Source organism: Streptomyces sp. NPDC019531 (assembly GCF_044903305.1).
GTDB lineage: Bacteria > Actinomycetota > Actinomycetes > Streptomycetales > Streptomycetaceae > Streptomyces.
Genome location: NZ_JBJDQL010000026.1, coordinates 1 through 56,594, shown reverse-complemented (window position 1 = coordinate 56,594; position 56,594 = coordinate 1). Strand labels below are relative to the sequence as shown.

The window sequence follows — 56,594 nt, the reverse complement described above, 5'->3', positions numbered from 1 at the left end:
GCCTCCCGCCGGCAACGACGGGAGGCTTTCCCGCGTCTTGCGCCCCAACTTGCCCCTCAACACGGCGTAACCCAAGGTTATGCGGTGCTTGCACACAGTGCACATGTCTTGTGATGCTATGACCGCTTTTGACGGATGAGTTGACCAACGAAGAGGTGGCGTTGACCTTGTCGGCCAGTACTGCGCCTCCCCAGGAAGCCACCGAACCGGCGCCGGCCGCGCCCCGTAGCCGCGGCGCCGACACCCGAGCGCTCACCCAGGTGCTCTTCGGCCAGCTGAAGGGGCTCAAGGCGGGCACGCCGGAGCACAACCGGGTGCGGACGGCGCTCATCGAGGCCAACCTTCCGCTCGTGCGCTACGCGGCCTCTCGCTTCCGCTCCCGCAACGAGCCGATGGAGGACGTGATCCAGGTCGGCACCATCGGACTCATCAACGCGATCGACCGCTTCGACCCGGACCGCGGTGTGCAGTTCCCGACCTTCGCGATGCCGACCGTCGTCGGCGAGATCAAGCGGTACTTCCGCGACAACGTCCGCACGGTCCATGTCCCGCGCCGCCTGCACGAGCTGTGGGTACAGGTCAACGGCGCGACCGAGGACCTGACGACCGCCTTCGGACGCACCCCGACGACCGCCGAGATCGCCGAGCGGCTGCGCATCGGCGAGGACGAGGTGCTGTCCTGCATCGAGGCCGGGCGGTCGTACCACGCCACCTCGCTCGAGGCGGCCCAGGAGGGCGACGGACTGCCGGGCCTGCTGGACCGGCTCGGCTACGAGGATCCCGCCCTGGACGGTGTGGAGCACCGGGACCTGGTCCGCCACCTACTGGTCCAACTCCCCGAGCGGGAGCAGAGAATCCTTCTCCTGCGCTACTACAGCAACCTCACCCAGTCACAAATCAGCGCGGAACTCGGGGTCTCGCAGATGCACGTTTCGAGGCTACTCGCGCGTAGCTTCCAACGGCTGCGGTCCGCCAATCGGATCGACGCATAGCCGACTGCGGATAGCCGATGCATAAGGGGCGCACGGTCGCACGTTCCGGAACACCGCAGTTCGCAAGCACTATCGAGACGTAACCGGCGCGAGCGAATCGCTCACCAGCGCCGTTCCCGACACTTCTATGCCGAAAAACCGTCAGACCCCCTTTATCCAGGGCGGATTCGAGTCTCACATGTCGACATGTCACTACAGCGTGTTGCCGACATGTGACATTCTGCCGGAAGCGCGTTTGCCGTGGCTTCGGCTCCGGTATTCAGGTGAAGGCGAACGTTCCACCCGCGGAACGTTCGCCGCGACCGTCCCGCGACCCAAAGGGGGTGGCATGTCCGCAGACCAGGGCAGCTCGAAGGTGCTCACGCTCACAAAGAGCGAGGCTGCGCCCGCGCTCATCGACGTCCCGGCTGTCGAGGCCGCGCCGGCCCTGCCTCCCCCGACTGTGTCCGGGGCCATCGACACCCGCACCCTGTCCCGCTCCCTCTTCCTGCGGCTCGCCGCACTCGACGAGAACAGCCCCGAACGCGCGTACGTCCGGGACACCCTCATCGAGCTCAACCTCCCGCTGGTGCGGTACGCGGCGGCGCGCTTCCGCTCGCGCAACGAGCCGATGGAGGACATCGTCCAGGTCGGCACCATCGGGCTGATCAAGGCGATCGACCGCTTCGACTGCGAACGGGGCGTGGAGTTCCCGACATTCGCGATGCCGACGGTCGTGGGCGAGATCAAGCGCTTCTTCCGCGACACGTCCTGGTCGGTGCGCGTCCCGCGCCGCCTCCAGGAACTGCGCCTGGCCCTCACCAAGGCCAGCGACGAGCTCTCCCAGAAGCTGGACCGCTCCCCGACGGTCGCCGAACTCGCCTCCGTGCTGGGCGTGTCCGAGGAGGACGTCGTCGACGGCCTCGCGGTCGGCAACGCCTACACCGCGTCCTCGCTGGACTCTCCGGCCCCGGAGGACGACGGCGGCGAGGGTTCCCTCGCGGACCGCCTCGGCTACGAGGACACGGCGCTGGAGGGCGTGGAGTACCGGGAGTCCCTGAAGCCGCTGCTGGCCAAACTCCCGCCCCGTGAGCGGCAGATCATCATGCTGCGCTTCTTCGCCAACATGACCCAGTCACAGATCGGCGAGGAGGTCGGCATCTCCCAGATGCACGTCTCACGCCTGCTGACCCGAACCCTGGCACAGCTCCGGGAAGGCCTCATCTCAGACTGAGGGCACGCCCTCTGCCATCGGATGTGCCGGGTTCAGTTGTCGGGCGACTGCGCGTCCGCTCAGGTCGCGCAGTTCCCCGCGGACAGCTAGCGCTGGGCTCGGGCCGGGCGCCTATTGATGTGCCTCGCTGTGACGACTGGCGGCTGCGGGTCCGCTGTGGCTGGTCGCGCAGTTCCCCGCGCCCCTAGGGGGTTGCAGGCGGCCTGCGCCACGACGGGACCGCCAACCACCAAGCGCGCCACCACGGGCCGTTCGCCACCCCGCGCGCCACGAAGGACGTCAGCCACCCCGCGCGCCACCACGAGCCGTTCGCCGCCCCGCGCGCCACGACGGGCCGTTCGCCGCGTACGGCGCGAAGGGGACGGGGTGGGGGGTGTCCGCCCGCAGCGGCCGGCGTCCGTCACAGGGCACAGCCAAAGCAACAGCAACCGCCGGACCGAGGACGGACACCCCCCACCCCCGCCCCCCCCCCCCCCCCCAACCCCCCCCCCCCCCCCGGCCCCGACCCACCCACCAAACCGCACGCGCTACACACGCCCCCACCGGAGCCGCACAGGCCGCCGCAGGCATTCAGGGGCGCGGGGAACTGCGCAAAACGCCCGCCCCCACCCCACCCGCACCGACTACTTCAGCGCCAGCCAAGCCACCGCCGCGACGATCGCCACCACGACCACCACACCGATGATGAGACCGACACGCGGACCACCCGAAGAGGCAGGCGCAGTCTGCTGCTGGCGGCCCTGCGGGCCCTCGTCGACGAACGCGCGGAACATCTGGGTGCTGCCGGCGGGGTCGTAGTTGCCCTGGGGGCCCTGGTTATCAGCCATGCCCAGAGACCCTAGCGAACCAGGGCGTGGGGCCCAAGTGCGGGGCTCACGAGGATGGCACCGGCCCCACATGCGGATTCACGTTCGCAACACTTGCCTTTACCAAGTTTTTATACCACCCTCACACCGTTTTATTTGCCTGTAGCAACCAACGGCTCTATGGTTGCCCCAAGCAACGAATACGTGGAGGTGTGATGGCCGAGCAGACGCGATACGAGGAGCTGATCCGCCAGTTCAGCGCCTTCGGAGCCGTGAAGAGGGAGGTCGGACGGATGATGCCGTCCGAGTGCCCCAGCGGCTCCGCCGCCGTACTGATCCTGCTCGAACGTCACGGAGACATGCGCATGAGCAAGCTCTCCGAGCTGCTCGCCGTGGACATGTCGGTCACCAGCCGCCATGTCGCGCACATCGCCGAGCGCGGCTGGATCGTGCGCTCCCCCGACCCGGCGGACAAGCGCTCACGCATCCTCCGCCTGACACCGGCCGGCCGTGCGCTGCTCGACCAGCTCTCCCGGCGCACCTGCCAGATGCTCGCCGAGCGGCTGAGCGACTGGAGCGACGCCGAGGTGGCCCAGCTGACCGCGCTGATGGCCCGGCTGCGGGCAAGTTTCGACGACACACGCGCGCACGGCCCCGAACTCCGGCCTCCCGCACCCCCCGCACCCCTCGTACTCGAACAGACCACCCGCACACCCGCGACCACCACATAGGAGAAGGAAGCCCATGGCTACGACCACACCACCCGGTGTGCGGGCTCACGCCAAGCACGGGGGAGGCTCCGCCGCCGAGTACGCCCCGATGACGCACCGGCAGATCATGGAGGCCATCTCCGGCCTGCTGCTCGGCATGTTCGTGGCGATCCTGTCGTCCACGATCGTCACCAACGCGCTCCCGCACATCATCAGCGACCTCGGCGGCGGCCAGTCCGCCTACACCTGGGTCGTCACCGCCGCCCTGCTGTCGATGACCGCGGCCACTCCCCTGTGGGGCAAGCTCGCCGACCTGTACAGCAAGAAGGCTCTCGTCCAGATAGCCCTGGTCATCTACGTCCTGGGCTCCGCGGCCGCCGGTCTCTCGCAGAACGCCGGCATGCTGATCGCCTGCCGTGTCGTCCAGGGCATCGGCGTCGGCGGTCTGTCGGCACTCGCCCAGATCGTCATGGCGGCGATGATCTCCCCGCGTGAGCGCGGCCGCTACTCCGGCTACCTCGGCGCGACCTTCGCCGTCGCGACCGTCGGCGGCCCGCTGCTCGGCGGTGTCATCACCGACACGAGCTGGCTGGGCTGGCGCTGGTGCTTCTACGTCGGTGTCCCCTTCGCCGTCATCGCGCTGATCGTGCTGCAGAAGACCCTGCACCTGCCCGTCGTGAAGCGGGACGTCAAGGTCGACTGGTCCGGCGCGTTCTTCATCGCCGCCGCCGTCTCGCTGCTGCTGGTCTGGGTCACCTTCGCGGGTGACAAGTACGACTGGATCTCCTGGCAGACGTACGCGATGGTCGGCGGTTCGATCGCCCTCGGTCTGCTCTTCGTACTGATCGAGTCCAAGGCGCGCGAGCCGATCATCCCGCTGCGCCTGTTCCGCAACCGCACCATCACCCTCGCGTCGCTGGCCTCGATGTTCGTCGGTGTCGCGATGTTCACCGGCACCGTGTTCTTCAGCCAGTACTTCCAGCTGGCCCGCGACAAGTCCCCGACGATGTCGGGTGTGATGACCATCCCGATGATCGGCGGACTGTTCATCTCCTCCACCGTCTCCGGGCAGTTCATCACCCGTACCGGACGCTGGAAGGCGTGGCTGGTCAGCGGTGGCGTGCTCGTCACGGCCGGTCTCGGACTGCTCGGCACCATCCGGTACGACACGGACTACTGGAAGATGTCGATCTTCATGGCCCTTCTGGGTCTCGGCATCGGCATGATGATGCAGAACCTGGTGCTGTGCACACAGAACCAGGTCGACCCGTCCGACCTCGGCTCGGCCAGCTCCACGGTCACCTTCTTCCGGTCCCTGGGTGGCGCCGTCGGCGTCTCCGCGCTCGGCGCGGTCATGTCCCACCGGATCACGCACTACGTGTCGGACGGTATCGCCGCCCTCGACCCCAAGTACCAGGCCGCCCTTGCCGGTTCGGGTTCCTCCACCGACAGCATCCCGGACCTGAGCAAGCTGCCGGCCCCGGTGCGCACCCTCATGGAGAGCTCCTACGGCCACGGCATCGCCGACGTGTTCCTGATCGCCGGCGCCCTCGCGGCCGTAGCGTTCCTGATCACCCTGTTCATCAAGGAGGTCCCGTTGCGGACCAAGGGCGCGCTGGCACAGGCCGCCACGGAGGAGGCCCCGGCCGGCGCCGAGACCCCGGCCGCCGAGCAGGTTCCGAGCTGGGCGGTGTCGTCTTCTTCCGCCTCCGACACGGAGGTCACCGACGACGGCACGGGTACGCAGCGGCTGTCCGCCGTGGCCACCCTGGCCCGTCCGGAGGCATCCGGTGAGGGCTCCGGCGGCATCCCGGTCCGCGGCTTCGTGCGCGGCAACGAGAGCGCGCCGGTCCCGCAGGCCGCGGTCACGCTGATCTCGCTGGCGGGACGGCAGCTGGGCCGGTCGGTCACCCAGGCCGACGGCTCCTACGCGGTCGAGGCGCCGAGCGTCGGGTCGTACGTCCTGATCGCCTCCGCGGACGGGTTCCAGCCGCAGGCGTCCACGGTGCTCGTGCACGGCGAGCCGGTGGCGTACGACGTCCTCCTCAGCGGCACCAGCGGGCTGAACGGGCTCGTGCGGGCCGCGCAGAGCGGGGAGCCGGTCAAGGACGCGATGGTGATCGTCACCGATGTGCGGGGCGATCTGCTGGCCACCGGGACCACCGGTGAGCAGGGCGAGTTCGCGTTCGGCGAGCTGGTGCCGGGTGCCGTGACCGTCGCGGTGAACGCCGCCGGGTTCCGGCCGCGCGCGCTGCCCGTCGAGGTCGGCGGCACCGGAGTCACCCGGATCGAGGTCGACCTCGACTCGGGGGTCCGCCTCCAGGGTGTGGTACGGGCACCGCACGGTCCGCTGGCCGACGCACGGGTCACCCTCGTGGACGCGGCGGGCAACGTGGTCGGCACCGCCACCACCGGGGCGGACGGGGCGTACGCCTTCACCGACCTGGACGGCGGCGAGTACACGGTCATCGCGACGGGCTACCCGCCGCAGGCCACGGCCCTGACGGTGAACGGCCCCGCGGTCGACGGTCACGACATCGAACTCGCCCACCCCGGCGAGTAGTTCAGAACCCCGGCCCGTGGTGGGGAGCGCGTGCTCTGAGGGGAGGCGCGTACCCGCCGCGGGCCGGTCGCAGTTTCGCAGCCGAGGAGTTACGTGAAATGGGACTGACCGCGAGGATCCGAACCCGGGACGGATGGGCCGTGTCGCACGCGGTCGTCACGGTGACCGACATGACCGGGACGCAGGTGCTGCGTGCGGAGGCGGACGCGGAGGGCGCCGTACGGGACGGGACTCCGCTGGAGCCGGGGCCGTACACCGTCATCGTCACGGCCGTCGGCTACGCGCCCGCCGCGTCGAGCGCGATCGTCACCGCTGGGGGTACCCCCTCTGAGGGAGGGCGCGCCGAGGTCGGCACGGTCACGCTGGCCCGTATCGGCGGGGCCGAACTCCCTCCGCCGGGCCCGTGGACCGTGGACCCGGCCCACTCCGCCGTGGGCGCGGTCGCCCAGCACCTGGGTATCTCCAGCGTGCACGGGCGGTTCACGGACTTCACCGCGGCGATCGAGGTCGCCCCGGACGATGTGACCAAGTCCCGGGTGGAGGCGGTGATCCGGGCCGCCTCCATCGACACGGGCAACGCGATGCGGGACGAGCACCTGAGGTCGGCGGACTTCCTGGACGTCGAGCGGTACCCGGAGATCACGTACCGGTCGACGGGACTGGCCGTGGCCGGTACGGACCGGTGGACCGTGCGGGGCGAGCTGGCGATGCGCGGTGTCGTACGACCCGTTGACCTGGACCTCGCCTACCTGGGCACCGGCGCCGACCCCTGGGGCGGGACCCGGGCCGCCTTCCGGGCGACGACCCAGCTGCGGCGGGAGGACTTCGCCATGAACTACAACCAGGTCGTGCAGGCGGGGATCGCGGCGATCGGGACGACGCTCAAGGTGGAACTCGATGTGCAGGCGGTGCAGGGGGAGTCGTTGCCGCAGGTCTGAGGCCGTTGTCAGTGGTAGGTCGTAGGTTTGTGGCATGGAGCCGAACACGGGGGTGCAGGGCTACTACGCCGAGTCGGCGGAGCGGCTGGGGAGGGTGTACGAGAGCGTCTCGTTCGAGGCCGTGCACGAGGCGCTGCTGGACCTGTTGCCGGACCCGCCCGCGCGGGTGCTGGACATCGGCGCGGGCACCGGGCGGGACGCGGCGGCGCTGGCCCGGCGGGGGTTCGGGGTCGACGCGGTGGAGCCGGTGGCGGAGCTGCGGCGCGTGGCCGAGCGGCTGCACCCCGACAGCGGGGTGAGCTGGCGGGCGGGCGCCCTTCCGGAGATACCCGGTGTGCGGGGGCCGTACGACGTCGTCCTGCTGTCCGCGGTGTGGATGCACCTGAGGCCGGAGGAGCGGCCCGTCGCCATGCGGCGCCTGGCCGGGCTGCTCGCCCCGGGCGGCATCCTGCTGGTCACGCTGCGGCGCGGTGAGCCGCCGGTGGATCGGCGGATGTACGACATCCCGCCCGAGGAGGTCGCCGGGCATGCGGCGGAGGCAGGGCTGAAGCTGCTGCGGATCGTGGACGAGGGGGCGGACCGGCTCGGGCGTGACGCTGTTCGGTGGAACTCCGTGGCGCTCCAACTAGGCTGATTCCATGGCACCGAACATCGCGACCAACAAGGCCGTTTCCCTTGACGAGCTGCTGGACTTCGTGCGGCCCCGGCACCGGGCGATTCTGTTGACGCGGCGGGGGGACGGGTCGCCGCAGGCCTCGCCGCTCACGTGCGGGGTGGACGACTCCGGCCGGATCGTGGTGTCCACGTATCCGGAGCGGGCGAAGACGCGGAACGCGAAGCGGGACGCACGGGTCAGCGTGATCGTGCTGAGCGACGAGTGGAACGGACCGTGGGTTCAGGTCGACGGAACCGCGGAGGTCGTCGACTCGCCGGAGTCCGTGGAGCCGTTGGTGGAGTACTACCGGAACATCGCGGGGGAGCATCCGGACTGGGACGAGTACCGGGCGGCGATGCGGAAGCAGGGGAAGTCGATCATTCGGGTCACGCCGGAGCGGTGGGGGCCTGTTGCCACCGGCGGTTTTCCGGCGAGGCTGGCTTCGCCGGACGCCTGAGGGGGTGGGGGCTTCGGTTCGTTGGCGGGTGCGGGTTCACTGGGGCTGGTCGCGCCGTTCCCCGCGCCCCTGAGGAGTTGCACTCACCATCGCTTCGATGCCTGCCAGCAAGAGGTCCAGGGCGAACTCGAAGTCCCTGTCCCGCATTTCCTCCACCGTGTCCCCGCCCCTCGCCGTCATGATCTCCTCGTTCTCCTTGAGGATCTCCGCGGCGTCGGGGGCCTGGGCGGCGGCCGTCATGGCGTGGCGGAAGTAGGCGTCCTGGGTCATGCCGGCCTGGGTGGCGCGGGTGACGAAGTGGCCCTCGATGGTGCCGAAGCCGTAGACGAACTGGAAGACGGCGGAGATCGCGCCGGTGATGCCGTGGGCGGGCAGGCCGGTCTTGCGGATCACGCGGTGCACGATCCGGGAGAAGGCGAGGGAGTTGGGGCCGATGTTGAGGAACGTGCCCGCCAGCGGGGAGATCCAGGGGTGCCGGACCAGCAGGCCCCGGTACTCCGTGGCCACCGTGCGCAGCTGGTCCCGCCAGTCCTCGTCGGCCTCCGGATTGGGCAGCTCCAGTTCGCCGAAGGTGGCGTCCAGCGCGAGTTCGAGAAGGTCGTCCTTGGTGTCGACGTACCAGTAGACGGACATCGCGGTCACGTTCAGCTCGGCGGCCAGCCGCCGCATGGAGAACTTGGCCAGCCCCTCGGCGTCCAGGAGACGGACCGTGACGTGGGTGATGCGTTCACGGTCCAGCCCGGAGGGCTGCCCGCCGCCCCGGCCGCCCCGGCGCACCTTGCCTTCGAGCCAGACACTGGTTCGCGCGGCCGCTCCTTGGCCTGCCTTCACCATGGCGCACCTTCCGAGACGTCGTTCACTGGCAAAGATGCTAGGCCCGCACCGATCTGTAAGGGGCGCGGGGCTGTGTCGATTTGCGGCTCCGCCGCGTGGGCGCGACCAGCCACAACGAGCCCGCACTCGCCGACGAGCCCAAGCCCCCACCCCACTAGGCGCCCTCCACCCTCTCCGCCCGCCGCAACAAAACACCCGCCACCACCCCACCCAGCAACACAGCCACCGCCCCCACCAACTGACTGCTCTCCAGTCCGGAAGCGAACGCGTCAGTGATGCGCGCCCTCTCCGAAGCCGACCCCGCCTCCGCCAACGCCCCCGGCAGGGACACCGCGGCCACCGAAATCCCCGCCGCGAACCGAGCGTTCAGCACCGCGCCGAGGACCGCGACCCCCAGCCCCTGCCCGAACTCCGCCACCGTGCCGTTGATCCCCGCCCCGACGCCGGCCTTCTCCGGAGGGATCGAGCTCATGATCGCGTGGGCCATCGCGGGGCTGGCGACCGCGGCTCCGGCGCCGATGAGCACCAGGCCCAGCAGTGTGCCCGGATACCCGTGGTCGGTGAGCGTGGCGATGGAGAGGAGGCCCGCCGCCATCACCGCCATCCCCAGCCCGATGGACAGCGGGGTGCCGAGCCGTGTCGACCACCTCGCCGACAGACCCGTGAAGTTCAGGGCGACGATCATCAGGGCGAGCGGTGCCGTCCGCAGCCCCGCCTCCAGGGGGCCGTATCCGAGGACGAACTGCATGTGCTGGGTGAGCAGGAAGAGCGAGCCGCCCATACCGAAGGTGATCAGCACCGCTCCCGCCACGGCTCCCGTGAACCGCCGGTCGCGGAAGAAGTGCATGTCGAGCATGGGATACGGGATGCGGCTCTCCCAGTACGCGAAGCCGGCCAGCACCACGACCGCGACGGCCGCAGGACCCAGCACCCGGCCTGACGTCCAGCCGTGTTCGGGGCCGGAGATGATCGCGAACACCAGGGAGGCCATGCCGATGGTGGAGAGCAGCGCGCCGAGGAGGTCGGGGCGGTCGCCCTGCGGGTTCTTCGACTCGGGGACCAGGATCACGACCGCGACCAGGGCGAGCGCGGCGACCGGCAGGTTGATCAGGAAGATCGCGCCCCACCAGAAGTGGTTCAGCATGAAACCGCCGAGGAGGGGGCCGGTCGCGAAGCCCAGGGAGTTCACCGCCGCCCAGATGCCGATCGCCTTCGGCTGCTCCTCGGGCGAGAAGATCTGCATCGCCACGGCGAGCGTGGTGGTCATCAGCAGCGCGCCGCCGACGCCCATCCCGGCCCGCGCCGCGATCAGTTGGGCGGTGGAGTCCGCGAGCCCGGCGACCAGCGAGCCCACCCCGAACAGCACCAGTCCGGCGGCCAGCATCTTCTTGCGGCCGTAGCGGTCGGCCGCGCTGCCCGCGGTGAGCAGCAGTCCCGACTGCACCAGCGAGTACGCGTTGATCATCCACTGGATGTCGGAGGTGGCCGCGCCCAGTTCGCTGGTGAGCGAGGGGATCGCCACGTTCAGGATCGTGTTGTCCAGGAGCACGGTCAGCTGGGCGAGGCAGATGACGCCGAGTATCAGCCAGCGCTGGGGGTGGCCCTGGGCGACGGTGGCGGGCGCGGGAGCGGGAGCGGTCATGCCGTACACCGTAGAACAGTTCCTATACGCCGTACAACGCAACCCTGTCGTAGACATGCGAGAAGGGCGGCGACCGAAGTCACCGCCCTTCCCCTTGGGAGAACCGTCAGCTGCTCGCCTTCTGGGTGAGGTCGTAGAAGGTGGCCGAACCGACCGTCACCTTCTTGAAGTTGGCCTCGACCCACGAGGTGATCTGCGAGGACGTACCGCTGCTGCTGCCGCCCATGCCACCACTGGACCCGCTGGAGATGAAGTAGTGGACCTTGCCGTCCGCCACGTACTTCTTGAACTCGGCCAGCGTCGGGGACGGGTCGGTGCCGTTGAAGCCGCCGATCGCCATCACGGACTCGTCGGAGGCCAGCTGGTAGCTCGCCGCATTCTGGGCACCGATCGCGGCCGCCGCCCAGGTGTAGTCGTCCGCGTCGGCCTGCAGCAGCTTCTTGGCCTCGGAGGAGACGCTGGCGCCGTTGAGCAGACCGCCGACGCCACCGCCGCCACCCATGCCGCCGCCCTCACCCGTACCGCCGGGCATACCGCCCTGCTGGTTCTGGGTGGTGCCGTTGCCCTGGGTGTTGCCGTTCTGGCCGGGCATGCCGCCGCCCGGGAAGCCCTGGCCCTGCTGACCCTGTCCCTGGCTCTGCGTGTTGCCGTTGCCGTTCTGCTGGGTCTGGCCGCCCGGGCCGCCACCGTTGCCGCCGCCGAAGCCGCCGCGACCGCCGCCGCCACCGGGACCGCCGCCCATGCCCGCCCCCGACGGACCGGCCGTCGGAATCGAGCCGGTGTGCGCGGAGTTGACCGTGCTCAGCGTGTACGCCGCAGGACCGGCCAGCGCCGCCACGATGCCCAGCGCCGCCGCGGCGAGCGCGAGCTGCCGGCCGAGCTTGGCCACGAAGACCAGACCGAGCGCGGCGACCAGCCCGCCGATGAGGACCAGCCACTTCAGCCAGGGCAGGTAGTCCGGAGTGCGGTTGAGAAGGACGTAGCCCCAGGCGGAGCCCGCCACGACCGCGGCCGCGAGGCTGAGCGAGGCCCACATCTCGGCGCGCTTCTCCCAGAGGATGCCCGCGCCCATGCCGACCACGGCGGCCATGTAGGGGGCCAGGGCGATCGTGTAGTACTGGTGGAAGATGCCCGCCATGAAGCTGAAGACCACCAGGGTGATCAGCAGCGAGCCGCCCCACACCAGGAACGAGGCCCGGGTCACCGAGGTCCGCTTGAGCTTGCGGGTCGCCACCAGGCCCGCGGCCAGCAGGATCAGCGCGGCCGGCAGCAGCCAGGAGATCTGCGCGCCGATCTCGGAGTTGAACATCCGGTTCCAGCCGGTCTCGCCCCAGGCGCTGACGGTGCCGCCGCCGGGTCCGACACTGCCGGTCTCCTCGCCGTTCAGGCGGCCGAGACCGTTGTAGCCGAAGGTCAGCTCCAGGAAGGAGTTGTTCTGCGAGCCGCCGATGTAGGGGCGGGAGGAGGCGGGCCACAGCTCGACGATCGCGACCCACCAGCCGCCCGAGACGACCAGGGCGAGGGTGGCCGCGGCCAGCTGGCCGAAGCGCTTCTTCAGGGAGACCGGTGCGACGACCGCGTACACGATCGCGAGCGACGGCAGGATCAGGAAGGCCTGCAGGGTCTTCGCGAGGAAGGCGAAGCCGATCGCGACGCCCGCCCACACCAGCCACTTCGTCTTGCCGTCCTCGACGGCGCGGACGACGAAGTAGCAGGCCAGCGCCATCAGCAGGGCCAGCATCGCGTCCGGGTTGTTGAACCGGAACATCAGCGCCGCGACGGGGGTGAGCGCGAGCACGGCGCCCGCGATCAGACCGGCCGCGGGGCTGAACCGGCGGCGCACGGAGGCGTAGACGACCGCGACGGTGCCGACGCCCATGAGGACCTCGGGGCCGAGGATCGTCCAGGAGTTCAGGCCGAAGATCCTCGCCGCGATCTCCATCGGCCACAGGAACGCCGAGGGCTTGTCGACGGTGATGGCGTTGCCCGCGTCGAGCGAGCCGAAGAACATCGCCTTCCAGCTCTTGGTGCCGGCCTGGACGGCCGCCGAGTAGAAGGAGTTGGCGTAGCCGGAGGCGCTCAGGTTGTAGAAGTAGAGCGCCGCTGTGGCGAGCAGCAGGCCCCAGAACGCCGGGCGCACCCAGCGGGGATCCTCGGGGCGGCCGCGCCACAGTCTTTGCGCGAAGGGCTGCTTGGGTTCACCGGACTCGGGGGCCGGGGGAGCGACCGGCGCCTCGGGGGCCGTCGCCGCCGGACCCCACCCGGAACCCTGCTGGGTCGGATGGTCGGTCTGCGTGGTCATCAGGAGTTCCTCGGGTCGGTGTCGGTCGGACGCACCGGGTTGAGGTGCATCGTGGCGTCCTTCCAGGAGCGCTGCTCCGCGGCTTCACCGGCGCGGAACTCGGTCGTGTCGTACGGAGACTGCGGGCCGCGCGGTGCCGTGGCGTACTGGTTCGCCGTCGGGCGCTGCGGCAGTGCCGGGTAGGTCTGTGCGGCGGGGAGCTGCTGGGTGGAGTACGTCGGCGAGGACGGGGTGTGCGAGGGCGGGGTGTGCGAGGCCACGACGGTCGAGCGTGGCTGCTCGTCGTCGCGGTCGGGGAACACCCAGGCCCGGAAGAGCAGGAAGCGCAAAACCGTCGCCGCGAGGTTGGCGGCGATCAGGACCGCCAGCTCGGTGGAGTGCGCCGGGTCGCTGGTGGCCGCGTTCAGGGCGGCCAGCGAACCGGCGGTCAGCGCGAGACCGATACCGAAGACGACCAGGCCCTGCGCCTGGTGCCGGACGGCGCCGCCCCGCCCGCGCACCCCGAAGGTCAGCCGTCGGTTGGCGGCGGTGTTGGCGACCGCCGAGACCAGCAGGGCCAGCGCGTTGGCCACCTGGGAGCCGCCGAACTGGCGGAAGACGCTGTAGAGCACCAGGTAGAAGAGGGTCGACAGACCGCCGACGACACAGAACCCGACGAGCTGGCGGGCCAGCCCCTTCGGCACGTCCTGCACATCGCGGTCGCGGGGGTCGTCGCCGAACGGGCGGGCGATCCGGTCCAGCGGCAGCGCGCCGGTGGCGAGGGCCTTGCCCACGCGCCACACCCCCTTCAGGTCCTCGGTCGCCGTCTTGACGATGTGGACGGTGGAGTCGGGGTCGTCGACCCAGTCCACGGGCACTTCGTGGATACGGAGTCCCGCGCGCTCGGCGATGACCAGCATCTCGGTGTCGAAGAACCAGCCGGTGTCCTCGACGAGCGGCAGCAGGACCTGCGCCACGTCACGCCGGATGGCCTTGAAGCCGCACTGTGCGTCGGAGAAGCGGGCCTGGAGGGAGCCGCGCAGGATGAGGTTGTAGGCGCGGCTGATGAACTCACGCTTGGGGCCGCGCACCACCCGCGAGCTACGGGCGAGCCGGGAGCCGATCGCCAGGTCGGAGTGGCCCGAGATCAGCGGGGCCACCAGCGGCAGCAGGGCGTTGAGGTCGGTGGACAGGTCCACGTCCATGTAGGCGAGGATCGGGGCGTCCGAGGCGGACCAGACGGTCCTGAGCGCCCGGCCGCGGCCCTTCTGCTCCAGCCGGAAGGCCTTGACCTCCGGGATCTCCGCCTCCAGCCGCTGCGACACCAGGGGAGTGGTGTCCGTCGACGCGTTGTCCGCGATGGTGATGCGGAACGCGTACGGGAACGTGCGCTTGAGGTGCTCGTGCAGTCTCAGCACACACGGCTGGAGGTCCTTCTCCTCGTTGTAAACGGGGATCACTACGTCCAGGACAGGCGTACCGGCGTCGCCGGCCGGGAGGTGCTCCCGCGCCGGCAGGGTGCCGGGAGAAGAATCGGTTCGCATGACAACGACTCTGGTCAAGCGCCCTGTTGCACCCATATGGCAGCGCTGTGCTGTGCCTGTGAGTGCGATTGCCAATTCGTTTCGGGCGCCGGACGCGGGGCCACGGGACCGAGCGCGGGCAGGTGCATGGTGAACACGGTGCGCCCGGGAACGCTGTCGACGGTCACGGCACCGTCGTGCGCGGTCGCGACGGCCTGCACGATGGCGAGACCGAGGCCCGTCGAACCGGAGGCACGGGAGCGCGAGGAGTCGCCACGCGCGAACCGCTCGAAAACGTGCGGGAGCAGCTCGGACGGGATGCCCTGGCCGTTGTCCTCGACGTCCACGCACATCCAGGGGCCGCGCCGCTGCACCCGGGCGGTGACGGTCGTCCCCTCCGGAGTGTGTTTGCGGGCGTTACCGAGCAGGTTGATGAGCACCTGCTGGAGACGGGCCGCGTCACCGGAGACGAGGGCGGGTTCGTCGGGCAGGTCCAGGCGCCAGTTGTGGTCCATGCCGGCCGCGCGGGCGTCGCTGATGGTGTCCACGACGAGCGGGATGAGGTCGGTCTGCTCGAACTGGAGGGGCCGCCCCGCGTCCAGGCGCGCGAGCAGCAGCAGGTCCTCCACGAGCAGCGTCATACGGCCCGCCTCGGACTCGATACGGCCGAGAGCGTGCCGGGTGTCGGGGCCGACCTCTTCCCTGCCGCGTCTGGTCAGCTCGGCGTACCCGCGGATGGAGGCGAGCGGCGTCCTCAGCTCATGACTGGCATCGGCGACGAACTGCCGCACCCGCATCTCGCTCTGCTGCCGCGCGTGGAGGGCGCCATGGACGTGGTCCAGCATCCTGTTCAGCGCGGAGCCGACCTGACCGACCTCGGTGTGCGGATCGCACTGCGACTCGGGCACCCGCTCGCTGAGGTTGACCTCACCGGTGTGCAGGGGCAGTTCGGAGACCCGGGTGGCGGTGTTGGCGACCCTGCGCAGGGGACGGGTGGCGACACCGACGAGGACGTATCCGGCGATGACGGCGGCGCCGAGACCGGCGGCGGTGACGCTGATCTCCACGAGGATCAGGGTGTTGATGGTGCTGTTGACGTCGTCGGTGGGGAGGGCGACGTAGTAGGACTCGCCGCTCACCTTGTTCGTGAGGTACTGGACGCGGTACTCGCCGAGGCCGGGGATGTCCGCGGTGTGGGGGTTCCCGTCCTGGGAGACCTCGGCGATGGCCGCCTTCTGCGCCGCGTTGAGGTTGCTCGTGGTCATGCCCTTGAAGACGCCGTCGCTGTCCTTCTGCTGCTTGGCGATGGCGGCACTGACGATCTTGCCGTTCTGGACGTACGCGGCAATGGTGTCGGGCTGCGTCGGGGCCTGCCCGACGAAGTTCGCGGCCTTCTCCCCGGCCGAGACCTCCGTGTCCGAGCCGGGGGGGTTGGTCTGGGGGGCGGTTCCGTTGCCGGGCTCCGGCGCCTTGTCCCTGCCGATGCCCACCGCGCGCCCGGCGGTCTCACGCAGCTTGCCGTCCAGCTGGTCGTACAGATGTGACCGCAACGCCAGCGTCGTCACCGTGCCGATCACCGCGCACACCACGGCGATCAGCACCACGGACGCGACGACGAGCCGCGTCCGCAGCGTGCGCGGCTTGCCTGCTCGCCCTGCTCGCTTCTGCGCCCGCGGCCGTCGTCGCCCGCTCATGAGGCGGCGGGCTTGATCAGGTAGCCGGCACCGCGCCGGGTGTGGATCATCGGCTCACGTCCCGCGTCGATCTTGCGGCGCAGGTAGGAGATGTAGAGCTCGACGACATTGGCCTGGCCGCCGAAGTCGTACGACCACACCCGGTCGAGGATCTGCGCCTTGCTGAGCACACGCCGGGGATTACGCATGAGGAAGCGCAGGAGTTCAAACTCCGTCGCCGTGAGGTGGATGTTCTCCCCGGCCCGCGAGACCTCGTGGCTGTCCTCGTCGAGGGTGAGGTCACCGACGACCAGCACGGAGTCACTGCGGCGGTCGGCCGCACCGGAGCGGCGGATGAGCCCACGCAGCCGCGCCACGACCTCTTCGAGGCTGAACGGCTTGGTGACGTAGTCGTCACCACCGGCGGTGAGCCCGGCGATACGGTCCTCGACCGCGTCCTTCGCGGTCAGGAACAGCACCGGCACATCGGGCAGCTCACGGCGGAGCCGCCCGAGGACGGTCAGGCCGTCCATGTCGGGGAGCATCATGTCGAGAACGACGGCGTCGGGCCGGAACTCCCGCGCGGTCTGGACGGCACCCGTGCCGTCTCCCGCACTCCGGATCTGCCATCCCTCATAGCGCAGGGCCATGGACAGCAGCTCGGTGATCGACAGTTCGTCGTCCACCACAAGCACTCGGACGGGGCTCCCGTCCGGCCTCAGCAGTTCGGTGCGCCCCTGGGGCGAGGTCGTGGTCATGGTGAACACCTTGTCGGGGCCCCCTGAGAGCACCCTTTCGGAAATCTGTGATTTTCCTGAGAAACTCACAGGCGCCTCTCAGGGAACCCTTGGGGAATCCCTTGTTCGGCGCCCCGGACAGAGCTCAACATGAGGGCACGGCACGGCACTTCAAAGGCGACGACAGCCGCACCACGGTGATGACCCATGCCGTCCACGACCGGCGCACAGCGAACCACTCCCCTCGTCAGAACAACCCGTCCTGAACCCCCGGCGACTCCTTGAACTCCCGCACCGGCACGGTGTTCTCCGCTCCGGCGGCCGGGACCAGCTCCCACCCCGTCATCAGCCGCGTGTCCAGTACGACGACCCCCTTGCCCTCGGTCTCCAGGTGCAGGTCGGGTCCGGCGGCCGCGACGAGCCTGCCGCCGATGGCGCCGCCCGCGACGAGCTCGCTCACCTCACCGACGGCGGCGGGCAGGCCCGAGAGCCCGAAGACCTCGACGTGGTCGACCGGTTCGTACGGCGCGCGCTCCAGGGAGTCGGGCCAGCCGCCCAACAGCACGGCCCGCGCGTGCAGTTCGGCGATCTCGGCGGCCCGGTCGGCAGCCGACACCGGCAGAGCGGACCGTACGGCCCGCTTGTCGCCGTAGGGAACGCGGTCGGGCACCGAGAGCGCGGCCCTCAGCAGTTCCTCGGTGCGCCGCGCCGCCATGAGCGGCCCGGTTCCCAGCCAGCTGAAGCAGACCGCACCCTGCTCCAGCAGCCGCGCGGACCCCCGCTCACACGCGGTGATGCCGACCTTGACCATGCCGGGCCCGAACCACGCCAGATATACCCGGTACGGCCGGGGGTCGTCCGCAAGGGTGTCGGCGGCCACGGAGTGCGCCCGGTCCAGCCGCGCACACTCCTCGCACCGCGCCCCCGTGCTCCGCCCCGACACCGCGGCCCGCGCCGCACACGCATGCCCCCGCGCTCCCACGCATGTCCGCACGCCCCCCTCCCTGACCGCGAAGGCCACCCGTTTCCCCCAGGTCAGCGCACTGCGCCGCCCGCCGTCCCACCGCAGCACGGGACCGTCCGCCGACCACGACAACCCCGAGCACTTCCATCCCTGTGCCATCTCTCACGAGAGTAGGGGGCACCACTGACAACGGCGGTCACGCGGAAACACCGGGCGCCGAACCGACGGCCGTGCGGCCGTGGTCACGGCCACGGCGGGAACGAGGCCGTCGGAGGTCAGCCCACCGACTCGACGGAAGCGACCGGTTCCGCCTGCCTGCCCGCGCCCGCCCCGGGCCCGGCCGCGACCACCGCCGCACTCGGGCGGCCGCCCCGCCCCGCCATCCGGCACCCCACGCACCCGGCATGCCCGCCCCGCGCGCTCGTGTCCCGCACCCGCATCCCCCACTGCTCGCGTGGCCGACGCCCCGGCGGCTTGCCCCAGCCGGACAGGTGCAGGGCCCAGGTGACGAGGGCGCTCACCAACGTGATCGCCAGACCACCGGCGATCAGCGAACCCGACACCATGCACACCCCCACCCCCAGCACGGACGTCCCGACGGCCGCGACGCCGACTCCGGTCCACCCCGCGACCGTGTGCCCCTCGTCATACTGATGTGCACTCACAGATCCTCCTCGACCCGATCCCTCACTTCCTAAGAAGTTTAGCGAAGAAATCTCTCAGCAGCTAAGAGAATCAGGAATCCCATGCACGCCGAGCCCCGCCCCACCGCCACTCCGGCCCAGGCACTGGAGGCGATGGACCTCTTCATCGCCACCGCCCACCTCGGCCAGCAGGAGATGGCCCAGCGGCTGGGCCTGAACGTCACCGACCTGCTGAGCTTCGCCTGTGTCCTGAAGGCGGGCGAGAACCTCCTCACCGCGGGCGACCTCGCCGAGCACGCCCACGTCACGACCGGCGCGGTCACCGGCATCCTCAACCGCCTCGAACGGGGCGGCTACGTCACCCGCGTCCCCGACCCCGCCGACCGCCGTCGGGTCCGGGTCGCCGCGGTCCCCGACGCCGTGGCCCGGGTCGTCGCCCTCTACCAGCCGTACTACGACCGCCTCGACGCCGTCTTCGCGGAGTACTCCGCCGACGAGATCGCCGTACTCCACGACTGGTTCAGCCGTTCGACGAACCTCTCGCTCGAGTACATCGAGGAGCTGCGGGCGAAGGACGCGGACGGCAAGTAGCGGGAGCTCCCCACCCCCATGGTGTAGCCAGCCCTACCTCAGGTCCGGGAGGGCACTCCATCGATCCGGCGAGCCCGCGACGGCATCGTTGATCTCAGCTGATCCACCCGGATCAAGCAGATCAGAGAAACCGCGCCGAGCCGGAGGAAACCACCATGGAGACGCAGACGGCCGACAGGATCCAGTCCCCGTCCTCGCCCTCCCTGACCTCCCTCTCTGCCCCGGCCGCCCCTTCTACCCCCGGCCCGATCGCCTCCTTCGTCCGCTTCGTCGTCTGCGGCGGTGGCATCGGCGTCCTCTCCAGCTTCGCCGTACCGCTGGTGGCCATGGCGATGCCGTGGGCGGTCGCGAACGCCGTGATCACGGTGGCCTCGACGCTCCTCTGCACCGAACTCCACGCCCTGTTCACCTTCGGCACCGGCCGCCGCCCGGGCCGGCGCGAGCACCTGCAGTCCTCCGGCTCGGCGGCCGCCGCGTACGTCGTCACCTGCGCCGCGATGTTCCTCCTGCACGCCGTCCAGTCCTCGCCGAGCATGCTCACGGAGCAGGTCGTCTACCTCACCGCCTCCGCACTGGCCGGCATCGGGCGCTTCCTGGTCCTGCGGCTGTTCGTCTTCGCCGGCACCCGCAAGCCCCGGCGCCCGGCCGCCCGGACCACGGCCCTGCCCCGCCCCGTGCTGTCCCGGACCGCGGTGAGCACCGCCTGCTGACAAGCCCTCTATGTTCAGAGGTGAGTCAGCACCCGAGGAGGAGCCATCGTGCGCGGCTATTGGAACCCCCTGCCCACGGCCCGCCGCCTGGTCGCCGCCTCGGACCCGGCGACCGAGGTCTTCACCGGATTCTGGGCGGAGCGCAACTGGCGCAACGTCCCCGGCCCCTTCTACGGCGCCGCCACCGACTCGATGATGCTGGGCCGCCTGGACGCACCGCGTCACATCTCCTACGACGACGATCTGGGCGACGGTTTCGGGTCGGAGTTCGTCTTCCGCCAGCCCGTGAACGAGGCGGAGACCGGTGACCTGGTCTCGGCGGCGTCGATGGAGCCGTACAGCGGATACGGCTGGGACGGCGACGACCACTGGACCCCCGAGACGGTCCGCACCTGGTGGCGGGAGCGGGCGCGGGTGCGCGAGTGGGCCCTGGACATCTCGGCCGACTGGGGCGCGAGGGGCTCCGGCCGCTACCGCGACCACTACCTCGACGCGGCCCGTGGCCACCGGGACTTCGTGGCCCACCTCGACGACGGGCTGGAGGAGTACCTGCGGGGGTACGTCTTCTGGCTCGACCGCGGCCGGGCACCTCGACGGTGGGAGGCGCTACCGAGGCTGTAGCCGTCGCCACGGCTGATCTCCCCGCGGCAACAGGAAATTGAAGCCGAACCGCACCGGCGCCACCCCGAACACCCCCAGTTCCTCGGCGAGTTCACGGGCCGCCGCCTCTCGATGGCCTCCGCCCGGTCCACCACCCCGATGACCCGATCGTCCTCGTCCACCCGCTCCACCGGTTCGCCCACGACGACCACCATCCCAGAGGGGTACGACACCGCGGCCACACCAGCTGGCGACCCCCTGGGAGTACAGCTGTCCCCACCCCGGATCGGGCGGCCGGCCACATGTCGCCCTCCCGGGATCGGCGGCATCGTAGAAGCCATCGGGAACCTCGAACCCCCGGTCCCGGCCCCGGCCCCGACCCTCCTCCGGAAGGAACTCCCATGAGCCCGCTGCTGACCTCGCTGCCGTCTCCCTCGACCGAGTGCGCCCCCGAGAACGAGCTGACCCCGCTCCTCACCGCCTGGGACCAGGCCCACCCCACCATGGCCGACCCCGACTGGCGCCACCTGCTCGACGAGATCGCCCACCCGCACACCACCCAGGCCTTCCACAGCCTGGCCGTGAGCGCCGTATGAGGTCGTGCCCGTCCTCAACTCCCACCGCGAGAGGCCCCGGAGAACCAACTCCGGGGCCTCTCGTCCGTCCCGGGACCGGTCGGCAGGTGTCACGGCACCCGTTGCAGAAGGACGTATCCGTCCTCCTCGGCGACGGTCCGGTAGCCGTGCGCCCGGGCGTCGGCCAGCAGGCCGCGTTCCTGTTCGGGCGAGAGGGGCCAACCCTGCGGCTGCCCGGTGTCGTCGATGATCCACTGCGGGTCGCGGCGACTGCCCTGGAAGCCGAGCACGGTGACCTCGGTGCGTGATGTCAGGTGGGGCACCAGGCGGTTGGAGGCGGCCACGGTGGCGCCGTCGGGGATGCGGTCCATCAGTCGCCCGGCCGTCGCGAGACGGGGCTCGGTGCGCCAGGTGGCCGGCTGTGTCAGCTGCCACAGCGGGTGCTGGGGCAGCAGGATCACCGTGACGGCGGCGCTCGCGGCCAGCGCGTGGCGCACCGGTCCGGGACGGCTCAGCGCGTCGACGAAGCCCGCGAACATGATCGGCATCAGAACCGCGCTGTAGTGGTAACCCGTTCCCCAGTAGGCCGAGTTGTCGGACGCGAACCGCCACAGCAGGGTCGGCACGGCGGCCCACAGCAGAGGGGAGCGCAGCGCCAGGAACCCGGTCACCGCCAACAGCGCGAGAAGGGTCCCCGCCTTGGCGTCGGGGGTGATCAGGCCCACGGTGTAGTGGAGCAGGAGGTCTCCGGTGCTCTGCGCCGTGGCGTCGGCGCCGGGCACGCTGGAGGTGTACGTGAACGTGCCGCCGGGGCTGAACGCCGGTATGACGACCAGCGTCTCCAGGGCGGAACCGAGCACTCCGGCCGCGGACACGGCGATGCCGGTCCGGCGGTGAGCGGTGCCGCGTGCGATCAGCAGGCCCACCACGGCCGCCGTCAGCCCGAGGTCCTCCTTCACGAGCAGCAGGGGAAGCGCCCACAGGGCCGCCGCGCGGGGCCTGCCCCGTCCCAGCGCCGTGAGGGAGAACGCCAGCAGCGGTACCGCGAAGCACACCTCGTGGAAGTCGAATCCGACCGTTTCCGCGACGCCCCAGGAGGTGCCGTACCCGAAGCCGACGACGAGTGCCGCACCCCGCCCGCGCACCTCTTCGGCCCACCGGGTGAGCGGTATCGCCGCGCCCGCGAGCAGCGCCGCCTGCGCCACCAGCAGCGTCACCGGCGTCGGGAACATCCGGTACACCGGTGCCAGCAGCGCGAGTACGGGCGAGAAGTGGTCGCCGAGGAGGGGGAAGTCCGGCCCTTTGAGCTCGGCCACGGGCAGGTGGCCATGCGCGTAGGACCGTACCGCCTGCTCGAAGATCCCCAGGTCGTAGCCGGTCGTCAGCATCCGCTGGTGCAGCCGAACGGAGAGGGCCGTGTACGCCGTGAAGAGCAGCAGGGCCATGGACAGTGCCGCCCCCCACCCCGCCCGGCCCACCCGGTCCGGCAGGGGCCGGACGGCGACGGGCCCGGCGGCCTTCCCGCGAGGCAGGGTGGTCGAGTCGTTCGGCACAGGGACGCCTCTCGTACGCCGAGCTCCTCGTACGGCGGTTGCCGCTTGAGCTGGGCCCGGACACCGTGCCGGAAGGCCGCTGACCCGGTCCTGACCGAACCTGACGATCGGGTCAGGAAGCCGCCCCGGGCGCTGTGCGAGGCTGGCGAGGTGAGGATTCTGGTGGTGGAGGACGAGCAGGAGCTCGCGGAGACGCTGCGGCTCGGCCTGACCGCCGAGGGGTATCGCGTCGACGTGGCCCACGACGGCCGGGAGGGGCTGTGGAAGGCGCGGACCGGTGACTACGCCGCGATCCTGCTGGACCTCATGCTGCCGCTGCTCAACGGCTACCGGGTCTGCGCCCAGCTGCGCCGCGAGGGCATCACCACGCCGGTGCTGATCCTCACGGCGAAGGACGGCGACTGGGACCAGGCCGAGGCCCTCGACACCGGCGCGGACGACTACGTCACCAAGCCGTTCACCTACCTGGTCCTGGTCGCGCGTCTGAGGGCGCTGATGCGCAGGGCGCGCGGACCGGCCTCCCCGCTGCTGGCGGTGGGCGACCTGGTGCTCGACGTGGCGGCCAGGACCTGCCGAAGGGCCGGCGTCGCGGTACCGCTCACGCCCCGGGAGTTCGCGGTCGCCGAGGTACTGGCCCGCCGTCCGGGCGAGGCGGTCACCAAGACCGAGATCCTCCACCACGCCTGGCCGGACGACGTGGAGGAGACCAACCTGGTCGAGGTCCGGGTCAGCGCGCTGCGCCGCAAGATCGACACCCACTTCGGGCGGCGCTCCCTGCTGACGGTGCGCGGGGTGGGATACCGGCTGGTCGACGACCGGGAACGGGCCGGTGACGACACCGCCGGGGAGTTCTTCGCCCCCGGGGGCAGTGATCTGCCGGCCGGTCCCCGTGCCTGAGGTGCGGGCCGGCGGCCGGTGGCGCATACGGACGCGCGGGCTCCTGCCCCGGTTCCCCCTGCCGCTCCCCCGTTCGGTGCGGGCCCGTTCGGCGCTCGCCGCGGGTTGCGCGGCGGCCGTGCTCTTCAGCGGAGGGGCACTGCTGATGCGACATCAGTTGTACGAGGAGAGGCTGCGCGCCACCTCGTCGGTGGCCCGGGAACAGGTCAACACCATGCTCGGGGCCACCGACGGCGGATCCGTCGGCGGCCCCTGGGGAGCGCCGTACGAGATCGTCGCCGACGACGGCGAGCTCCTGACGTCCAGTCCCGAGCTGGCCCCCTTCGAGCGGGGTGGCCGGGCCTTTCTGCCGGGTCCTGGCAGAGGCGGGAGCATGCCCCTGTACACAGAGCGCCGGTTCCGGTTCCCGGTGGTGACCGACCCGGCCGCCCATGCCCTGTCCGGCCGGACCCTCACCACCGTGGACGGGACGGTGCCCGCCACCGCCATGCGCGGTCAGACACAGGGCCACACTCTGGCCGCCGACGCACGGGCCCGCGTGTACATCCTGATCGTCCCGGACGACGCCGAGCAGGCCGTGGCCTCGCTCGACCACCAACTGATGGCGGGGGTGCCCACCGCGACCCTGCTGGTGGCGTGCGTGGCCTGGCTCGCCACGCGCCGGGCGCTGCGTCCCGTCGAGGCGATCAGAGCGCGCACGGCGTCGGTGACCGCCACCGATCCGCGCGAACGGGTGGAGGTCCCCGACACCGGGGACGAGGTGCAGGAACTGGCACTGACGATCAACGCCACGCTGGAACGGCTGGACGAGGCGGCCCGCGCGCAACGCAGGTTCGTGGCGGACGCCGCGCACGAACTGCGCAGCCCGCTCGCCACGTTGCTCGCCGGCCTGGAGGTGGCGAGCGCCTACCCCGACCGGGCCGACTGGCCCTCCGTGGTGGCCGCGGCCAGCCGTCAGTCCCGACGCCTGAGCGACCTCACGGAGGAACTCCTTCTGCTGGCCCGTCTGGACGCCGGGGCTCCCGCGCCCCCCTCCGAACCCGTCGACCTGGCCGCGCTGGCAGGCCTGCTCGCCGAGGAGTACGCGGAGCGCGCCGGCGCCTCCCCCAAGGTGGACCTCTTCGTCGACGCACCGGGCGCCACGTCGGTGTTCGCCGCGCCGGGCGACCTCGAACGAATCGTGCGGAACCTGCTCGACAACGCGGTACGCCACGCGGACGGCCACGTGCTGCTGACGGTCGCCCAGGACACGGCCAGGCCCCCGTCGGTTCTGTGCACCGTCCGGGACGACGGGCCGGGCGTTCCGGCCTCCGAGAGCGAGCGGATCTTCGAGCGCTTCACCCGCCTGGACGAGTCCCGGGCCCGCGTGGGCGGCGGCACGGGCCTCGGCCTCGCCATAGCCCGCGACCTGGCCGTGCGACACGGGGGCTGGATCGACCTCGCGATACAGCCGACGGGATCGGGAGCCTGTTTCGTCCTTCGACTTCCCCTGACCGACACGACCATCGCCCGCCGACCCGACGTTCACCGAACGGGTGCAGCGGGCCCGTCCTGAACCCGCTGCCGCAACTCCACTGCCGTACGCCCCTCTAACGCAGAAGACCCCGGATCTCTCCGGGGCCCTCGACCTGTGTGCACTCGGCAGGATTCGAACCTGCAACCTTCTGATCCGTAGCTATACAGAGATCAGTCAACAGCGGTCATACAGGCCGCCGTTCGGTCCCCCAGGGTGACTGTAGGCCATGATCGGTTGCTGTGGTTGCTGTACTTCGCTGCTGTACCGCAACACCCTCGGCCGAGGGGCGCTCTTGTCGGCGGCGGTGCTGCCATCCAGACTCTGACCCATGGCTGGGGACGTCAAGGTCAAACCGAAGGGTGGCTGTGAGCGCTGCGGCGCTGGCTGTCGAAGCGAGAAGCCGGTGTACGGCTGGGTGTGCGCTCGATGCGTCCGGGAGCTCGATCTCTATTACCTGATGCTCGTGGGCATGAAGGGTGGAGATCCAATACAGCTCTACTTGGCTGATCGGAAGGCTGGCCGCTTGCCGCCCCGTACATGAGGCCGACACTCGACGACGTGCGGGACAGGCTGTGTCGGCGGATGCTGACGAGTATGAACGCACGTCTAGAAGTCCTCATAGGCACCGAATGGCGCGCAGTCTTGCGCATGGGCCAAGGCGCGATCATGCATGGCAACTCCCCCGCCTTCGGGCCAGTTCCTGAAGGAGCGCAAGACGCCCTTTGGAGGGCAGCGGCCGATGCCCTGGAGAGTTTCGCAGGCCACCCCGTGTCCATCGCCACGTTGGGAGAGGGAGGGACGGAGACCATCATTTTCGGCGCCGGAGCAGCAGGACCGTTCCGCTGCGCCTGGGTCGAAGAAGAGACCTGAGCCCGCCCACGTGATCGATGGAGTGACTTTGGGCTGGAGCTGCTTTGGGGGGAGTGATCATGGCCCCGTAAGCTTCCGGCGCGTCGGGCAGTCTGTGGACCTGCCCGTTAAAGCACGACGTTGGGGCCATGATCTTCGAGGCTCCCCCCAAAGTGGCTGCCTAAAGTCACGGAGTCGATCACCCCAGCCACCCACGATCCCCCCGACCACGGCCCGCATGATCCAACGAAGCCCAAGCCGTCGCGCACCTGCTTGTGGAGCACAAAGCGTCCGTTGGGCCCGTGGCCGCACCTGGCGTGCGGGCCTGTGGGCAAGTGCCGTCTTCCCCCAGGATCGGGCCTGGCGGTTGTGGGTCAAGGGAGGGGAATCAGGATCGGTCCGGTGCATCGGCCCATAGGCGGGATCAGAGCGTGAAGCGTGATCACCCCGTGGCAACTATGGGGCCGCGGGGCCGGGGCCGGGGCGGCGCGGGCCGGAGGCAGGAGCGAAGCCCCGAGCCCCGAGCCCGCGGCGGCCCGCAGTGCGGGCCGGTGGGGTGTGATCAACGCAGCGACGACCGGAAGCCGATAGGGCCAGCGCGACCGGATGCCGAAGGCAAGAGCCCCCCGCCCCAGGGGCCATGGCGCCGTAGGCCGGTGACCGCCGGGGATAGAGGCTGAAGCCCTGGGGGTCCGTGAAGCATGGGAGAGCTGAGGTCCCGTGGGTGAGCTGTCGAGTCCTGTTATTCCAAGGTGCGCGACGGCTTGGGCTTCGTTGGATCATGTGGGCCGTGGTCCCAGGGATCACCCTCCCCGCCGGAACGGCGGGGCTTGATGAGGTAGAGAAACCTGTAACAGCTCAGGCATGCGGGGCGACGTACAACACGGCATCGATGCTCTGCCCATTGCCATAGTGATGCGGCGCCCGGCCGATCTCGCGCCAACCGAGACGCTCGTAGAGGCGCATGGCGGCGGCATCCTTGGTCATCACGTCCAAGACGAGCCTCAACCCGTGGTCGGCTGCGTAGCTCATGGCAGCCTGCATGAGGCGTTCTCCCACGGCATGCTTCCTGGCCGCCTTGACGACGAACAGCCTGGCGAGCACTCCGACTCGGCTGGCGCTGTCGCCGCTCTGCTGCGTCCACACCGCGACCGCGTCCTCCCCGTGAGGTCGCATGATCGCCACGTGTCCGACGATGGCTCCGGCGAGTTCCGCCACCCATGCGGCGATCACGTCGTCGGAACGTAGCCACGCCTCAGGGTGAGCAACGCCTTCAACCGGATACCCGTCGGTGGAATGGACGTCGATCAACGCAGCGGCGGCGCTGGCCAGATCATCATTCTCGAACGGGCGGACGATCACGGACTCCACCTGAGGCTCCTCGTTACTCGACTGGCAATTCGTAGAGCAATCCGGTCTGGTCAGCTCGGTGCACGTACCTGGAGACCTCGAAGGGCACTCCGTCTTGGTCGAGGCTCGTGTGCAGGACTTCCAGCACTGGCACCCCGGGCAGGAGGTCGAGGGTTGCGGCCTCTTCAGGTGTGGGCATCCTCGCGCTGATCTCGTCGCGGACGCGCGTCATGACGTGTCCAAGCTCTTCGAGACGGCCGTAGATGCCGTCCTTCCCGGTCTTTGGCTGCATGAGCAGCGTTCCTTGAGCCTCGTCCCATCGCAGGTACGTGGAAACGATCTGAACTGGCACGTCATCCGCGAAGTAGTGGTTCTCCCGATGGACAACGCTCTCTTCGTCCGCGGGCACCTTCAAGCGATCCGCAACGTCGGTCGGCGGCATCTCGCGCGCGATAGACGGGACCTCGATCCGCGCCACCTTGCCCTGGCGCTTTGCTTCCAGCCGGAAGGGTGTCAGCCCGGTCTCACGGTTCTTGAGCGAGTAGCGGTCACTGCCGAACCGGAACAGCCGTTGCGGCTCCCGCACGTAGACGCCACTCCCGTGCTTCGCAGTCACAAGTCCCTGCTCAGCGAGTAGCCGAATGGCCTCACGTGCGGTGTTTCTTGCGGCGCCGTACCTCTCGGCTAGGGCCCGCTCGGACGGCAGCTTGTCGCCGCTTCGAAGCTCCCCGCTCTCGATCAAACGGCGGAGTTCTTCGGCGATGCGCCTGCTAGGCGGCTGCGGGGTCGAGGGGCGAGCGGACGTCATGACCGGAGTCTAGCAACTGGCTCAAGCCACCTTGTTGACCCGAGCGGCATCGTGTGCTCAACTGGCTTAAGCCAGTAAGTGGCTCAAGCCAGTTGGCACACCTCTGGTGTGCCACGACCTAGGAGTGACGTATGCCGTCCTTCAAGATCGACCTTTCGACCGCTGTGGTGTTCGTGGCGACCGCGCCGACACCGAAGATGGTCAACAAGCAGACCGGCGAGATCGCCATCGACAAGGACACCCGCGCCCCGCTGCACACGGTGGGCCTGCTGGTCTCCGACGAGGGTGAGGGCAACCTCTACCAAGTCGCCATTCCCGAGACCGGCCTCCCCGAGGGCCTCGCGCCGGGCATGCCGGTGCGGGTCGTGGGCCTGAAGGCGCGGGACTGGGAGAACGAGTTCAACGGCCAGAAGCGGCACGGGATCAGCTTCCGCGCGGTCGCGATCACGGCGGGGGCCTGACCATGACCGACCTGGTCGTCTACCTCGAAGGTGCGGGCTTAGCGGCTGGCGCCGGTGGCATCGGCTACGCCAAGTACCGTGCGCCGCGCGTGTACTGGTCGCTGGTGGGCCTGCCGGTCACTTGGGGCCGGTTCACCTGCACCTACTCCGCGACGATGGAGGTGTGCGGGCTGACGGTGCAGCCGTCCGGCTTCCGTGCCTTCGTCCGGCGCAACGTGGCCCGCGGGGAGGTGCGGCCGGTGCCGCCGAAGGTCCGCCGCATCCGACCGACCTCGACCGGACTGCGCGTCACCCTGCGCCTGCCCGCCGGTCTGGAGCCTGCCGACCTGGCCGCCTCGACCGAACGCCTACGCCACGCCTGGGGCGTTCGCTCGGTCACCGTGGCGGAGACCAAGCCTGGGTATGTCGAGCTGCGCATGACCGGCTACGACGTGCTGAACCGGGTGCGGCTGCCGCGCAAGGCCCAGCCCCGTGACCTGATCGTCCCGGTCGCGCTCCGGGAGGACGGAACGGTCTACGAGCGCGACTACCGCAAGGTCCCCATGGCGCTCACGCTGGGCGCCAACCAGTCCGGCAAGTCGATGTACCAGCGCAACCTGATCAAGGGCCTCGCCCGCCTGCCTGTCGGGCTGATCGGAATCGACTGCAAGCGCGGTGTCGAGCAAGGGCGCTACGCCCCGCGTCTGTCCGCTCTGGTCACCAACCCTGAAGGGGCCGGACTGCTGATTGATGCGCTGATCGGTGAGATGGAAGAGCGCTTCGACCTGCTGGCCCTCTACGGCGTCTCCGATCTGTGGGAACTGCCGGATCAGGTCCGGCCGGTGCCGCTGATCGTCCTCATTGACGAGATCGCGGAATTGTTCCTGGTCACCTCGAAGAAGGACGAACCGGCCCGCGATCGCACGGTCATGCAGCTCGTTCGTCTGGGGCAGATGGCCCGTGCGGTCGGGATCTTCCTGGAGGTGTGCGGGCAGCGCTTCGGCTCCGACCTCGGCCGCGGCGCCACCGCCCTGCGCGCCCAGCTCACCGGCCGGGTGGTGCACCGCGTCAACGACAAACAGACCGCCGAAATGGGCCTCGGCGACATCGCCCCCGACGCAGTAACCGCGGTGACCGGGATCGCGCCCGACCGCCCGGGTGTGGCGGTGGCCGGTGACACCTCCGGCGGCTGGTCCCGCATCCGCACCCCCGAGACCACCCCGGAGCAAGCCGCCGCGGTGTGCCGGGAGTTCGCTCACCTCGCCCCGGCGCTGCCGTTCCTGGCCCCGTTCCGCCCGGTCGCGCAGCTCACCATGCCGCCGATGCCCGCGGTGCCCCCGCCGGTACCGGCTCAGCCGGTCGGCGACTAACACCCCTCGTTCCACGGTCGGCGTGACCGCTTCGCGCCAGGTCCCTACCCGAGCCATGCCGAAAACCGGAACGGAGATCGCTCATGGCACGCAAGACCAGCAAGCCGAAGACCCGGCCGTGTGAGCCCTGCAAGGGCACCGGCGAGGTCTCCCGCACCGTCCGCGTCGGCCGCAAGCAGCGCGTTGCCGGGCAGCAGACCGGGATCTGCCTGGGCTGCCTGGGCTCCGGCGAGATCCCCGCCGACGACTGAACCCCTGCCCGGGGCCGGGCGGCCGGACACCACTCCCCGCCCCGCCCCGCCCCAACTCCCCGAAGGAGGTGAAGACATGACCCGCTCGATCCGCCTCGATGCCGTCCTGGTTCAGGCCGTGATCGCCGGTGCGCTGTCCTTCGCCCACCTGCACGACCTCGCTGCCGCGGCCGGACAGACCGGATGGAAGGCCTGGGCCTACCCCATCTCCGTTGATCTGCTCCTGGTCGCGGCATGGCGCAGGCTCCGCGCCGATGGCCCGTCCCGGCTGGCCTGGTGCTGGTTCCTGATCGCGCTGGTCGCCTCGCTCGGCGCCAACGTCGCCACCGCCGGGTTCCTCGACCTTCAACACCCTCCGGCCTGGCTGCGGTTCGGCGTCGCCGGATGGCCTGCGCTGGCCTTCCTCGGTGGCACCCTGCTCGCCCATACCCCCACTCCGGCTCCGGCCGGGGACCGGGTGCCGGTCCCGCCGGCGCCCGCAGCCCCGGCCCCCGCACCTACTCCCGCTCCTGAGCCGGAACCGGACCCCGAGCCGGTCACCGCCGCGGAGCCTGCGCCCGCCTTGCCCGAAGCGGCACCCGCGGTGCCTCCGGCCCTGGTTGACCACGCCCGGAAGGTCGCCGCCGAACACCGCACCCGCACGGGCACGGCCATCGACACGGCCACACTGCGTGCCCGCCTCGGCATCCCGGAGGACCTCGCCGGAGCAATCGCCGCCCAACTCGCCTAACCCACAAGGAGGTTCCACCGTGCGACCGAACCGCTTCTACGACGTGATCCGCATCGGCCCCGTCCGGGTCGGCACGTTCAACAACGGCCGCGGCCAGACCCGGCACACCGCCGCGTGCACCGCCCCCGACTGCGGGTTCTCCACCGAGCACCGCGACCGCTCGGCCGCCGAACTCGCCGCCCGCACCCACCACTGCACCACCCGATAGGGGAGGGTCCGATGCAGTTACCGGAGGACCAGCTCCGCGCCGGTCACATCCCCGCCGACCTGTACCGGCAGATCCCGCACGGTGCCGACGTCCGCAAGGTCGTGATCGTGCAAGAGGCGCCGCGCTCCTACAAGGGCCCCATCGTCTTGACCCTGGTCATCGCCTCGGCCGCGGTGGTGGTGCTCCTGGTCATCGCGTTCGTCGCTCAGGTCGTTGCCGCCTCGGCCGTTGCGGTGCTGTCCGCGTCCGGCGGGCTCGGCTACACGATCAACCGCAGCTCGAAGAAGCGGGAGTTATCCCGCGCGGGCTCTCGTCGGCGCTCCCGCTCGCCGCGCAAGCACCCCGTCCGCAGGGCCCGGCCCGTCCGGTCCTCGCGCCGCTACCGCAAGTAGCACCCTCCGGGGCGGCCTCTACCGCCAAGTATCCGCCGCCCCGGACGGCTTCACCACTTCCCGATCAACTGATCCGAAAGGGCTCCGTCCATCATGCCTGTCCGTCTCATCAACCGTCCGGTCTGCCGTAACTGCGACGGCTTCCCCGTCGTCTCGGTCACCACCGGCGACCGCCACACTGATGGTTCCCGCGTGCTGCTGCGCGTCGTCTGCCACGCCTGCCAGGGCACCGGCCACACCCACCGTGCCGCCCTCGTCCGGGCTGGGAGGTGACCGGGATGTTCCGCAAACTCCCCGCCAGCCTCACCCCGACCGAGGACAGCCCCGGCCTGCGCGTCAAGGGCGCCACCAAGTACAGCGGCTCCCAGGGCGACTACGTGTGCGGCGGCTGCGGCGCCGAGGACCACGCCAACGGCGACACCGACGTCAAGGCCCTGGTCCAGGACTACACCGACAACCACGGCCCCGCACACCGCGGCGGTCGCCGATGAACGACACCGCCACCCTGGCGGGCCTGGACGCGGCCACCCTCGGCGACGTGCTGAGGGTGGCCGGTCGGCCTGACTTCGACCGCTGGCAAGAACAGATCCGCCGTACCGGCGGCTGCTCCGACCCGATCCGCCTCATGGGCGGAACCAAGACCATCGACCCGGCCACCAAGACCGTGCTCCACGCCTACACGACCGAGCACGAGCCGGGCGGCATGCTCCGCATCGCCTGCGGCAACCGGCGCGCCTCCCGCTGCCCGGCCTGCGCCTGGACCTACGCAGGAGACACCTACCACCTCATCCGCGCCGGACTCATCGGCGACCCCGCCAAAGGCACCCCGCCCACCGTCCGCGACCACCCCCGCGTCTTCGCCACCCTCACCGCCCCGTCCTTCGGCCCGGTCCACAACCGCCCCGGCAACCGGCCCTGCCGCTGCGGCATCCGCCACGGCGAGGACACCCCCGAACTCGGCACCCCCCTCAACCCCGACACCTACGACTACGCGGGCGCGGTGCTGTGGAACAACCACGCCTCCGACCTGTGGCGCTACTTCACGATCTACCTGCGCCGCGAGATCGCCCGCCGGGCCGGACTCACCCAGAAGGCTGCCCGCGAGCAGTCCCGGATCTCCTTCGGCAAGGTCGCCGAGTACCAGAAACGCGGGGCCGTGCACTTCCATGCTGTGATCCGCTTCGACGGCCCCGAAGGGCCCGACTCCCCGCCCCCGCCCTGGGCCACCCTCGATCTCCTCACTGAGTCGATCCGTGCCGCCGCGGCCCGCGTCGCAGTCGACGTGCCCCCGGCCCGCTATCAGCCGAATCCCAAGCAACCGGCGATCACGCAACCGGCCCGCACGCTGCGCTGGGGCACACAGCTCGATGTCCAGCCGATCGGCGCCTTCGGTCATGGCGAAGAGATCACTGAAGCGGCCGTTGCCTCCTACGTCGCCAAGTACGCCACCAAGGCAGCCGAAACGACCGGCACGGTTGATCGTCGCATCGGCAACAAAGAGGCACTCGTGCTACTCGACGTGCCCGACCACCCCGCCCGGCTCATCGCGGCCTGCCTCGACCTCCACGACCTCTACCCGGACCGCAAGCTCCGCGACTGGGCACACATGCTCGGCTTCCGCGGCCACTTCAGCACGAAGTCCCGCCAGTACTCGACCACCCTCGGCGCCCTGCGGCAGGTCCGTGCCGACTACCGAGCCGCCCAGCAACGCCAAGCCCTCGGCCTGCCCGACCCCGATGACACCCCGGAGGTAACGACGCTCACCCTCGCCCACTGGACCTACGCCGGACACGGCTACACGCCCGGTGAATCCTGGCTCGCCGCCAACATCCGCCGGGACATCGAGCACAACCGCGAGATCGCACGCGAGGAACTACCCGCCCTGCTCGACCAGGAAGGAGCCGCCGCATGACCACCACAGTGATCGAAAGGAAGTGGTACACCACCCCTGAGGTCGCCGAAATGCTCGGCTACAGCCTCTCCAAGACCAAGATGCTGATCCTCACCGGGGAGATCCGCTCTATAAAGGACGGCCGTAGCCGCCGCATCCTCCCCCGCTACGTAGACGAGTACATCGAGCGTCGTGCACAGGAAGCCGAACAGGGGTGGTCGGCATGAGCGGCAAGCGCGGCAACGGTGAAGGCTCGATCTACCCGTACAAGAACGGCTACGCGGCCTATGTCTGGGTGACCAAGCCGGACGGCAAGAGGGCGCGGAAGTACGCCTACGGCAAGACCCGTGAAGAGGTACATGAGAAGTGGCTCAACCTCCATGCGGAGGCGAAGAAGGGGCCGGTAGCCACTCGCCACCGGACGCTGGACGCCTTCCTCGTGTACTGGCTCGACTCGATCGTCAAGCCGAATCTGGCGCCCCTGACGTACGTCTCGTATGAGGGTTCCGTCCGCCTCTACATCGCCCCGTACCTCGGTGGGAAGCGTCTCGACCGGCTCACGGTCCGGGATGTCCGCGAGTGGCTGACCAAGCTGGCGACCGTCTGCCAGTGCTGTGCACAGGGCAAGGACAAGAAGCGGGCGCCCGCTCGGCGGAAGTGCTGCGATGTCGGGGAGTGCTGCGAGTCGTATCCGTCCCGCCGCGTGATCCAAGCCGCGCGCGATGCCCTGCGGGCTGCCCTGACGCACGCAGTGACCGAAGAAGAGATCAGCAAGAACGTGGCCTCCCTGGTGAAGGTGCCCAAGCCTCGACGTCGCCGGATCAAGCCGTGGTCCGTCGCCGAAGCCGGGCAGTTCCTCACCGATGCCGCCGCCCGCGATGACCACCTGTTCGCGGCCTGGGTCCTGGTGCTCTGCCTCGGCCTGCGTCGCGGTGAGGTCTTGGGACTGACGTGGAAGTCCGTCGACTTCGAGCGCGGTGAGCTGTACGTCGACCACCAGATCCAGCGCGCCGGGCGCGAGATCCTGCACCGCGAGACCAAGACCGAGGACTCAGACGACTTCCTGCCCCTGCCCGCGCTCTGCCTCAAGGCACTCCGGATGCGCCGGGCTCAGCAGCTCGGCGACCGGAAAGCCGCCGGGGAACTGTGGCAGGGCAGTCATGACCTGATCTTCACCACGAAGTACGGCACCCCGATCGAGCCAGGGAACATGACGCGCATGTTTGCCCTTCGGGCTCGCCGCGCCGGACTCCGCGTCATCCCGCTCCGGAACACCCGGCACACATGCAGCTCGCTCCTGGTCGCCCTCAAGGTGCACCCGAAGGTTGCTCAACGCATCCTTCGACACTCGCAGATCGCCATGACGATGGAGGTCTACGCCGAAGCGAGCGAGGAAGAGGTGCGCGCCGCGATCGGCAAGCTGTCCGACGCGATGGGCAGTACGGGCTGATGCGGTTGCTGTACTTCGCTGCTGTACACCTATGAAACGTCAAAGGCCCCGGAGAGATCCGGGGCCTTTGACCTGTGTGCACTCGGCAGGATTCGAACCTGCAACCTTCTGATCCGTAGTCAGATGCTCTATCCGTTAAGCTACGAGTGCTTGTTCTGTTTTCTCGCCGATCCTTGCCCTACCGGGCCGCTCGCGGCGACAGGAAGAACATTACATGACTGCCGGTCGCATGTGAAATCCGTTTGCCGTAGCCCTTGTGAGCTGTGGAAAGGCCCCGAGAATGGCCGATGGGACGACGAAGCCCCGGTCCGCTGGACCGGGGCTTCGGTGATCTTGCGCGGAGGCGGAGGGATTTGAACCCTCGATGGGATTTAAGTCCCAAACCGCATTAGCAGTGCGGCGCCATAGACCGGACTAGGCGACGCCTCCCGCACAGCCGCCCGCGCGAGCGCGAGTGGTGCGTGCAGATGATGACACAGCCGAAGGTCGTGCCACCAATCGGCTCCCACGGTACTAGGCAGGCGGGGCGCAGGGCAAAGTGCTTCCGCGCAACGTACGGCGCCGTCCGGCGTTAGTCAGGGCATGTCACACATCATCCGGTTCCGCCGGCTCACGCGGTTGAGCCCGCTCCCGCTGTTCCTCGTCGCCCTCGCACCGGCCCCCGCCTCCGCGCACCCGGCCCACGGCGACCACCTCACCGTCACCGTCCGCGACACGGGAAGCGGCGCCGACGGGACCTTCGAAGTCGACTGTCACCCCGCGCGCGGCAGCCATCCCGATCCCGGCGGAGCGTGCGCGGCCCTGGAGCGGAACACCAGGTGGGGGCGCGACACCTTCGCCCCCGTCCCCGAGGGCAGCGTCTGCACGATGCTCTACGGCGGCCCCGCCACCGCCCATGTCACGGGTACCTGGGCCGGGCGACCCGTGGACTCCTGGTTCGACCGGAGCGACGGGTGCGACATCGCTCGCTGGGACCGGTTCGTGCCGCTCCTCCCCAGCATGGACACCCAACCCCCGAGAGGCGGTCACACGTTCTACTTCACTTCGTCGTGCGACCTCCCTCTCATCCAGCACCCCCCGCACAACGGCTGCGCTTAGACTCCCTCGCGTGACACGTCGCGGGCCCCTTGGCAAGATGGCCCGAGCGGTCGGCAAGGTGCGGTAACAGGGAGGAAGCGTCTCGTGAGCAGCAGGCCATCCCGAGGCGCTGCTCGCCTCGCAGCCATACTGGACGCGCTTCCCGACGCGTTGGTGCTGGTCAACGCCAATGGGACCGTCGTCAACGCCAACACCATCGCGCTGGAGGCGTTCGAGGCGCCGGGCACCGCTCTGGTCGGGCGCGGGCTGCTCGATCTGCTGCCGGAGTTCGACTCACGGCTCATCCCCGGGTCCATGCGGCGGCCCGACCACATGGACCCGCGCGGACGGACCAAGCCGACCCGGATGGTGGCGAGGAGGACCGACGGCACCGAGTTCCCCGTCGAGGTCACCAGCGCGAACCTGGAGAACGGCCAGCAGGCCTACGACGGTTACGGCTACAGCGGCGACGAGTTGCTCATGCTCGTCGTACGGGACCTGACCGGGACCGTCGACACCGAGGCCGAGCTGGCGCGCTCGCAGCGGCAGACCGAGATGATCCTGCGGGCCGCGTCCGAGGGGGTCGTGGGCACCGACACCGACGGGCGGATCGTCCTCGTCAACCCGGCCGCCGCTCAGATACTGGGTTACCGGGCCAGCGACCTCGGCGGACGCGAGCTCCACGACCTCATCCTGCACTCGCGCACCGACGGCACCCCGTTCCCGTACGAGGAGTCCCCGCTCGCCGACACCCTGCGCTCCGGGCGCAAGCACCGGGTGCGCGGGCAGGTGCTGTGGTCGAAGAAGGGCGAGAAGGTCCCGGTCGACCTGACGACCGCGCCGGTGCGCGACGGCGACCAGCTCGTCGGCGCCGTACTCACCTTCACCGACCGGCGGCCGTACGACTCCCTCGCCGAGGAGAAGACCGCCGCCGAGAAGGCCCACGCCGAGGAACTGGAGCGGATCGAGGAGGAGCACGCCTCCGAACTCACCGCGCTGCGCCAGAAGCACATCACCGAGCTGGAGGAGCTCCAGGAGCGGCACGACGAGGAACTCGCCGCGGGCGAGGACCGGTACGCCGCTCTCGGGGAGCGTGAGAAGGACCGCTACGAGGCCCTCGCCGGTCGGCATGATCAGCTGCTGACGCTGCTCGGACGCTCGTTGCGCGGGCCCCTCGACGAGCTGCGCCGTGAACTGGCCGCGCTCGCTGCCGACGACGCCGGACAGCTGTGGCCCGAGGCCAACCAGGTCCTGCACCATCTCTCGGCCGGCTACTCCCGCATCACCAACCTCATCGACAACGTCCTCGGCTACCAGCTCCTCGACGCGGGCACCGACAGCATCGCCCGTACGAAAGTGATGCTGGACGCCGTGGTCGCCGCCGGTGTGGACGGTGCGGTCGAGCTCATCGGGCCCGGGCGCGTCCAGTTCGCCGTGCACGCGCCGCCCATCGAGGCCGAGGTCGACGCCCAGCGCCTCGCGACCGCGCTCGCGCATCTCATCGCGGACGTCGCAGGCGTCGACGCGACCGGGAACTCGCCCGTGTCCGCGGGCGGTTACATGGACAACACCGTCGTGGTGGCGGCCGCGCAGCGCGGCGAGGGCGTGCGCATCGAGGTGCGCGGGCCGTATGCCGGGGGAGACCCGGTGCACGAACCGATCGTGCGCGGGATCGTGCGCGCCCACGGCGGTGTGCTGCAGACGCACGAGGTGCCGGGCATGAGCGGCAACGCGTACGTCCTCGAAGTGCCCATCGGCGGTGGCGCGGGGGCCGTCGCGGCTCCCGGACCGGCCGCGCTGGAGGCCGCTCCCGTGGCAGCCGCTCCCGTGGCGGCCGCTCCCGCCGAGGGCGGCGGGCGGCGGCGGGCCCGACGGTCCTCCACCGACTCCTTCCTGGACGGCGATGTACCGGCCGAGAACGACGAGTCCGTGGCACCCACCGGGCGGCGCAGGCGTCGGGCGGCGGCAGCCGAGCAGGAACAGGCCGTGTCCATGCCGGCGCAGGCCTCCGTCGACGACGGGGACGGCTCCGGCGGCACCGGACGGCGCCGCGGACGGCCCGCCGAAGGCGCCGAGGCCGGAGAGTTCACGGAGTCCGAAGAGCCCGGAGAGCCCGGCGTCTCCGAGGGTGCCGTGATGACCGCCGCCGAGCATGCCGCGGGGGCCGCGGCCGTGGGGACCGGGCTCGGCGGGACCGTGCCGCCGCAGGGTGTGCCCGCGCCCACCGGGCGGCGGGCCCGGCGCGACGGCGGAGAGCAGCACGCGCTGCCGGCGGCGTTGCCCGCGGGCGGCTCCGCCGAGTCGGGCCAGGGCCAGGGACAGGGCCAGGGCCAGCTTCAGGTGGCCGGGCAGGGTTCGCCCGGCGACGGCACACCGCCGCAGGACGGGCGCCGACGGCGGGCGCTGGCCGCCGCGTCGGAGCGCGCCGCCGCGCAGGAGGCGGCCCCCCGCTCGGTGTTCGCCCTCCCGCCCGCCGAGGCGGACCGGCCGGCCGACGGCACGGCCGCGACGGGAGCCGCGCAGGTGCAGCCCCAGACACAGGGCCCGGTTCCGGGCCAGGTTCAGGGACAGGTGCCGGGTCAGGCGCAGGTCCCCGGTCAAGCGCAGATGCCCGGGCAGGCGTCGGCTTCCGCCCCCGTCCCGGCCAACGGGCTCGTCCAGGTCCCCGGCCAGGCCGTCCCCGTCCCCGTTCCCGGTCAGCCCGTCCCTACCGACGGCCACGGTCACGGCGACGACGGCCGGCACGACGCCGTCCCGCACGACCAGTCCGACGACCACACCCCGCCGCAGCCGCACCCCACCACCGCGCCGACCGGCCGTCGACGCCGGGCTGTGGCGCAGCCGGCGGAAGCCGCGGGTACGCCCGCGCAGGAGGTTCCGGTACAGCCCGCCGCCGCTCCCGGCGGCCAACCGGTCGCACCGGGACAACCCGTTCCCGCGGCAGTTCCTACGGCCCCTGCCCAGCAGGTCCCCGCAGCGGTGCCGCCGGGCCAGTTCCCGGGCGTCCCCGTGCAGAACGCGACCGGACAGGTCGGCCTGGTCCCGCAGACCGCACCCGCCCCGGCCCCGGCCGTCCAGGCCCCCGCCCCGGGACAGCCGGTCCCCGGGCAGGGTGGCGTCCCGGCCCAGGCCGGACTCACCCCCGCGCAGGCCGTACCGGCCCCCGGCCAGCCCCTCCCCGCCGAGGCACCCCAGCCGTGGCCCACCGCCCACGACGCCCACGATGCCACCGACGGCGCCGCCACCGCCGTACCCCCGAACCAGACCCCGAACCAACCCGCGGCCCAACCCGCGCAGCCCCCTGAAGCCGGACAGCCCACCCCGCCGCCCGGCACCCCCCTGCCCACGGGGGCGGCGCAGGCCCGGGCCGCGCAGCCGCTGCCCGCCGAAGCCGCGGCGACCGCCGACGGCACCCTCGCCGCACCTCCCGCACCTCCCGCACCCTCCGCACCCGTCGACCCGAACTCGACCCAGGGACGGGCGATCAGCGTGCGGACTCTCGGTCAGGGTGTTCCGTTCACCCGGCAGGCCGTCCAGGTGCAGCAGCCGGGGACGGCCACGCCTCCCCCGCACCAGACGAGCGGTTCGGGGCGGCGGCGCAAGCTCGGCACCCGGCCCGAGCCCGTGGCCGCCGCGGCCCCGGAGCAGGCGGCTCGTCCGCATCCGACCGCCGGACAGACCGTACCGGCGCAGGCATCGCAGCCCCAGCCCTCGCTGGCCGGGCAGTCGCGGCTCGCGCACGCCACCGAGGCGGCCGGACGGTCGTACGCCATAGGGGCGCCCGACGAGAACGCCGCCGAGGGGCCCGAGCCGCTGGACGGTCCCGGTGGGGCCGTCGAGATCCCGGACACCCCCCGGCCGCAGCCGATGGACGACGAGCTGCCCCCGGAGCCGCTGGACAACCCGCGGCGGCTGCTGGTGTGGCCCGCGCCGGACGTGACGACCCAGCAGGCGCTCAGCGACCGCGGGTACCGGCCGGTCATCGTGCACTCCCGGGAAGAGGTCGACGCGCAGATCGCCGCCTTCCCCGCCGCGCTGTTCGTGGACCCGCTGACCGGGCCGATCACGCGTACCGCGCTGCAGTCGCTGCGGACTGCGGCGGTCGCCGCCGAGGTGCCGGTCATGGTGACCGCCGGGCTCGGGCAGGCCTCTCGGGAAGCGGCGTACGGCGCCGACCCCGCCGTACTGCTGAAGGCACTGGCGCCTCGGGACAGCGAGCAGCACCCGCCGCGCGTGCTGCTCATCGAGGAGCACGCGGAGATCGCGCTGGCGCTGACGGCGACGTTGGAGCGGCGGGGGATGCAGGTCGCCCGCGCGGCGAGTGACGCGGACGCGGTGACGCTCGCGGGGCAGCTCAGGCCCAACCTCGTCGTGATGGACCTGATGCAGGTGCACAAGCGGCGGGCCGGGATCGTGGACTGGCTGCGGGCGAACGGGCAGCTGAACCGTACGCCGTTGGTCGTGTACACGGCTGCCGTGGATCAGGCGGACCTGCCTCGGCTGGCTTCCGGGGAGACCGTGCTGTTCCTCGCGGAGCGGTCCACCAGCGCGGAGGTTCAGTCGCGGATCGTGGACCTGCTGGCCAGGATCGGGACCAACTGAGGGACGGGGCGGGGGAGGAGCGTCGTGTGCCGGGCGCTGTGGCGCTGCCCTGTCCGGCGAGGGCGAAGAGCCGCTCGGCGGAGGCTCGTCACCTCGGCGCGGCGGTGAGGGGGCCGTCGTCCGCCGGGAGGCTTCTGCCGTACGGCGATCAGGGCGCCCGGCGCCCGGTCCTGGCCCGGGGTGCCCCGACCGCCGTGTCCCTCATCCAGCTCAGAGCTGAGTGACGTCCAGCTCGCCGTCCGCGTACTGCCTGCGCAGCACCTTTTTGTCGAACTTTCCGACGCTCGTCTTCGGGACCGCCGTGATGATCGACCAGCGCTCCGGGAGCTGCCACTTTGCGATCTTGCAGGCGTCGCTCGCGAGGAAGGCGCGCAGGGACTCGAAGTCGGCGGTGGAGCCCTCCTTGAGGACGACCGTGGCCAGCGGGCGCTCGCCCCACTTCTCGTCGGGGACGGCCACCACGGCGGCTTCGGTGACCTCGGGGTGCGACATCAGCGCGTTCTCCAATTCCACCGAGGAGATCCACTCGCCGCCGGACTTGATGACGTCCTTGGCGCGGTCGGTGAGGGTCAGGAAGCCGTCCGCGCTGATCGTGCCGACGTCGCCCGTCTTCAGCCAGCCGTCCTCGCTGAACTTGTCGGCGGGGCGCAGGGGTTCGGCGTCCGGGCCGTTGTAGTAGGCGCCGGCGATCCAGGGGCCGCGGACCTCCAGCTCGCCCGCGGACTCGCCGTCCCAGGGCAGGCGTTCGCCGCCGGGTCCGGTGAGGCGGGCCTCGACGGAAGTCGGGAAGCGGCCCTGGGTGAGGCGGTAGGCGAACTCCTTCTCGGTGCCGACAACCTGGGCCGGCGGGCGGGCGATGGTGCCGAGCGGGGAGGTCTCCGTCATGCCCCAGGCGTGGAAGACGCGCATGCCCAGCTTGTCGAAGGCCTCCATGAGGGAGGGCGGGCAGGCCGAGCCGCCGATGGTGACCTGGGTGAGGCAGGAGACGTCACGCGGCTTCGCGGTCAGCTCGCCGAGCAGGCCCTGCCAGATGGTGGGGACGGCGGCCGCGTGGCTCGGCCGCTCCCGCTCGATCATCTCGGCGAGGGGCGCGGGCTGCAGGAAGCGGTCCGGCATCAGCAGGTTGACGCCGGTCATGAAGGTGGCGTGCGGCAGGCCCCAGGCGTTGACGTGGAACTGGGGGACGACCACGAGCGAGGTGTCCTGGTCGGTCAGACCCATCGACTGGGCCATGTTGACCTGCATGGAGTGCAGGTAGATCGAACGGTGGCTGAAGACCACGCCCTTGGGGTCGCCGGTGGTGCCGGAGGTGTAGCACATGGCGGCGGCCTGGCGTTCGTCCAGCTCGGGCCAGTCGTAGGTGGTGGGCTTGCCCGCGATGAGGTCCTCGTACTCGTGCACGCGCGCGTGGGAGCCTTCGAGGGCCGCGCGGTCGCCGGGTCCTGAGACCACCACGTGCTCGACCGTCTTGAGGTGCGGGAGCAGCGGGGCGAGCAGGGGGAGCAGCGAGCCGTTGGCGATGACGACCCGGTCGGCCGCGTGGTTGACGATCCACGCCAGTTGCTCGACCGGGAGGCGGAGGTTGAGGGTGTGCAGGACGGCGCCCATGGAGGGGATCGCGAAGTAGGCCTCGACATGCTCCGCGTTGTTCCACATGAGGGTGCCGACCCGCTCGTCCCCGGTGACGCCGAGGTCCTCGCGCAGGGCGTGCGCCAGCTGGGCGGCGCGGGCGCCGATCTCGGCGTAGGAACGGCGGTGCGGCTCAGGCTCGCCCGTCCAGGTGGTCACCTGTGAGGTGCCGTGGATCGACGACCCGTGGGTCAGGATCCTGGAGATCAGCAGCGGTACGTCCTGCATGGTGCTCAGCACGGCGTCCTCCCGGTGGCGACATTGCCTGCGCGGTCGTAAGGGGTCGCGCCGATTCTGCGCACATACCGCGCGGTATGTCACTAGAGCCGGGCGATCGATCACGTCACGATGCCCTCACAACGGCCGGCCGTCACGCACGGTTCCCTACCGGGCGGGATCGACGGGGCCGCTGGAGGCGCCGGCATCGGCTGGACGTCCGGAGCGCGCCGCCGCGGACACACGTGTGTGGTCGGCTGTGGCGCGCAGATGTGCGTCCTCCGCGCGCGCAGGACGGGCGGCGTCGGCGCTATCGGAGTCCCCCCGCGCGCGTGGACCGCGGACGCCCCTGGCCGGCCTCCTGGGGGCCCGTCACCGGGCGAGCACCAGCTCGGAATCCTCGCGCAGCTTGCCCAGCGCCCGGGACACCGCCGACTTCACGGTCCCCACGGACACCCCGAGCACCTCGGCTGTCTGCACCTCGCTGAGGTCCTCGTAGTACCTGAGGACGACCATCGCCCGCTGTCGCTCCGGCAGCTTCATGATCGCCCGCCACATCGCGTCGTGCAGCGCCTGCTGCTCGGCGGGGTCGTCGTCGCCGGGCACCGGGTCGGGCTCGGGGATCTCGTCGGTGGCGAACTCGTCGACCTTGCGCTTGCGCCACTGCGAGGTGCGGGTGTTCAGCAGGGCCCGGCGCACATAGCCGTCGAGGGCCCGGTGGTCCTCGATGCGCTCCCAGGCGACGTAGGTCTTGGTCAGGGCGGTCTGCAGCAGGTCCTCGGCGTCGCTCGGGTTCGCGGTCAGCGACCGGGCGGTACGCAGCAACACCGGCTGGCGGGCCTTCACGTACGAGGCGAACGAGGGGTATGCGAGGGTCTGCGTCGCCGGTAGGGCGGCCTTCGAAGCGCTGGTGCAGACGGGTGTGGTCATGGCTCCACGCTAGATTCGCGACCGCCTCCCGCTCATCGGCCACAGGTCCCGAAGAAGACTCCCCCTCAGGTTGTAGAGGTGGGGCTGGCTGCACCTCCTGAAGGTGGACGAGGGAGGCACGTCTACTGCGGGTTTACCCCTGCGGGGTTACCCCTCCGCGGTGAGGACCAGCCCGGACGTGGGAACTCCGGTCCCCGCCGTGACCAGCACCCGCCCTGCCTCCGGCACCTGGTTCACCGCCGTCCCCCGCAGCTGGCGTACGGCTTCGGCGATGCCGTTCATACCGTGGAGGTAGGCCTCGCCCAGCTGGCCGCCGTGGGTGTTGAGGGGGAGCCGGGCCTCGCGTACGAAGTCCGCCGCCTCCCCCTTCCCGCAGAAGCCGAACTCCTCCAGCTGCATCAGGACGAACGGGGTGAAGTGGTCATAGAGGATCGCCACGTCGATGTCCTGAGGGGTGAGACCCGAGGTGCGCCGGAGCTGGCGGGCGACGACGTTCATCTCGGGGAGACCGGTGAGGTCGTCGCGGTAGAAGCTGGTCATCTGTTCCTGGGCCCGGCCCGCGCCCTGGGCGGCGGCCGCGACGACGGCTGGCGGCCGGGGCAGGTCACGCGCGCGTGCCAGGGAGGTGACGACGATCGCCTGGCCGCCGTCGGTCTCCTGGCAGCAGTCCAGCAGGCGCAGGGGTTCGACGATCCAGCGGGAGGCCGCGTGGTCGGCGAGGGTGATGGGGCGGCCGTGGAACCAGGCCGCCGGGTTCGTGGCGGCGTACCGGCGGTCCGTCACGGCCACATGGCCGAAGGCCTCCGGTGTGAGGCCGTGGGTGTGCAGATAGCGCTGGGCCGCCATCGCCACCCAGGAGGCCGGGGTGAGCAGCCCGAAGGGGAGGGACCAGCCGAGGGCGGCTCCCTCGGCGGAGGGTTCGCGGTGCTGGACGCCGGAGCCGAAACGGCGGCCCGAGCGCTCGTTGAAGGCGCGGTAGCAGACGACCACCTCGGCCACGCCCGCCGCGATCGCGAGCGCCGCCTGCTGGACGGTCGCGCAGGCCGCACCGCCGCCGTAGTGGACGCGGGAGAAGAAGGACAGCTCGCCGATTCCGCAGGCCTGGGCGACGGTGATCTCCGGACTGGTGTCCATGGTGAACGTGACCATGCCGTCGACGTCGGAGGGGGTCAGCCCGGCGTCGTCGAGCGCCGCGCGGACGGCTTCCGCGGCCAGTCGCAGTTCGCTGCGGCCGGAGTCCTTGGAGAATTCGGTGGCCCCGATGCCGACGATCGCGGCCTGTCCGCCGAGGCGGTCACGCGCGCGTGTGCTCATTCGGCGCTCCCCAGGGTCAGGGTGGCCGTGCCCGTCACGTGGTTGCCGATGCCGTTGACTCCTACGATCCGGACGGTCGCGGTGGCGCCTTCGACCGTCTCTATCGTCCCGGTCAACACCATCGTGTCCCCCGGGTAGTTGGGTGCGCCCAGCCTGATGGCCACCTTCTTGAGCACGGCCCGTGGTCCGAAGTGGTCGGTGAGGTAGCGGCCCACCAGGCCGTTCGTCGTCAGGATGTTCATGAAGACGTCCGGGGAGCCCTTCTGCCGGGCCAGCTCCGGGTCGTGGTGCACGTCCTGGTAGTCCCGGGAGGCGATGGCTCCGGCGACGATCAGGGTGCGGGTGATCGGGATCTCCAGCGGCGGGAGCTCGTCGCCGGGCTTCATGCGTCCTCCTCGGCGGCGCGGAAGACGGGGAGCACCAAGTCGTCGTCGTAGACACGGAATTCGAGCCGCACCGGCATCCCGATCCGCACCTTGTCGTACGGCGTCCCGACCACGTTGCTGATCATCCGCACGCCCTCGGCGAGCTCGACGAGCACGACCGCGTAGGGCCCCGCCGCGTCAGCGCCGTGATCGGATTCCGTGAAGGCCGGGAACGGCGGGTGGTGCATGACCACGTACGAGTAGACCGTGCCGCCTCCGTTCGCCTCGACGGTGTCCCAGTCGGGCCCGCCGCAGTGGGCGCAGCCCGGGAGCCAGGGGAAGCGGAGGGTGGCGCAGGCGGTGCAGCGCTGGATGAGGAGCCTGCGCTGTTCGACGCCCTCCCAGAAACCGGCGTTGTCGCGGTTGACGACGGGGCGGGGGCGCGGGGGCTTCTTCCGCTGTCGGGCCGGTGCGTACTTGAGGATGCGGAAGCGGTGGGTGCCGACAAGGGCCCCGCCCACGCGGACGTCGGTGCGGGTGGTGACGAAGTGGCCGGTGCCGAGCTTGGTGGTCTTACGGCCGGAGACCGACTCGATGACGGTGTCGAAGGTGATCTCGTCGCCGGGGCGCAGGGGCCGCAGGTACTCCTGCTCGCAGTCGGTGGCGACGACCGAGGTGCAGCCCGACTCGTCGAGGAGGGCGAGGAGTTCGTCGTACGCCGGGGAGCGGCCGGTGTGCCCTGTCAGGCCGCCCATGGTCCAGGCCTGGAGCATGGTGGGCGGGGCGACGGCGTCGGGGCCGCTGTAGGCCGGGTTGGTGTCGCCCAGGGCCTCGCACCAGTGGCGGATCATGGGGAGGTTGACGGGGTCCTTGCCGGTGCCGGCAACGGCGGCGCGGTGCCCTTCGTACGCCTTGAGGCGGGTCACCAGGTCGTCGTCCACGACAGTGCCCTTCCGGGTCGGGAGGTTTCTGACTGTCCGTCAGATCCGGGGCGATGTCAAGGTCGTTCGCAGGCGTCCGCGAACGCCTGCGCGGCGGCGCCGAAGCACCGCCGCGCGGACGTGTCACACCCCCATGAAGCACACCCCGTCGGGCCGGTCAGCCCCCGCCTGTCACCACCATCACCACCACAGCGGAGTGAAGTTGACCGACGTGTTGTGGTTCCCCTGATTGATGGCCGTGAACGCGGAACCGTGGACCTGTGCGGTGTTGCTCTGGTTCGAGGTGCCGGAGCCGACGGCGTTCTGTTGCGCTGTGGACGAATTGCCGTTGTTGTCGTGTCCGACACCGCTGCCCACGATGCTCGCGACACCCGCGTTCGATCCGTCGTCCGCGAAACCGCCGTTGTCCGCCGCCGCGACGCCGGTGAAGAGCGCGGCGGCGAGCGGGAGGGCGGAGACGGCGGCGATGACGCGGGCGGTACGGATGCTTGCCATGGTGTTTCCTCCAGAACCCGGCAGATTGCCGGTAGTACGTCAAGTAAGGCTGTTTCCAGGACAGTTGGCCGACCGCCTTGGTGTGGTGCACGACGTCGCGAGACCAGAGTTGCCCACCGAATCCCCGGCGAACCAGGGCGGAAGCGGTCATTCCCCCTGAAGCGTGAGAACAAGTCGATAAACCCCTTTCGCGACTTCAGTCGGCATGTCGGGGCGATAAGGATGTTTGATCGTCAAGCGGGACACGGGGAGAAGCGTTCCGGCAGTTTTCCGGCCAATCGCCCGGGCCGGGCGAGTCGCGCCTGCCACCCCTTCCTTTTTTCGAACATGCGTACGAACATGGAGGCATGGCCACCACCGACCGGCAGGCCACGACGCTGGCCCTCGCACACGCCCTGTCAGCCGCCGAACGCGGACTGGCCGTCATCCCCCTGTCCCGGACCAAGCTCCCGGCCCTGCGCTCCCCCCACCGCGACGACCCTCTGGCCGCGCCCTGCCACGGCGAGTGCGGCGCGTTCGGACACGGCGTCTACGACGCCTCGACGGACCCCGTCCGCATCCGGGAACTCTTCGCCGCCGCACCCTGGGCGACCGGCTACGGCATCGCGTGCGGCCTCCCGCCCCACCACCTCATCGGCGTCGACCTGGACACCAAGTCGGACACGGACTCCTCGGCGGCCCTGCGCGAACTGGCCCTGCGCCACCTCTTCACGATCCCGGACACGGTCGTCGTCCTGACCCCGAGCGGCGGCCGCCACCTCTGGCTCACCGGCCCGCCCGACGCCGCCGTCCCCAACTCGGCCGGCCGCCTGGCCCCCGGCATCGACATCCGGGGCGCCGGCGGCTACCTCGTCGGCCCCGGCTCCCGCACCGACCACGGCACCTACGGCACGGCACCGGGTACGGCCCACCTGGCCCCGGCGGCCTGTCCACCGGCCCTGCTCCGCCTGCTGCTCCCACCGCCGCGCCCCACCCACCCCGCGACCCATCCCTCGGCCGGCGACCACGGCCAGGGCCTGGTCCAGTTCGTCCTCGCCGCCCACGAGGGCCAGCGCAACACCCGGCTGTTCTGGGCGGCCTGCCGGGCGTACGAGAACGGGATCGGACCGGCGTTGGTCGCGCCGCTGGTGGACGCGGCGCTCAATACGGGGCTGACGGAACGGGAGGCTCGGGCGACGATTGCTTCGGCGGCTCGGATGACGGGGCGTCGGGGGTGACGGGTGGGGGGCGTCGGGGGTGACGGGTGGGGGGCGTCGGGGGTGGGGGCCAAGGGGGCCGGTGCTATCGGGGGCCGGGGACTGGTGTCACCGGGGGCCTGTGTCGCCTTGGGCGTTCGGACGGCGACGAGGACGGGGCGTTTTACGGCGACGGGGGGTGTCGCGCGAGCTCCGATGCCCTTCGTGCCGCCCAGGAGGCGGAAGGTGACGGCCGGCGCACCGCCTGCACCACCTCCCGCCTATTGAGGGAGGACCGTCAGTCGGCCGAGCTCCACCTCGGCCGGTGTTCGGTCAGCCACTTCGAGGCGTGCGCCACCGCCGGAGCCAGGTCGAACAGGCGGCAGTCGGCGGCGCCGACCCGCCCCCGGGACACCGGGCGTTCGGGCAGCGCCTCGTAGGCGTCGCCCAGCGCCGGGAAGTCCGAGGCGTCGAAGTCCACGTCACGGTAACGGTGCCAGCGCCGTCCGGATTCGTCGGCGACCGCACACCCGTACTCGCGGCTGCCCTGGCCCGGCACCCGGTACTCGGCCAGGTGGAAGGCCGTACAGACGGAGTAGCCGACGCCCAGCAGCAGGACACGGGCGTCCAGTTCCTCCAGCCGGGCGAGGGGGGAGTCCTCGCCCAGATGGCAGTTCAGGGCGTGTCCGGCGGTGATCCGCGCGGCGGCCGGGCCCAGGGCGGCGAACGAACTCTGCGGGTGGCCGCTGCGCAGCGCGCCGGGCCGGGTACGGACCTCCTCCGGCAGCACACCGACCCCGTAGCTCGGGGTCAGCGCGGGATCGAACGCGGGCAGGGTCGCCCGCAGCCCGGGCCACTCCGACACCGGCACGGAACGCCCCCGTGTGACGGGCCAGCGGGACGGGTCGGAGTTGTCGGGGGTCTGGGTGTAGACGACGAGCGTGCCCGCCTCGCCGAGCGCCTCCAGCAGCGAGTCGACGACCACCCGCACACCGCCGCCCACCCGCCCGACGGTGCTGAGGGACGCGTGCACCAGCACGGTGTCGCCGGGGCGGATTCCCAACGCCCGCAGGTGGGAGGCGAGTTCGTCGGTGCCCAGGGTTCCGGGCGGGTCGGCGGATCGGACGGCACTCGTGGTCAACACAGCGCTCCCTGGGGGAAGTTGGTGGCTCTGTACGGTCGTTGGATCAGATGTCGGTGAATCGGTGCGGGATGGTCGGATCGGGCGGCAGGCTCAGGTCGGCGGCATCTCCAGATCGAAGTCGATGCGCTTGCGGTCGCCCATCGCCCGGACCGTGGGATGCTCCGGCCCGAACTCCCGCTCGGCGGCGAGCGTCGCCCCAAGGAGGTTCTGCAGAGCATCGTCGTCACCCATCAGACTTCGGTCCAGAGCGACGTTGTACTCCGCGCAGAGCACCCGCGGGTGCCGGTCGCGGTAAAGGGTGCGATACGCCTCGCGCGTCTCCTCGTCCTCGGCCAGCGCTTCCTCGTACCGATGCAGCGCTGACAGCACACCGGCCCGGTTGGCGCGGCAGGCCACGGTGGCGGGGTGCGTCATGCCGAGTCGCTCGACGAGGAGCGGCAGCGTCTCGTCGGCGAGTTGCATCGCCTGGTCGGTCTCTCCCCGGCTCCTGAGGATGGCCACCAGGTTGGTCCCAACCCTCAGGGAGAACGGGTGCTCGCGGCCGAGGTGGTCGCGGTAGCGCTCGAAGTTCTGCCGCCCGAGTTCCACGGCCTCCGATCCCCTGACCGGATCCACCATCGAGAGAGCGAGCAGATCGCAGGCCAGGTTGGCCGTGCAGGACATGGTGTCGGGATGCCCCTCGCCATAGCGCTGCCGGTAGACGTTCAAGGCGGAACGCGTCAGCATCTCCGCCTCGACGTAGTTGCCGAGACGGCGCTGGGTCACCGCGAGAGACGCGTCCGTGCGCAGCACGTCGTCGGACTTGTCGTCCCTCAGAAGAGAGACGAACCGTTTGCGGATCTCGAAGAGCACGTCGAGGGAGCCCTGGTAGTCGCCCGTCTCACGACGGCCCAACGCCACGCTTCCCGCGAAGGCCCAGGTAAGCCAGGACTGCAGTCCCAGTACCTGCCGCGACCGCTGATAGGTCTCGGTGGCCCGCTCCAGGGCTTCGGAGGGCTTGCCGACCAGAACGAGCGAAACACCGAGGTTGTGCGCCGCCCGCAGAGTGTCCTCGTGGTCGGGACCGAAGTGCGGGCTGTTCCGGTAGAGCTCGTACGTCCTGCGGTCCTCGTCGTACGCCTCCTGATATCGGCCAAGGCCACGCAGGTCACCGCCGTGGTTGCGGGCGGTCACCAGGGTGTAGCCGTCGTCCTCACCGAGTTGCTCGCGCTGACGCCGCAGTGTGTCGGCGTCCAGGGCGTGGGCTTCCTGATAACGCCCCAGCGATCGCAAGGGGTTGGCCACCTGGGCGGCCAGCCGCAGCCGGAGATGATGGTCGGTACCGAGGGAGTCCGTCCAGGCCTCGAGTGCCTTCTGCCCCAGGACGACAGCGCCCCGGTGATCTCCGATCCGCCACTGGTTGCGGACCTGACGAACAACCCACTCGCAGACCCGGGCGTCGGTGTTGAACAGTGCTTCGCAGGGTTCCAGATGCGGCAGCAGCTCCGCGAACCGCTGCCTGGCCGATGCGCTGTCCTCCGAAAAGGAGGCGGACGGCAACGCTCCCGCCAGCACGAGCTGCGCCTGATTCCGCGTCCGTTCCAGGTGTTCGGCGTCCTCCGCGAGCCATTCCCGCACCGCGGCCTGAACCAGTCGGTGCACCTGGATGGACCCGCTCTGCTGGTCCACCGTGGCCAGCGCATACCGCCCGAGGTCACGGATCGCATACCCCATGACCATGGGGTCGAGCACCGATTCGTCCCCGGTCTCCTCGGCCAGCCGGCTACGCATGGCGTCGCTGTAGAGAAGAGAGTGCGCGATCGGCTCGGGCGACAGGAAGGCACAGAGTTCGAGGAGCCGGACCGCCGCGGGCCGCTCGCTGCCGAGCCGGTCGACGGTCAGCCGCCAGACCGTGAGCAGGGACTCCTGCCGGCCGGGGCCGATGGTGTCCGCCCGGCTCAGAATCGAGCCGGCCCTGTTGTTGACGTGATCGAGGTAGGTGTCCAGAGGCATGGCCGTCTGCCGCAGCCAGGACGCCGCGAGCTCCATGGCCAATGGGAAGTCCCCGAGCGTGTCGGCGATCCGGTCCGCGTCCTCCACCGAGAGTCCGTCCACCCTACGGCGGAGCAGGGCGATGCTTTCGGACCTGTTGAAGGAGTCGATCTCCATGACGGTCTTGTTCTCCTCGTGCGGAGAACGCCGGGCGGTGAGGATGACGTGTCCTGGCCCCTCGACCGGCAAGTACCGCTCCACCAACGTGTCTCCCTCCTCCCGGTTCTCGGTGAGGTTGTCGAAGACCAACAACCAGCGACCGTGATCGTCGTTTTCGAGCGCCGTCATGGTCGCCTGCACGCGTTCCTCCACCGTGTCGCCCGGAACTCCCAGCTGGAGGCCGAGCTCCGCGAGCAGCTGAGGGATCCGGTCGGGCTGTTCCGCAGGGATCCAGTGGACCAGGTCGTACCGGGAACGGTGACGATGGACATACTCCTGCGCGATCTGGGTTTTCCCGATACCGCCCAGTCCGTAGAGGAGCACGGTGCCCACCGGGGTCTCGGTCCGCAGCGAGTCCGCACAAAGGTCGGATCGCAGCCGGTCCAGCTCCACGTCGCGGCCGGTGAAGGCGTGGTTGCGGTGCGGCACGTTGAAGATCGCCGGAACCAGGCCCGGATAGGCGCGGTCTTCAACGACCGTGGAGGCGGGTGCTTCGACCGGGGAGGCGGGTGCATCGACCGTGAAGGCGGCCGCATCGACCGGGGAGGCGGGTGCATCGACCGGGAAGGCGGGTGCTTCTAGATCCAGCAGGCCGAAAATCCTGTGCAGGACATGATCGGCTGTCGCGTCGGACAAGGTGAATCCCGGCAGGCCCCGCAGCGCCGGTTCCGGTTGGTGCTCCCGGGTGCGCAGTCCGATGATCCTGGTCCCGTCGGGAGCGGCCGCCAGGGCCCTCACCTCGCCAGCTACCGGTGACAGGGCGAAGTCGGGGCAAAGGAGGGCGATCACCACGTCCGCTCCGTCCGCGGGGTTCGTGAGCGCGGGCATGGACGGGCTGCTTCCGCGCAGTGCCACGGCGACCCCCGCGGCCTGCAACTGGTCCGCGATCCATTCCGCCCAGGCGCCGTCACACAGCGCGTAGTCGATGCGCACGCGGGGCACGAGACGGCCGTCGGGCACCGGCACCCGCTGGAAGCGGGCGAGCAGTTGCCTGCGCACCGGCTCCTCGACCGGCCGCAGGGCCGTGACCTGCCCGTCCGTGATCACCGTGGTGAGGCGTTCGTAGGCGCCCAGCAGGGAGGCGGGCCGACGGGGCATGTCCGCGACGGTGGCCAGGACCTCTTCGTAGGCGTAGAACGGCTTGTAGGGGATCTCCACCGAGCCCCAATAGCTGTCGGGATCGGCCGCACACGGTGTGTTCAGGAACTCCTGGAAGCGCCGACGCACATGTCCGCGGCCTGCGGCCAGCTTCTCCTGCTCGGCGTCCTCGATCCGCATGGGCACGGGGAGGATCCTGACGTGGGGGGCAGCCCGCCGTACGTCCCCGGCCACGCTGGCGCTGCCGTCCACCGACTGGATGTTCAGAGTGAAGCAGTTGACCAGCACGTCCGGCATCAACACCGTGGTGATGCCCGAGGTGTCGCTCCAGCCCGTACGGCTGTCGATCAGGGCGTAGTCGTAGTTGCTCCGCATGTCCTCGCGCAGGGCACGCAGGAAGGCCGCACCGTCACGTTGTTCGTAGAACCCTCGCCAGTTGTACGTGTTGATCGTTTCGGAGTACCCGGGAGTCTTCCGTCCCGGGGAGACGAAGTCGATGCGACCGCCGCTGTCGAAACTCCATGCCAGGGTGGAGGCGAACCGCTCCACCCTGGCCTGCCGGCTGTAGTCGCCCCCGGCCGGCCTCGGCCCGGCCAGGTCGAACCCGCGGACCAGATCGATGACACCGGGGGTGGAGCGGAGTTCTGGGTCACCGAGGAAGGGGGCGAAATAGCGGTGCAGTCCCGGTGCCTCCAGATCCCAGTCCATGGCCAGTACGCGTTTCCCGTTGCTGGCGAGGATCCAGGCCACGTTCGCCAGGGCCATGGTGCGACCGGTTCCGCCCGTGAACGAGTAGAACGTGACGACCGTGCCGGACTCTCGAGTGTCGGCGCCATCCGGGTCGAACGTCATGAGGAGTACCTTCCGGCTTGCGTGCCTGGTTCTGGAAACGGCCCTGGGAGCACGCCGACTGCGGTACGCCACGGAGCCTCATGGGCGTTCGGGGAGCGTCCGCTGTGCCCACCGACGACCCGGGGGGGCCGTGGAGCGCCGCTGAGAGTCGTTCGCCATACGGTCACTGTCGAGGCTGAAGCTCTCGTTTCTCTGGGTGAGACATCAGAGTCGGCCACGACCCACGACTCGGACGCTGGATTCACAAGCCCCCCTCGGCAACGCGGTGTTGGCACCCGCACGACTCCAAGTCACCATGAGTTTCCCCCTCTTCATGGCGAGGTGACCCATGGCGGCAACCAGACCTGGGCAAAACATCCCAGGGCCGCGCGCGACGATAGGCAACGACGATCTGCCGCCGTTGTTCCGTTCCAACGACCAGTGGGCACTGAACCGTCAGAGCGAGGCGTTCCGGGCCACCATGGCCCAGCTGTCGCTCCTGCTCGTGGCGACCGTCTGCGCCACTCTGGCCGACCACTTCGACAGCCATGTCCTCACGGCCCTGTCGGCCCTGCTGTACGGGCTCACCGTGGTCACCGGCGTCGTCATCCAGCGCCGCCGGGCACGCGCCCACTGGCAGGCGCACCGCGACGCCGCGGAGACCGTCAAGTCACTGGCCTGGCAGTACATGGTGCACGGTGGCCCGTTCCACTCCACCGTGCGCGATCCCGACGGGCTGTTCAACCAGCAACTGGAGGAACACCTGCGGGGGCTACGGCGCATAGGGTGGAAGGAGCCCTCCCGCGAGCCCGGCACCACCCCGGGCGTGGACGCGGTCCCGGCCCGGAACACCCTGTGGGACCCGGCCAGCCGACACGAGCCGGACGATCCACGTCACCCCCAGATCACCCGCGCCATGCGGGCGGTGCGCGAGAAGCCGTTTGCCGTCCGGAAGGACATCTACCTGCGGGACCGTGTCCTCGACCAACTCAGCTGGTACGGCGGCCGGGCCGTCCAGGCACGCCGGTCCGCCGCCGTCTGGTCGTCGCTGACCGCGCTGCTGACCCTGCTGGCTCTGACCGCCGCCGTGGTCAGGAGCGCCGGTATCGCCTCCGGCTGGGACCTCAGCGGCCTGCTCGCCGCCTCCGCCGCGACCGGCGTCGCCTGGGTGGAGACCCGCCGCCACCATCCGCTGTCGTACGCCCACGCACTGGTGCGGGAAGGCCTGGAGACCCAGCGCGCCGTCCTGTCCCAGAGCGTGACCGAGGAACGCTGGCCCCAGGCCGTGGCCGAAACGGAACACCTGATGCTGCCCCAGCACACCGACTGGCTCGCGCGGTTCGGAGGGTGAGGCGGAGAGGATCGAGGCAGCGACCGCGAACTGGCCGGGAAAGGCGGAACCTGCGCATCCGCGGCACGGGCGAGGCGACGGCGACCGGGGGTTGCGGCGGTGGGGCGGGCGAGGGACGGCGGTCCAGGGGCGGTGGGGCAGACGAGCGAGGCGGCTCAGAGGTACGGCCGTGACGCGACCAAGCAACGTCACTCACGACTACGACCGTGGACGAGCGAGCGACGGCGGTCCAGAGTACGGCCGCAGGGCAGACGAGCGACGGCCGCTCGGAGGTACGGCCCATGGCGCGGCCAAGCATCAGCGGCTCAGCGCTACGACCGCAGGACGCGCATCTGACCGTGGTCCGGAGTACGGCTGCTGAGTGACCGGAGGGGGGTGGTGCGCGGCGCGGTGGTCGTGGGTCCGGCAGGAGGCCCGGGTCGGCGGCCCGACCGCTCCGCGTCACCATTCGATGTGCTGTGCCCCCGGTCAGGGCCGCCGCGCACCCGGGCGCCACAGCACCTTCACCGGTACGCCCACACGGCTCGCGTACGCCACGATGTCCCCGGTGCCCCCGAGCCCCCGCGCCGGCTCGCCGTCCCACACGGCCACCAGCCGGTCCGTGTGGTCCACGATCCACCGGCCGGCCGCCGCGTACGCCTCCTCCCGGGTCCGTTCGACGGGCAGGTCGACCCGGTCAGCGCAGCCGCGCAGCAGACGGTGGAACGCGGTGCGGGCCTCCGGTCCACCCAGATGACGTTCGTAGTCCATGCCCGGGATGACCGCCGTGACCGGAATCCCGCTGCGCAGGGCGAGTTCGGCGAAGAGCTGGTCGGCTCCGGCGGCCAGGGCACTGAACGCCTCTACGGGACCTCCTGCGGCCTGGCTTCTGAACTCGTCGAGGATCCCCGTGCTCACGCACTCCAACACCGGCTCGGGGATGTCCCGGTGGCCGGTGACTCCGATCCGAGTCGTACGTTCCACGCTCGCCGCCACCCTCGTGAGAACCGGTCAGGACGCCCTTGCTCCCTACCCAGTCCCGACACCGAAGCCACACAGCGTCGACACCCCCGGCGCACGGAAGGGGCGTCCTCCGTCGGAGGACGCCCCTTCCTCACACCGCTCACGCGGTGGGTGTGGGATTTGAACCCACGGTGACATCGCTGCCACGACGGTTTTCAAGACCTACGCCAGACCTACAAGTCCAGTGATCACGGGGCTGGCGCATGGCAACCCGCTTGCCGAGTTTTTCCACTGGCTGGGCAGTCTGAAAGCCCCCGGGAGCCATTGAGCTGTCAGTGCCGGGACGGTACGGCGCGCACCATGATCTATCCCTCGCCGCGTCCCGCGAGCTGTCGCGGCCAGTGGGACGCCAGACCTACAGCGTTGGCCGTCTCGGCTGGGGCTGGGGAGCTGGCGCTGCAGGCGGCCGCACCTCAACACCAGGCTCGTTCTCCGAGGAGCCCGCAGCGGGCTTACGGACGGCCCTCGTCCTCTTGAAGCGGGGCCTGATGCCTGCCGCCTCCTCGGCCTTACGCTGGCAGGGACGACAGAAACGAGTCCGGTGGACCAGTGCAACTTCGTGAATCTCGATGCTGCAAGTGCAGAGATCTTCCCTGTGCGGCGACTGCTCGGCCATAGGGGATATGTACCCGAACTGGCCGCCCATCACTCGGCCGGGGCCTGCTCCACATGCCGCACTACCCGCTTTACGGCCATCTCCAGCTCGCCGCGGCGTCGGTGACCATCACGCTCCACGCCGCAGGCTGAGGGCACGATGCAGCCCACTCACACTCGCCACGCGCAGACGCCGTGCCAGCTTCATGACACACAGTCAAGCCAACTTGCCGCCCCCTGGTCTGTCGAATGCGTGGCGAAGTTCCACAGGTCCCCTCCGTTCGAGGCGGGTTAAAGCAGGTCAGAACACAAGTAGGGCGGCTTGCGCCAGGCGCCTTCTAAGCGCTAGGACGCAGTTTTGGCGACCCAGTGCTAGTCGTCGGCATAGGTCCATTCCTCAATGACCCAGGCATCGGACGCAGTTGATCGCCACGCGACGTATCCAGGTGGCATGGTGGCCAGCTGGGCAAGCGCTGGGTCCAGGTCCACGACGTGCTGGAGGTGGAGGACCGACGAGGCACCAGCACCGTTGGGATCGTGGACGCCGTCGCTCACGAGCCAGTCGTCCTCGTCATCGTGGATCACGGTCAGGGCCGGGAACTCCCCAGCTGAGACGGTCCTTTGGATGATCGCGAGCAAGTCATGAGGGAAGACCTCCCCTTCAAACGGCCAGCTCAGCTGAGGCTGCGTAGATCCCATGCGGTGATTCTGCGTACAGCAGCGAAGTACAGCTGGGCTTGATCCGCTTTGACGGACATCCGAGATCAGGGGTTCTGCCCCGGGAGGATGTCCATCATGGAGAGCATGGGGAAGAAGAAGCCTCGGCC

The 56,594-nt window shown here is 70.4% G+C and carries 49 protein-coding genes, 2 tRNA genes and 1 pseudogene; 28 read left to right on the top strand and 24 right to left on the bottom strand.

Annotation, left to right across the window (positions count from 1 at the left end):
• Positions 1-155: 155 nt before the first annotated feature.
• Positions 156-992 carry an RNA polymerase sigma factor SigF gene (locus tag ACI2L1_RS27025; RefSeq protein WP_404741960.1) on the top strand — a complete coding sequence of 279 codons (837 nt, stop codon included), beginning with the start codon at positions 156-158 and terminating at the stop codon, positions 990-992.
• A 328-nt stretch (positions 993-1,320) separates the two neighbouring features.
• Positions 1,321-2,205, top strand: a complete 885-nt coding sequence (locus ACI2L1_RS27020; protein ID WP_404741959.1) for an RNA polymerase sigma factor SigF — start codon at positions 1,321-1,323, stop codon at positions 2,203-2,205.
• 623 nt (positions 2,206-2,828) lie between these two features.
• Here ACI2L1_RS27020 and ACI2L1_RS27015 read toward each other — a convergent pair.
• Positions 2,829-3,032, bottom strand: coding sequence for a hypothetical protein (locus ACI2L1_RS27015; RefSeq protein WP_404741958.1), 204 nt, complete (start codon positions 3,030-3,032; stop codon positions 2,829-2,831).
• A gap of 194 nt (positions 3,033-3,226) precedes the next feature.
• Between ACI2L1_RS27015 and ACI2L1_RS27010 the strand changes: the two genes are divergently transcribed.
• The 5 genes from ACI2L1_RS27010 to ACI2L1_RS26990 all read left to right on the top strand — a co-directional run bounded on the left by ACI2L1_RS27010 (position 3,227) and on the right by ACI2L1_RS26990 (position 8,334).
• The gene (locus ACI2L1_RS27010; RefSeq protein ID WP_404741957.1) at positions 3,227-3,742 is read left to right on the top strand and encodes a MarR family winged helix-turn-helix transcriptional regulator; all 516 of its coding nucleotides are present in this window, start codon (positions 3,227-3,229) and stop codon (positions 3,740-3,742) included.
• Positions 3,743-3,755: 13 nt separating this feature from the next.
• Positions 3,756-6,284 (top strand): MFS transporter, encoded by a 2,529-nt coding sequence (locus tag ACI2L1_RS27005; RefSeq protein ID WP_404741956.1) that lies wholly within the window; start codon positions 3,756-3,758, stop codon positions 6,282-6,284.
• A 98-nt stretch (positions 6,285-6,382) separates the two neighbouring features.
• On the top strand, positions 6,383-7,222 hold the full coding sequence (locus ACI2L1_RS27000; RefSeq protein ID WP_404741955.1) for a YceI family protein: 840 nt from the start codon (positions 6,383-6,385) through the stop codon (positions 7,220-7,222).
• A 34-nt stretch (positions 7,223-7,256) separates the two neighbouring features.
• A complete protein-coding gene (locus ACI2L1_RS26995; protein WP_404741954.1) occupies positions 7,257-7,856 on the top strand; it encodes a class I SAM-dependent methyltransferase in 600 nt (199 codons plus the stop codon).
• Between the two features lie 4 nt (positions 7,857-7,860).
• Positions 7,861-8,334: a PPOX class F420-dependent oxidoreductase gene (locus ACI2L1_RS26990; protein ID WP_404741953.1), complete on the top strand. Its 474-nt coding sequence runs from the start codon at positions 7,861-7,863 to the stop codon at positions 8,332-8,334.
• A gap of 36 nt (positions 8,335-8,370) precedes the next feature.
• Here ACI2L1_RS26990 and ACI2L1_RS26985 read toward each other — a convergent pair whose 3' ends face one another.
• The 8 genes from ACI2L1_RS26985 to ACI2L1_RS26950 all read right to left on the bottom strand — a co-directional run bounded on the left by ACI2L1_RS26985 (position 8,371) and on the right by ACI2L1_RS26950 (position 18,653).
• A complete protein-coding gene (locus ACI2L1_RS26985; protein ID WP_404741952.1) occupies positions 8,371-9,168 on the bottom strand; it encodes a TetR/AcrR family transcriptional regulator in 798 nt (265 codons plus the stop codon).
• A gap of 154 nt (positions 9,169-9,322) precedes the next feature.
• Positions 9,323-10,819, bottom strand: coding sequence for an MFS transporter (locus ACI2L1_RS26980; RefSeq protein ID WP_404741951.1), 1,497 nt, complete (start codon positions 10,817-10,819; stop codon positions 9,323-9,325).
• A 97-nt stretch (positions 10,820-10,916) separates the two neighbouring features.
• A complete protein-coding gene (locus tag ACI2L1_RS26975; RefSeq protein ID WP_404741950.1) occupies positions 10,917-13,112 on the bottom strand; it encodes an ArnT family glycosyltransferase in 2,196 nt (731 codons plus the stop codon).
• Entirely contained in the window at positions 13,112-14,635 is a 1,524-nt protein-coding gene (locus tag ACI2L1_RS26970) for a glycosyltransferase (RefSeq protein ID WP_404741949.1), read from the bottom strand. Before ACI2L1_RS26970 ends, ACI2L1_RS26975 begins: the two co-directional genes overlap by 1 nt.
• A 14-nt stretch (positions 14,636-14,649) precedes the next feature.
• The gene (locus ACI2L1_RS26965) at positions 14,650-16,308 is read right to left on the bottom strand and encodes an ATP-binding protein (protein ID WP_404741948.1); all 1,659 of its coding nucleotides are present in this window, start codon (positions 16,306-16,308) and stop codon (positions 14,650-14,652) included.
• A complete protein-coding gene (locus ACI2L1_RS26960; protein WP_037711888.1) occupies positions 16,305-17,045 on the bottom strand; it encodes a response regulator transcription factor in 741 nt (246 codons plus the stop codon). The genes ACI2L1_RS26965 and ACI2L1_RS26960 overlap by 4 nt, the downstream gene beginning before the upstream one ends.
• Positions 17,046-17,271: 226 nt before the next feature.
• Complete coding sequence (locus ACI2L1_RS26955; protein ID WP_404741947.1) at positions 17,272-18,147, bottom strand: DUF2797 domain-containing protein; 876 nt, start codon at positions 18,145-18,147, stop codon at positions 17,272-17,274.
• A 116-nt stretch (positions 18,148-18,263) separates the two neighbouring features.
• Complete coding sequence (locus ACI2L1_RS26950) at positions 18,264-18,653, bottom strand: HGxxPAAW family protein (protein WP_404741946.1); 390 nt, start codon at positions 18,651-18,653, stop codon at positions 18,264-18,266.
• 81 nt (positions 18,654-18,734) lie between these two features.
• Between ACI2L1_RS26950 and ACI2L1_RS26945 the strand changes: the two genes are divergently transcribed.
• The 4 genes from ACI2L1_RS26945 to ACI2L1_RS26930 all read left to right on the top strand — a co-directional run bounded on the left by ACI2L1_RS26945 (position 18,735) and on the right by ACI2L1_RS26930 (position 21,129).
• The gene (locus ACI2L1_RS26945; RefSeq protein ID WP_404741945.1) at positions 18,735-19,223 is read left to right on the top strand and encodes a MarR family winged helix-turn-helix transcriptional regulator; all 489 of its coding nucleotides are present in this window, start codon (positions 18,735-18,737) and stop codon (positions 19,221-19,223) included.
• 155 nt (positions 19,224-19,378) lie between these two features.
• Positions 19,379-19,933, top strand: a complete 555-nt coding sequence (locus tag ACI2L1_RS26940; protein WP_404741944.1) for a GtrA family protein — start codon at positions 19,379-19,381, stop codon at positions 19,931-19,933.
• Positions 19,934-19,981: 48 nt separating this feature from the next.
• Positions 19,982-20,554, top strand: a complete 573-nt coding sequence (locus tag ACI2L1_RS26935) for a ferredoxin (protein ID WP_404741943.1) — start codon at positions 19,982-19,984, stop codon at positions 20,552-20,554.
• A gap of 380 nt (positions 20,555-20,934) precedes the next feature.
• Complete coding sequence (locus ACI2L1_RS26930; protein WP_404741942.1) at positions 20,935-21,129, top strand: hypothetical protein; 195 nt, start codon at positions 20,935-20,937, stop codon at positions 21,127-21,129.
• 89 nt (positions 21,130-21,218) lie between these two features.
• Here ACI2L1_RS26930 and ACI2L1_RS26925 read toward each other — a convergent pair whose 3' ends face one another.
• Positions 21,219-22,661 carry a DUF2079 domain-containing protein gene (locus ACI2L1_RS26925; protein ID WP_404741941.1) on the bottom strand — a complete coding sequence of 481 codons (1,443 nt, stop codon included), beginning with the start codon at positions 22,659-22,661 and terminating at the stop codon, positions 21,219-21,221.
• Between the two features lie 150 nt (positions 22,662-22,811).
• Between ACI2L1_RS26925 and ACI2L1_RS26920 the strand changes: the two genes are divergently transcribed.
• Together ACI2L1_RS26920 and ACI2L1_RS26915 are read left to right on the top strand one after the other, a co-directional pair.
• Positions 22,812-23,558 carry a response regulator transcription factor gene (locus ACI2L1_RS26920; protein WP_404741940.1) on the top strand — a complete coding sequence of 249 codons (747 nt, stop codon included), beginning with the start codon at positions 22,812-22,814 and terminating at the stop codon, positions 23,556-23,558.
• Positions 23,559-23,703: 145 nt separating this feature from the next.
• The gene (locus ACI2L1_RS26915) at positions 23,704-25,113 is read left to right on the top strand and encodes a sensor histidine kinase (protein ID WP_404741939.1); all 1,410 of its coding nucleotides are present in this window, start codon (positions 23,704-23,706) and stop codon (positions 25,111-25,113) included.
• 1,668 nt (positions 25,114-26,781) lie between these two features.
• Here ACI2L1_RS26915 and ACI2L1_RS26910 read toward each other — a convergent pair.
• Entirely contained in the window at positions 26,782-27,294 is a 513-nt protein-coding gene (locus ACI2L1_RS26910; RefSeq protein ID WP_404741938.1) for a GNAT family N-acetyltransferase, read from the bottom strand.
• Positions 27,295-27,307: 13 nt separating this feature from the next.
• Positions 27,308-28,081 (bottom strand): GntR family transcriptional regulator, encoded by a 774-nt coding sequence (locus ACI2L1_RS26905; protein WP_404741937.1) that lies wholly within the window; start codon positions 28,079-28,081, stop codon positions 27,308-27,310.
• 131 nt (positions 28,082-28,212) lie between these two features.
• Between ACI2L1_RS26905 and ACI2L1_RS26900 the strand changes: the two genes are divergently transcribed.
• The 11 genes from ACI2L1_RS26900 (at position 28,213) to xerC (ending at position 34,813) form a co-directional block, all read left to right on the top strand.
• The gene (locus ACI2L1_RS26900; protein WP_404741936.1) at positions 28,213-28,542 is read left to right on the top strand and encodes a hypothetical protein; all 330 of its coding nucleotides are present in this window, start codon (positions 28,213-28,215) and stop codon (positions 28,540-28,542) included.
• Positions 28,543-28,544: 2 nt separating this feature from the next.
• Positions 28,545-29,891, top strand: coding sequence for an FtsK/SpoIIIE domain-containing protein (locus ACI2L1_RS26895; protein ID WP_404741935.1), 1,347 nt, complete (start codon positions 28,545-28,547; stop codon positions 29,889-29,891).
• A gap of 83 nt (positions 29,892-29,974) precedes the next feature.
• On the top strand, positions 29,975-30,142 hold the full coding sequence (locus ACI2L1_RS26890) for a hypothetical protein (RefSeq protein ID WP_404741934.1): 168 nt from the start codon (positions 29,975-29,977) through the stop codon (positions 30,140-30,142).
• 76 nt (positions 30,143-30,218) lie between these two features.
• The gene (locus ACI2L1_RS26885; RefSeq protein WP_404741933.1) at positions 30,219-30,872 is read left to right on the top strand and encodes a DUF2637 domain-containing protein; all 654 of its coding nucleotides are present in this window, start codon (positions 30,219-30,221) and stop codon (positions 30,870-30,872) included.
• A gap of 19 nt (positions 30,873-30,891) precedes the next feature.
• The gene (locus ACI2L1_RS26880) at positions 30,892-31,080 is read left to right on the top strand and encodes a mobile element transfer protein (protein WP_404741932.1); all 189 of its coding nucleotides are present in this window, start codon (positions 30,892-30,894) and stop codon (positions 31,078-31,080) included.
• A gap of 11 nt (positions 31,081-31,091) precedes the next feature.
• Positions 31,092-31,472 carry a hypothetical protein gene (locus ACI2L1_RS26875; RefSeq protein ID WP_404741931.1) on the top strand — a complete coding sequence of 127 codons (381 nt, stop codon included), beginning with the start codon at positions 31,092-31,094 and terminating at the stop codon, positions 31,470-31,472.
• A 93-nt stretch (positions 31,473-31,565) separates the two neighbouring features.
• A complete protein-coding gene (locus ACI2L1_RS26870; RefSeq protein ID WP_404741930.1) occupies positions 31,566-31,745 on the top strand; it encodes a hypothetical protein in 180 nt (59 codons plus the stop codon).
• A gap of 5 nt (positions 31,746-31,750) precedes the next feature.
• Positions 31,751-31,963, top strand: coding sequence for a hypothetical protein (locus tag ACI2L1_RS26865; protein WP_404741929.1), 213 nt, complete (start codon positions 31,751-31,753; stop codon positions 31,961-31,963).
• A complete protein-coding gene (gene repSA / locus ACI2L1_RS26860) occupies positions 31,960-33,384 on the top strand; it encodes a replication initiator protein RepSA (protein WP_404741928.1) in 1,425 nt (474 codons plus the stop codon). The genes ACI2L1_RS26865 and repSA overlap by 4 nt, the downstream gene beginning before the upstream one ends.
• A complete protein-coding gene (locus ACI2L1_RS26855) occupies positions 33,381-33,590 on the top strand; it encodes a helix-turn-helix domain-containing protein (RefSeq protein WP_404741927.1) in 210 nt (69 codons plus the stop codon). The genes repSA and ACI2L1_RS26855 overlap by 4 nt, the downstream gene beginning before the upstream one ends.
• Positions 33,578-34,813: a tyrosine recombinase XerC gene (gene xerC / locus ACI2L1_RS26850; protein ID WP_404741926.1), complete on the top strand. Its 1,236-nt coding sequence runs from the start codon at positions 33,578-33,580 to the stop codon at positions 34,811-34,813. The genes ACI2L1_RS26855 and xerC overlap by 13 nt, the downstream gene beginning before the upstream one ends.
• Before the next feature lie 77 nt (positions 34,814-34,890).
• Here the strand turns inward: xerC and ACI2L1_RS26845 are convergent.
• Both ACI2L1_RS26845 and ACI2L1_RS26840 read right to left on the bottom strand, forming a co-directional pair.
• Positions 34,891-34,963: transfer RNA gene (locus ACI2L1_RS26845), tRNA-Arg, on the bottom strand.
• 188 nt (positions 34,964-35,151) lie between these two features.
• Positions 35,152-35,242 (bottom strand) — tRNA-Ser (locus tag ACI2L1_RS26840).
• A gap of 153 nt (positions 35,243-35,395) precedes the next feature.
• On the opposite strand from ACI2L1_RS26840, the pseudogene ACI2L1_RS26835 reads away from it, so the two are divergent.
• Together ACI2L1_RS26835 and ACI2L1_RS26830 are read left to right on the top strand one after the other, a co-directional pair.
• A pseudogene (locus ACI2L1_RS26835) lies at positions 35,396-35,815 on the top strand (SSI family serine proteinase inhibitor); the annotation flags it as partial.
• Between the two features lie 180 nt (positions 35,816-35,995).
• Positions 35,996-40,492: a PAS domain-containing protein gene (locus ACI2L1_RS26830; RefSeq protein WP_404741925.1), complete on the top strand. Its 4,497-nt coding sequence runs from the start codon at positions 35,996-35,998 to the stop codon at positions 40,490-40,492.
• A 210-nt stretch (positions 40,493-40,702) separates the two neighbouring features.
• Here ACI2L1_RS26830 and ACI2L1_RS26825 read toward each other — a convergent pair whose 3' ends face one another.
• The 6 genes from ACI2L1_RS26825 to ACI2L1_RS26800 form a co-directional block, all read right to left on the bottom strand.
• On the bottom strand, positions 40,703-42,361 hold the full coding sequence (locus tag ACI2L1_RS26825) for a long-chain fatty acid--CoA ligase (RefSeq protein WP_404741924.1): 1,659 nt from the start codon (positions 42,359-42,361) through the stop codon (positions 40,703-40,705).
• A gap of 348 nt (positions 42,362-42,709) precedes the next feature.
• Positions 42,710-43,267 carry a SigE family RNA polymerase sigma factor gene (locus ACI2L1_RS26820; RefSeq protein WP_404741923.1) on the bottom strand — a complete coding sequence of 186 codons (558 nt, stop codon included), beginning with the start codon at positions 43,265-43,267 and terminating at the stop codon, positions 42,710-42,712.
• Between the two features lie 147 nt (positions 43,268-43,414).
• Positions 43,415-44,581 carry a lipid-transfer protein gene (locus ACI2L1_RS26815; protein WP_404741922.1) on the bottom strand — a complete coding sequence of 389 codons (1,167 nt, stop codon included), beginning with the start codon at positions 44,579-44,581 and terminating at the stop codon, positions 43,415-43,417.
• Positions 44,578-44,967, bottom strand: a complete 390-nt coding sequence (locus tag ACI2L1_RS26810; protein WP_404741921.1) for a MaoC family dehydratase — start codon at positions 44,965-44,967, stop codon at positions 44,578-44,580. The genes ACI2L1_RS26815 and ACI2L1_RS26810 overlap by 4 nt, the downstream gene beginning before the upstream one ends.
• Positions 44,964-45,887 carry a bifunctional MaoC family dehydratase N-terminal/OB-fold nucleic acid binding domain-containing protein gene (locus tag ACI2L1_RS26805; protein ID WP_404741920.1) on the bottom strand — a complete coding sequence of 308 codons (924 nt, stop codon included), beginning with the start codon at positions 45,885-45,887 and terminating at the stop codon, positions 44,964-44,966. The genes ACI2L1_RS26810 and ACI2L1_RS26805 overlap by 4 nt, the downstream gene beginning before the upstream one ends.
• Positions 45,888-46,067: 180 nt before the next feature.
• A complete protein-coding gene (locus ACI2L1_RS26800) occupies positions 46,068-46,382 on the bottom strand; it encodes a hypothetical protein (protein WP_404741919.1) in 315 nt (104 codons plus the stop codon).
• A gap of 347 nt (positions 46,383-46,729) precedes the next feature.
• Here ACI2L1_RS26800 and ACI2L1_RS26795 point away from each other — a divergent pair, with 347 nt between their 5' ends.
• Positions 46,730-47,599 carry a bifunctional DNA primase/polymerase gene (locus tag ACI2L1_RS26795; protein WP_404741918.1) on the top strand — a complete coding sequence of 290 codons (870 nt, stop codon included), beginning with the start codon at positions 46,730-46,732 and terminating at the stop codon, positions 47,597-47,599.
• Between the two features lie 256 nt (positions 47,600-47,855).
• On the opposite strand, the gene ACI2L1_RS26790 is transcribed toward ACI2L1_RS26795, so the two are convergent.
• The gene (locus ACI2L1_RS26790) at positions 47,856-48,698 is read right to left on the bottom strand and encodes an aminoglycoside N(3)-acetyltransferase (RefSeq protein WP_404741917.1); all 843 of its coding nucleotides are present in this window, start codon (positions 48,696-48,698) and stop codon (positions 47,856-47,858) included.
• Positions 48,699-48,791: 93 nt separating this feature from the next.
• The gene (gene fxsT, locus ACI2L1_RS26785; protein ID WP_404741916.1) at positions 48,792-52,841 is read right to left on the bottom strand and encodes an FxSxx-COOH system tetratricopeptide repeat protein; all 4,050 of its coding nucleotides are present in this window, start codon (positions 52,839-52,841) and stop codon (positions 48,792-48,794) included.
• Positions 52,842-53,241: 400 nt separating this feature from the next.
• On the opposite strand from fxsT, the gene ACI2L1_RS26780 reads away from it, so the two are divergent.
• The gene (locus tag ACI2L1_RS26780) at positions 53,242-54,171 is read left to right on the top strand and encodes a DUF4231 domain-containing protein (protein ID WP_404742029.1); all 930 of its coding nucleotides are present in this window, start codon (positions 53,242-53,244) and stop codon (positions 54,169-54,171) included.
• A gap of 468 nt (positions 54,172-54,639) precedes the next feature.
• On the opposite strand, the gene ACI2L1_RS26775 is transcribed toward ACI2L1_RS26780, so the two are convergent.
• Together ACI2L1_RS26775 and ACI2L1_RS26770 are read right to left on the bottom strand one after the other, a co-directional pair.
• Positions 54,640-55,134: a hypothetical protein gene (locus ACI2L1_RS26775; protein ID WP_404741915.1), complete on the bottom strand. Its 495-nt coding sequence runs from the start codon at positions 55,132-55,134 to the stop codon at positions 54,640-54,642.
• A gap of 1,005 nt (positions 55,135-56,139) precedes the next feature.
• Entirely contained in the window at positions 56,140-56,466 is a 327-nt protein-coding gene (locus ACI2L1_RS26770; protein ID WP_404741914.1) for a hypothetical protein, read from the bottom strand.
• Positions 56,467-56,594 lie beyond the last annotated feature (128 nt).

Excerpts from the sequence above, each read along its gene's own strand:
- ACI2L1_RS27000 (WP_404741955.1), top strand. The coding sequence starts at position 6,383 with ATGGGACTGACCGCGAGGATCCGAACCCGGGACGGATGGGCCGTGTCG.
- ACI2L1_RS27020 (WP_404741959.1), top strand. The coding sequence starts at position 1,321 with ATGTCCGCAGACCAGGGCAGCTCGAAGGTGCTCACGCTCACAAAGAGC.
- ACI2L1_RS26870 (WP_404741930.1), top strand. The coding sequence starts at position 31,566 with ATGCCTGTCCGTCTCATCAACCGTCCGGTCTGCCGTAACTGCGACGGC.
- ACI2L1_RS26885 (WP_404741933.1), top strand. The coding sequence starts at position 30,219 with ATGACCCGCTCGATCCGCCTCGATGCCGTCCTGGTTCAGGCCGTGATC.
- ACI2L1_RS26895 (WP_404741935.1), top strand. The coding sequence starts at position 28,545 with ATGACCGACCTGGTCGTCTACCTCGAAGGTGCGGGCTTAGCGGCTGGC.
- ACI2L1_RS26960 (WP_037711888.1), bottom strand. The coding sequence starts at position 17,045 with ATGACCACGACCTCGCCCCAGGGGCGCACCGAACTGCTGAGGCCGGAC.
- ACI2L1_RS26985 (WP_404741952.1), bottom strand. The coding sequence starts at position 9,168 with ATGGTGAAGGCAGGCCAAGGAGCGGCCGCGCGAACCAGTGTCTGGCTC.
- ACI2L1_RS26890 (WP_404741934.1), top strand. The coding sequence starts at position 29,975 with ATGGCACGCAAGACCAGCAAGCCGAAGACCCGGCCGTGTGAGCCCTGC.
- ACI2L1_RS26915 (WP_404741939.1), top strand. The coding sequence starts at position 23,704 with ATGCGACATCAGTTGTACGAGGAGAGGCTGCGCGCCACCTCGTCGGTG.
- ACI2L1_RS27015 (WP_404741958.1), bottom strand. The coding sequence starts at position 3,032 with ATGGCTGATAACCAGGGCCCCCAGGGCAACTACGACCCCGCCGGCAGC.
- ACI2L1_RS26900 (WP_404741936.1), top strand. The coding sequence starts at position 28,213 with ATGCCGTCCTTCAAGATCGACCTTTCGACCGCTGTGGTGTTCGTGGCG.
- ACI2L1_RS27010 (WP_404741957.1), top strand. The coding sequence starts at position 3,227 with ATGGCCGAGCAGACGCGATACGAGGAGCTGATCCGCCAGTTCAGCGCC.
- ACI2L1_RS27005 (WP_404741956.1), top strand. The coding sequence starts at position 3,756 with ATGGCTACGACCACACCACCCGGTGTGCGGGCTCACGCCAAGCACGGG.
- ACI2L1_RS26815 (WP_404741922.1), bottom strand. The coding sequence starts at position 44,581 with ATGAGCACACGCGCGCGTGACCGCCTCGGCGGACAGGCCGCGATCGTC.
- ACI2L1_RS26990 (WP_404741953.1), top strand. The coding sequence starts at position 7,861 with ATGGCACCGAACATCGCGACCAACAAGGCCGTTTCCCTTGACGAGCTG.
- ACI2L1_RS26930 (WP_404741942.1), top strand. The coding sequence starts at position 20,935 with ATGAGCCCGCTGCTGACCTCGCTGCCGTCTCCCTCGACCGAGTGCGCC.
- ACI2L1_RS26770 (WP_404741914.1), bottom strand. The coding sequence starts at position 56,466 with ATGGGATCTACGCAGCCTCAGCTGAGCTGGCCGTTTGAAGGGGAGGTC.
- ACI2L1_RS26810 (WP_404741921.1), bottom strand. The coding sequence starts at position 44,967 with ATGAAGCCCGGCGACGAGCTCCCGCCGCTGGAGATCCCGATCACCCGC.
- repSA (WP_404741928.1), top strand. The coding sequence starts at position 31,960 with ATGAACGACACCGCCACCCTGGCGGGCCTGGACGCGGCCACCCTCGGC.
- ACI2L1_RS26940 (WP_404741944.1), top strand. The coding sequence starts at position 19,379 with ATGGAGACGCAGACGGCCGACAGGATCCAGTCCCCGTCCTCGCCCTCC.
- ACI2L1_RS26820 (WP_404741923.1), bottom strand. The coding sequence starts at position 43,267 with ATGACCACACCCGTCTGCACCAGCGCTTCGAAGGCCGCCCTACCGGCG.
- ACI2L1_RS26855 (WP_404741927.1), top strand. The coding sequence starts at position 33,381 with ATGACCACCACAGTGATCGAAAGGAAGTGGTACACCACCCCTGAGGTC.
- ACI2L1_RS26865 (WP_404741929.1), top strand. The coding sequence starts at position 31,751 with ATGTTCCGCAAACTCCCCGCCAGCCTCACCCCGACCGAGGACAGCCCC.
- fxsT (WP_404741916.1), bottom strand. The coding sequence starts at position 52,841 with ATGACGTTCGACCCGGATGGCGCCGACACTCGAGAGTCCGGCACGGTC.
- ACI2L1_RS26905 (WP_404741937.1), bottom strand. The coding sequence starts at position 28,081 with ATGACGTCCGCTCGCCCCTCGACCCCGCAGCCGCCTAGCAGGCGCATC.
- ACI2L1_RS26975 (WP_404741950.1), bottom strand. The coding sequence starts at position 13,112 with ATGACCACGCAGACCGACCATCCGACCCAGCAGGGTTCCGGGTGGGGT.
- ACI2L1_RS26970 (WP_404741949.1), bottom strand. The coding sequence starts at position 14,635 with ATGCGAACCGATTCTTCTCCCGGCACCCTGCCGGCGCGGGAGCACCTC.
- ACI2L1_RS26875 (WP_404741931.1), top strand. The coding sequence starts at position 31,092 with ATGCAGTTACCGGAGGACCAGCTCCGCGCCGGTCACATCCCCGCCGAC.
- ACI2L1_RS26945 (WP_404741945.1), top strand. The coding sequence starts at position 18,735 with ATGCACGCCGAGCCCCGCCCCACCGCCACTCCGGCCCAGGCACTGGAG.
- ACI2L1_RS26795 (WP_404741918.1), top strand. The coding sequence starts at position 46,730 with ATGGCCACCACCGACCGGCAGGCCACGACGCTGGCCCTCGCACACGCC.
- ACI2L1_RS26995 (WP_404741954.1), top strand. The coding sequence starts at position 7,257 with ATGGAGCCGAACACGGGGGTGCAGGGCTACTACGCCGAGTCGGCGGAG.
- ACI2L1_RS26800 (WP_404741919.1), bottom strand. The coding sequence starts at position 46,382 with ATGGCAAGCATCCGTACCGCCCGCGTCATCGCCGCCGTCTCCGCCCTC.
- ACI2L1_RS26955 (WP_404741947.1), bottom strand. The coding sequence starts at position 18,147 with ATGGCACAGGGATGGAAGTGCTCGGGGTTGTCGTGGTCGGCGGACGGT.
- ACI2L1_RS26965 (WP_404741948.1), bottom strand. The coding sequence starts at position 16,308 with ATGAGCGGGCGACGACGGCCGCGGGCGCAGAAGCGAGCAGGGCGAGCA.